Source organism: Yersinia sp. 1252 StPb PI, assembly GCF_048593885.1.
Lineage (GTDB): Bacteria > Pseudomonadota > Gammaproteobacteria > Enterobacterales > Enterobacteriaceae > Yersinia > Yersinia enterocolitica_E.
This window is the reverse complement of sequence record NZ_JAZGQE010000012.1, coordinates 1-52,438: the sequence shown is the minus strand read 5'-3', so window position 1 is coordinate 52,438 and position 52,438 is coordinate 1. Positions and strand designations below refer to the sequence as shown.

Here is a 52,438-nt window from a genome sequence, read left to right as displayed (position 1 = left end):
GTTTTTATTGGTGGTTGCTTTTTATAAAGTAGTAACGCGAGTGAATAAAATGCAGTTGTTACTGATAGGCGTGCCAGATGAGTTAAAAATTATCCATACTTTCAATATAAGATGGTTTTTTATGATTTAACTATAAATGTCAAAAAATGTGATCCACGTAAATAGAACAATGTTCCATTTTTGATATTATGCCGCTTTACCATAGTGTAACTGGCTTTTTTTAATCGATAATAACCTAAAACCATTTTAATCTGGCGAGCATTAATAACTAAGGATCATGTAATGCCAATTAACTTTACCGATGATTTTCCCTGACTGGGCGGTGCATTGAGATTATGACTCGCCACCCTTAAATTGGCTGATATCCAGCCGATGAAGTTTTACTTTTCGCCATAAGGTTGTGCGGCCTATCCCTAATAAGGTCGCCATTTCATTTAGCTGACCTTGGCACACCAGTGCCGCACGAATAATGGCCTGTCTTTCTAATTCTTGTAGTGATAAGACAGGCTGAGGTTGCGGCATCTCCGGTTCTAATAACAGCCTCTCCCCCAGTAGATGCTCTGGCAAATCATTGAGGTTAATGCGGTTATTGCGGCAAGCCATGGCGGCCCGCTCCACCACACTTTTCAGTTCCTGATCATTCCCGGGCCATGGGTATTGGCATAACTGACGGATAACACTCTCATCTGGCTGGTATTGGCAGTGGAAATGTTGCCCAATGCTTGCCAATGTATGCTGTACCAGTGGGGGGATATCCTGTTGACGCTGACGCAGTGGTGGAATATGTAATTCGAAAGATTGTAGGGTATAAAATAGCTGGCGGCGAAAACGCCCTTGTTTAACCAATAAGGGCAAATCTGCCCCGGTGGCGGTAATAATTCGGACATCGACTGGGATCACCCGATTAGAGTTGACCCGCATTACCATGCCAGTTTTGACGATTTGCAGCAGAGCTGACTGCATTTCCGGCGACAGATATTCAACTTGTTCCAGATATAAGGTGCCACCGTTAGCCAGTTCAAATTTGCTGGGTTGGCCGGATTCCCCTTCACTGGCATCACTACCAAGAAATTCTCGCGCCATGAAATTTTGTGGCAATGCCTGACAATTTAAGACGATATAAGGGCCATCGGCGCGATTGCTGGCATTATGGATTGCTTGCCCCAGCTGCTGTTTACCGACCCCTTCTTCCCCGTGCAGTAAAATCGGATGCCGGCCTTTGGCAGCCTGCTTGCCATAACGCACCAGGCGGCGCATTTCTAGTGAAGCAACCGGCATATCATCAAAAGTACAATTAGCCCCCCCTAATTGGTTGTGCACCATTTGCCGCAGTAATTCTTGTGGATGGAGTAATGCAATAAAGCCGCAGCGGTTACCATCTGGGATGGGTTTGAGGGTTAAGAGAGCCGGAATAAATTGCTGCTGATTCTCAAAGGTCACCTCGACGTGGCTGAGGGGATTACGGTGTAAAATGGCGTGGGTCAGTAAGGAGGGTAAGGTCAGCAAATCTGTGACCGGCTTGCCGAGGCTACTGGTTTCATCTAGTTGTAAAATAGCCGCAGCACGACGATTGAGATACAGCAGGCAACCGCGTTGGTCCCATGCCATGACACCATCGTCCACACCATCGAGTAGGGCATTGAGTTCATTCAGATGACGGTTAGTTTCTGCTAATAAACTATCTGCGTGGAGATAATTGCCAATTTCGCGGGCGATAGCCAATGTCAGAGGCAAATCACTTGCCGCATGTTCGGTGAGCAGGCTACCTAAAACAATGACCGCCCGTTGGCGGCCACTGTTGTCATACACCGGAGTGGCGCAAAAGCGCCACGGATGCAGCGCCTGTTTAAAATGCTGCTGGCCACTGACTTGTATCGGGTTGCCTTCAGCAATTGCCAGCGCCGGGGCATTGGTACCCATTAGCCCTTCTGCCCAATAACTGCCGCAATCAATCCCTAACGCCTGTAGCTGACTTATCGTTTGCGGATGCCCGCATTTCCATAGAGTACAGCCACTTTCATCCAGAATCAGCAGCACACAAGGGCGTGATTCCATATATTCGTAAGCATCTTCCAATGCCGCCTGACCTAATACCAGCAAGTCATTTTTGCGCTGACAAATTGACTGGAACGTCGCACCCACGGCCCGGTGAGGTACTCGCCATTGGTGGGCTTGCATCAATTTTTGGCAGCGCCGCCAGGAGTCGGCTAATGCAGGGGTGGTCACCGGTTCAGTGTTGCTCATTGAGCGCCTTAGAACCCGGATGTCGCCAATGGATCTGCCCTGGCAGAATCAGTTGATTTTGCGCCAGTGCTGATTCAGCAATCAAGCTGGTGATCATCTCAAAGCTGTGGCGTGCCAGCCCTTGGCAATCTTGTGCGATGGTATCTATTTTCAACGGCAGGCAGTCAAACAGATAGTGATCGTCAAAACTGCATAAATGAATCTCACTGTCCATTAATTGATGCTGATTGAGATAGCGCAGTACACCTTCTAACAAGCCACAGGCGGCAGTAAACACCGCTTTGGGGGGGCGGCCTAATTGGGCACAGAGTTGGGCAATCATTTCATAACCGGAACTGGGTAGGTAATGGCCATTTAGGACCCACTCGGGGCGGCAGGTAACCCCTGCCTGTTGCAGCCCCTGCTGAAAACCAGCCAGCCGATCGCGTGTAGGGGAGATGCGTGGCTGACCACCAAGAAAATAAAACTCATCAGGATGTTGGCGGGCAACGTTTTCAACCAGTATGGCGGTGGAGGCTACCGAGTCAGTGATAACCAGCGGCAAATCTGATTCACCAATTAATCGATCCATCTGCACCACTGGCAGGCGGGCATTGATCTTTTGATATTCGCTGTCATTGAGCTGGCTGGAGGCGACAATCAGGCCATCGACCTGACGTTGAACCAGGCTATTGACCGCCATCATTTCCTGGCCGGGATTCTCATCGGTGCAGGCAATCAGTAGCTGTAATCCAGCTTCGCGACACAGCATCTCCAGCTCCCGTGAAATCAGGGCAAATCCGTGATTGGTCATCTCCGGGACCACCAATCCTATGGTGTGGCTGCGGGTTGAGCGTAGAGAACGGGCGTGGAAGCTCGGTTGATAGTTATGTTCGTTGGCCAAGGCAATTATACGATCCCGCGTTTCATCGGAAACACGATACTCCTTGCTACGCCCATTGAGCACCAAACTGGTGGTCGATTTCGACACACCAGCCAGTTTGGCAATATCGTTAATGGTAATTCGTTTATGATTTTTCACAGGTTATTGTTTTTCACTGAGTGAATCTGTCGCCTTGAAAGATAGTTCATTCTAACATGGGCGAAGACAACAACCAGTGTTGCAGACACAGTTCAGCATTTCCGTTAAAGATTGCTATCGGGTCTTCAGTCGGGAAGTAGCATGTAGTCATTACCGCCTCTCCCTGATTGATAAATATCTCTATGCTGCAACTATCGCAGAGCAGTTGTAACTGTTGCAATTGGCCGCGCCAATAACGGAACTCTTGCAGCCCGGTACGCAGATTGCGGCGGCTTAGTGTGATACGTTCACCATCCCATATCAGCATCATTTCATCGCCTAATTCGAGGATAAATGGCGCACTAACCTCGACTATCATTTCAGCACTGCGGATGGAGAGTGCCGGTGCCTGTTGAGCACGACCTTGCCACTGACGATGCTCACGGCGCAATGCCTGCAATTCACGCGCGGGTCGTTGAATGACTTTGCCGTCAACCAGACTCAGCTCTCGTGGGCAGGTCATGGTATGGATCCAACCATGGGCTACGGTGGGTTGATACAACTCATCTTCATCCGGGATGCCCATCCAGGCGAATAACAGGCGGCGGCCATCTGCGGCCAGCGTGGTTTGTGGCGCGTAGAATTCGAAGCCGAGATCCAGTTCGTGGAAATCCTGATGGGTGAATGCTGCCTTGGTATAATCCAATTGGCCCAGTAAATAGCCAGCCTGGAAGGTATTACGGTAACGCTCTGCTTCAGCGGCGATGCCCTGCGGGCAGAAAATCAGCACCTCTTGATCCGCTAACCTGAACATGTCAGGGCATTCCCACATATAGCCAAACGGGCCTAATCCACCCAGACCAGAACCGGCAATTTCACCCAGATTGTGCCATTCACGTAAATCATCGGAGCGTAATAGCAGCACTTTCCCTTGCAGTTGCTTATCCTGCGCGCCTAAAACCATGAACCACTGACCGTCGTGCTGCCAGACTTTCGGGTCGCGAACATGGCCGGTATAGCCCGCAGGTAATGGGAGCACTGGCCCTAATTTGTCGTATTCCCCTCGTTCATTCTCCTGTGCCAGACATTGGAATGCGGTGCGCGAGCCATCAGGATATTTCACATTACCGGTGTAAATCAGCGTGATTCGGTCATCAGCAATGACGGCAGAACCTGAGTAGCAGCCGTGGCTTTCATATTCTTCACTGGGTACCAATGCGACAGGCTGATGCTCCCATTGAACCAGATCGACACTACGCCAATGGCCCCAGTATTTACTGCCATGGCGGCAATCCAACGGGTTCCATTGATAGAATAAATGGTAATAGCCAGCATGATAAATAAACCCGTTGGGATCATTCAGCAGCCCGACACTGGGAGCCAGGTGCCAACCTGGCCGATGAGGGTCACGCGATGCGCGGATTTGGCCACGCATCACTGCCAGCGTAAGTTGTTTTAGCAAACTGACTTCTTGCATTATTCGCTGTCCGTTTTGTACTTAAGCAGTAGAGAGATAATAAATGCAGCGCCAAATGCAATAACCAATCCAATCAGATAATTAACAATTGAATTGCCTTGTACGATAGCGATGCCCGGGATGCCGGTTAAGCCCACCGCGGTCATATTGACATGATTCGCGACGACCCAAGCGCCTCCTAATGCACCACCTGCCAGCGCAGCAAGGAAGGGTTTGATAAAGCGCAAATTAATCCCAAAAATAGCCGCTTCGGTAATACCAAGCATGGCAGAAAATGCCGATGGGATGGCGATGGCTTTAATTTTAGCATCGCGGGTCTTAAAGTAGACCGCCAAACAGGCTCCACCTTGTGCCACGTTTGCCATTGACCAGATGGGTAACAGGAAATTGACCCCGATATTCGGATTACCCAATAGCCCGGCCTCGATGGCGTGGAAGCTATGATGGATGCCGGTTATCACTATCACGGAATAAAGCCCACCAAACAGTAACCCGGCCAGCCAACCAGCATGGGTAATCAGAGTGCTAAGTACCAGCGAGATCCCATCCCCCAACACTCGTCCGGCAGGGCCGATAAATAATAGTGCAACGAAGCCAGTAATGATTACGGTCAAAAAGGGTGTGAGGATCAGGTCCAGCGCATCAGGTATCACTTTGCGCAGGCGTTTTTCCAACATACTCATAAACCACACTGCCAGTAGCACCGGGAATACAGTGCCCTGATAGCCAATCATCGCCACCTCCATACCGAAGAAATTCATAGTATGGAAACCGCCCGCCACTCCCCAGGCATTGGTTAGCGCTGGGTGCGTCAAAATGCCGCCCAGTGTTGCCCCCAGATACGGGTTACCGCCAAACTCTTTGGCAGCGGTGAAACCAATCAAGATAGGCAGAATGATAAAGGCAGCGGAGCTGAACATATCCAGCATGATAAACAGCGCGCTGTCAGCATCGGCCCAACCATAGGTTTTCACCATGCCGAGCAAGCCCATTAACAGGCCGGACGCCACAATTGCCGGAATGATCGGGACAAAAATATTAGATAGCAGGCGGGCAATGCGCTGGAACGGGTTGAGTTTACGCGCGGCCACAGCGGCAGCTTCAGATTTACTGGCTTCGTTTACACCTGCCACCTTGATAAATTCTGCATAAACTTTATTGACCAGCCCGGTCCCGAAAATCACCTGTAACTGCCCGGCATTGCTGAAGCAGCCCTTAACGCCATCGAGTTTCTCTACCGCTGATTTTTGCACCAAAGAGTCATCTGCCAGCACCAAACGCAGGCGAGTGGCGCAGTGTGCAGCACTGACTATATTCTCTTTACCACCAAGCAATGGGAGCAGAGCCGTTACGGTCTCATTGATATTCATGATATCCCTCGCAAATTTATTTTGATTCCTGCATGCCGAGGATCGTCACGGCAACAGGCGGTATTCGTCGTGATTACTGCGGTGCGTAATAGTTAGAACCAGGTTTCCATTTGGATACCAAAGTTCCATTGCCCACCGGCGGCAAAACCATCTTTACCGAAGGAATCATCCTTGGCGTAGTTATCCAGATCTTGGCTCCAATCCATATAGGTGGCGAACACCCGTATTTCTGGTCGGCTGAAGAAATTACTGATATCACCGGCTTTAAAGGTTGGGGCGAAGGTCAATTTATAGAAACCGCCACTGACTTTGTGATAATCCTTATAGCCTTGTGGGTCCAGGTTCATGTACTGATAACTACCTTCATAAGCCAACGCAAAGTTCTCGGTGATTTCTTGAATCAGGCGGGTATTGAATGTTATCCACTTATAGCTATCGCCCGAGACATAACGATCCTTACTTTGTTGCGCCAATATTGCTGGGGCCAGACTCCAGTTTTTACTTAATGCGGTGGTGCCGTAAGTCGCCAAACGCCAGGTATCTGCGCTGCTGGTTAAGTTGCCATCGGACCCGATAGATTTTACTTCAGCCCCTAAACCATGGCCGTACAGCAGCGCGGTTTTTGACGTACCATCACGTAGCCCATAGAAGCTGTCACCGTGATAGGCCAACATGCTGTGAATACCTTTATCTGTGGCATTAGTATTAACGGTTTCACCGCTATTTTTGCGCGCCTCATTATCTTTGGCGCGCAACCCGCTCACCATCCACTGGAAGGGGCCGCTATAGTTATTGGCAGTGAAAATATAGCTTTGAATATCGCTATTAACATTCTCGATCTCACCATAATTACGGCCATATAACGAGAAGTTACTCTTCAGGTTATCGGTCCATTTGATGTCATAAATACCGCCACCGGTACCGGCAAGGAATACCACGTCGGAATCCAGCCAGTGAATATCGAAGTTATCGCGATCGAAACGTTTACCGGCCCACAATGTACTGTCTTTAAAAATACCGTTAAAGGTTGGCAGGGTGCCCAGTTCGACAAATGCCTGGCGCACATTGAGGTCACTACTGTCGGCTGTCCAGTCGTTATAGCTGCGCTGACCATCTGCCAGCATTACTTTATAGCGGGTGGTGGCACCGTTATCCAGCTTCTGCTTTTTCTCCAAATTGACTTCGACATAAGTGTCAGGCTCATTACCCAAGCGGCCAACTGCCCCTCCGGTACTGCCGGCTGGCGAAACATATGGGCCACCTTGGGTGCCGGTGCCAGAGTCGTTCATTAGCAGGCCGGAACGGGCATAACCATGAAACTCAAAACCGTTGCCATCCTGTGTTTTGCTTTCCAGTTTATCTGTGCGCTTAGCCACCTGAACGGTCTTTTCTTCTGCCTGACGCGTTCGAGTTTCCAGCTTTTGTGCCTGTTTTTCGGCAATTTCGGCGCGTGTTTCTGCATTTTTTGCCCGTTGTTCCGCTTGTTGCAATCGTTGCTCCAACGCATTGAGGCGGGCTTCAATATCCATGTTTGAGGAAGACGAGGGTGAGGCTGCAGAGGTGGTTGTCGCTGCACAAGAAAGGATAAGTCCTATTGATACAGCAAGATAGCTTGGTTTTATCATCATTTTATATCACTCGGTATGTGATTGATTGTATTTGTGCTAAACAGCTAAACCGGTTTTTCATGGCTAACATAAGGGGGATCCTTGGGGATTAGCAAAACATTTTGCTAACCCGATTCAGCTATTGTGATCCAGACTGCAAAGTGCATGACTTTTTGAGGCGAATAAGGCGATGAGCAGGAAGAAGGCGCGCGCGATAATGCATGTGGCAGGCGCTAACATGCTGGGTGTTTAGCAAAAAGAGTGACAGGTAAGAGGAGGGGCGGATGCCTGCCTGTCAAAGGCGACATCCTAAATGGTTTATGCAGAGGAGGATTTATGCAGTTAGTGGTCGGGTTGGAGAAAATGCCGCAACTGTTGAGCATTAGGTAACGCAGTCATTGCTCCTTTAGCGCTGGTGGCTAAAGCACCACAGGCTTGTGCCTGATCGATGGCGGCGGTGAGATCTGCACCTAAATACCAATTCGGTAGCCGTGCCAATGCTGTCAGCAACCCAGCGACAAAGGCATCACCCGCGCCAGTCGTGTCTATTGGGGTGATTTTCCTACTCGGGTATTTTTGCAGACGATGGCGGTTATGCACCCAAACGCCATTGGCACCCAGTGTTACCAGTAGCAATTTGCAGCAATAGTCGGCCATCAACTGTTCCATTGCGCCAGCAATATCCTGATCCGGGCAGATAAAGTTCAGTTCTTCCAATGACAGTTTCACCACATCGGCCAATAGCAGCGCCTGTTGCAGACAGGGGAGCAACGCTTGTGGTTCGCGCCAGATATCGGCACGGATATTGGGATCAAAGCTGATCCAACCACCGTCGGCTTTCATACGGCGCATCGCCTCAAAGGCGGTACTACGGCTCGGCTCTTGGCTTAAGGCAATAGAGCACAAATGCAGCCACTGATTGCTTTTAAATTCAGGTAAATCATCTGGTTGTAAGAATAGATCGGCACTCGGTGTCACCATAAATGTAAAAGTGCGTTCGCCATGCTCATCTAAATCCACCACAACTGTAGAGGTATGGTGCAGCGGATCCTGTGTCATCGCGTGGGTATCGACGTTTTCCTGTTGTAATATCTGCTGCATAAAACGACCAAAACTGTCTTGCCCAACCCGGCCAATAAAGGCACTTTTACCACCCAATCGGGCGATGCCGACCGCCACATTGGCAGGTGCGCCACCTGGACACTTAAGGTAATTATTTGAATTTTCAGGAACTAAATCAATTACAGCATCACCTAAAACCCAAATGGTATTTTCCATGATAAACCCCTGTTTTCTTCAATCCTATTTGCTGCTAAAAGTAGAAGAATCGGTTTAGCAAAGCAACAAAATAATCCGTTATAGTAAAAAACAGTGCTAAGCCCCAGACCCTGATTCGCAATACTCTCCCTGCATGGTTTTTCTTTATATAAATGATAATCATTATTGTACATGTATTGTGATATACGAATATGGGCCAGATTACCCTGAGACATTGAGCAACATTGCCTGGATGATGGATGGGTATTTGAACTGGGGGGTAATAGCGCAATTTACGGTTTTAAACGCTAATTATGTTCAACTGTGCGGAAGGATGATTCGCTTAAATAGATGTTATCTGCCAGCAGATGAGCTAGTGATTTATTTTTTTTAGATGCAATGACAAGGTTTAATAACATAATGAAAGTGAAATATAATATCGCAGTATTAAACTCAACCATTATCGAAGAAAATAATAATTGAGTTTGTACCGCGTCATTTAATCAAGGTGACGATTCAACGTTTGATAATTTCTCTCCGGCAAAGGCAACTTTATTCCGGCCATCTTTTTTGGCCCGGTAAAGTGCTTCATCCGCGGCTTTAAGCGAGGAGGCCAGATCATAGGCTTGCAGAGGAGAAATACCTGCGCTCAATGTCACGGTTGTAGAAACCTTATGGTTAAAAACATGTGGAATATCAAGTCCTAAAACCCGTTGGCGCACGCGCTCAGCCAACTGGCTTGCATACTCTTCACTCACATGAGTCAGTAGCACTAAAAACTCTTCGCCACCGTAGCGCACCACGATATCCCGTGAACGAACAGCATCACGGATAGCCGCCGCAACACGTACCAGTGCTTGGTCCCCCATCGTGTGACCATAGTTATCGTTATAAGCTTTAAAATGGTCGATATCGAGCAACAATACGTAATGATTGCCGGGAGACTGAGCCAGCAGTGTTTCAAGTTTATTCTCCAGACCACGGCGATTATACAAACTGGTTAAGGGGTCTATCATGCTTAAATCACTGAATTTTTCCCTTTCATTATAAAGGCGTGCGACAAGTTTTCGGGTAAAGTCATCGCTACGACGTAGCATCAAATGATGTAAGGAGAAACCAATCAGTGGCAGCATGATGGTGAATACAATACGGAAAATATTTTGAAAATCGTCGAGTAAAATAACGGTTAATGCTGCTGGTGCACTGTGTAGACAAAAAGCAAGGAAATTATCAGACAGGGCTATGGTGCTGATAAAGAAAATCGTAAACAGGCTGAGTAGTAAGTAGTTATTTTCATTATTACCCAAATATTCGTATTTAAGAATGATTTGCCAGGCCCAAAGCAGGCCCATGATTATTGAAAATAAATTCAGTTTATTGGCATAATTCTTCGAAATAAAAATCAGATAAGCTGCGGTACTCAGGCTGATAACCGTGATCAGTACTATCGGTAATGTCACTGCTGGCGTTTCAGGTGACGGTAATATCATACTAAAAATAGCAGACGACGCATTAAGAAATAAAAAAAGCAGTAAAGAGAGCCGATGCTTACTTTTCAGAAGCTGATCGTAGGAATGGCTATTCATATTCAATTCACTCTGCATAATGTCGTGCTGTCAGTAGACAAATAAACAATATCCTCATGAAGCCCTATTATTTAGGCATCACGATAAATAGTTTTTCTTAGTAATTATTTTTGTTTGAAGCGTTTTAGTATCGTTTTAGGAATTTTCTTAACCAAAATTACCATTTTTGTTTCAGCCTGTCATCATGATGTTTCTTAACTTGATGTTGTCGCTGTCTGTCCGCTGCTAACAACTTCATAGTGCAGACTGCGACAGAGTGATATATGATATTAGTTATCATTATCACTTGGGGCCATTATTATGATTACAGCCAGATTAGCCGCTTATCGCTGGTGTGGGATCAGTGGGTTATTGAGCCGTGGTATGTCTAGTGGTTGGGGGATATTGCTGCCTTTTGCTTTACTGCCGGTTTTGGGATGGGCAGATATCACCGTCGGTCAGTTACGTATCCTGATTGTGCTCGCCATGCTGGCCACGGTTAGCATGTTGTATCACGCGCGGTTACGGCATTTCTTATTGCTGCCATCATGTCTGGCGCTGTTGGGTGGCCTGACGGCGGTGTTAATGCACAGCGGGATGCATTGAACCCAATCGCATTGGCTGAATTTTCTGTATTACAGGCATTTACGTGTATTTCAGGAAGAGGTCCTGCCAGAAGAGAGGTATTACTGTGCTTTTGAAATCATTGTGGTGCGAAGGGAGGGACTTGAACCCTCACGTCCGTAAGAACACTAACACCTGAAGCTAGCGCGTCTACCAATTCCGCCACCATCGCCCAAATGATTTCTTACTGCTTATATCCGTCATACTTCAAACTGCATCTGCGTTGGCTGCCTTTGTTCACCCCAGTCACTTACTGGTGTAAGCTCTTGGGAGTTCACTCGTTTGCCGTCTTTCTGCAATTCGAATTATTTTGGGTATATCTTAAAAAAGTAAAGCTTAGGATTTATATCACCAGCTTGGTGCGAAGGGAGGGACTTGAACCCTCACGTCCGTAAGAACACTAACACCTGAAGCTAGCGCGTCTACCAATTCCGCCACCATCGCATGTGCTGTGCAATATAAATCTCCCCTCGTACTTGAAGCCACAGGCTATTAAACCTCAATCACTTACCGCAGTAAGCCTATCTGGGTTGGTTTGCTGCCTGCAATGCCAATTACGTTGGGGATATACTACGAATCGCCAAGAAAAGTATGTTTGGTGCGAAGGGAGGGACTTGAACCCTCACGTCCGTAAGAACACTAACACCTGAAGCTAGCGCGTCTACCAATTCCGCCACCATCGCGTACCGGAACATCACTTTTATAAAGCAACTACGGAGGCGAATTCTAGAGATTTTCACGTTCAGGTCAATACTTATTTCCCCTAAGCGGGACGTTTGCTGTAAAAAGCATCATATGTTGAGCAATTGATTTGATTACAGAAGTATTTTTAGTTTTTAACGCCCGCTTGGTCGTGTTGGTGATAACTGTGGATAATCGGAAAACAGTTCAATCAGCCAGTCAATCAGCACTCTTACTCTAGGGGCAAGAAAGCGCCCCGCAGGGAACATAATAAACAGCGGCATGGCCGGTGGTGGACAGTGGGGCAACACCTCAATCAGTTCGCCTTGGGTTAATTGGCCCTGAATACCTGGCGTGGGAGCTTGAATCAATCCCAGGCCTGCGACACCGGCTGCGATATAAGCATCGGCACCATTGACACTCAAGATGCCAGGTAATGTGCGGCTTTCAACTTTCCCCTGATAAACAAATTCTAATGGGTAATCACGGCCATTCATCTGTGAAAAATAACCCACCGCTTGATGGTCGGCCAGGTCGTCGAGGGACTGCGGAACACCATATTTGGCGAGATAAGCTGGTGACGCACAGGTTATCTGTGGTTGCTGACCAATATTACGTGCTGCTAATTGCTCATCATGGGGCAGCCATGCACGCAAAACACAATCGACACCTTCACGCATCAGGTCAATGGTACTGTCATTCGCGCCGAGAATCAGCGTGATATGGGGATAACGCTGATAAAAGTCATTTAGTGCGGGGATAACCACATTGCGGGCTAGCGAATGTGGCATATCAATGCGTACTTTCCCTTCCGGTTGCAGCCGCTGATGGCTGAACAGCGAGTCAGCCTCTTCAAACGCCGACAGTAATTGCAAACAACGCTGGTAATACAGTGTGCCTTCCGCGGTGATATTCACTTGCCGGGTGGTGCGTACCAATAAACGCACGCCTAAGCGCTGCTCTAACCGTTTTAAGGTATGGCTGACCGTTGCGCGGGGCAATTGCAGTTTCTCCGCCGCGCGACTGAAGCTACCTAATTCAACAATACGGACAAATATCCGCATAGCTTGTATTTGGTCCATGATTGCACTCGTCCATTGTTGGTGTTTTTTGAACAGTAATGAGCAATCTGCATTATTTATCTTTCCTCGCTAAACAACCACACTTTCTTCCGACATCATTAACGGGGAATATCACAATGCAACAACGTCAATTAGGTTCGAATGGCCCACTAGTCTCAGCGCTGGGGCTTGGCTGCATGGGGATGAGTGACTTTTACTCCACCAATCAGGACGTGAATGAATCCATTGCGACGTTACATCGCGCGCTGGAGTTGGGGGTGACTTTACTCGATACCGCTGACATGTATGGCCCATTTACCAATGAGGAGTTGGTTGGACGCGCCATTAAAGGCAAACGTGATCAGGTCTTTCTGGCTACTAAATTTGGCATTGTACGTGATCCGACTGACCCGACAGTGCGGGGCGTCAGTAGCCAGCCTGATTATATTCGTAAGTCTGTTGACGGTAGCCTGAAGCGGTTGGGTGTTGATGTTATTGACCTTTATTACCAGCATCGTGGCGACCCGAGTGTACCGGTTGAAGATGTGATTGGCACTCTGGCTGATTTGGTCACTGCCGGTAAAATACGTTATATCGGTTTGAGTGAAGTCTCAGCGGCAACATTAGAGAAGGCCCATCAGGTGCATCCAATTACCGCAGTACAGAGTGAATACTCACTTTGGACACGAGATGTGGAATCTTCTGTATTGGCGACCTGCGAACGGTTAGGTGTGGGTTTTGTGGCTTATAGTCCTCTGGGGCGCGGTTTTCTGACCGGAGCGTTACGCCGCCCGGAAGATCTGGCTGCTGATGATTTCCGCCGTCATAACCCGCGTTTTCAGGGGGATAATTTTGCCATGAATCTGGTATTAGCTGATGCGGTGGTGGAAATGGCGCGCGCGAAAGGGGTAAAACCCTCTCAACTGGCGCTGGCCTGGGTATTGGCGCAGGGGAAATATATTGTCCCAATCCCTGGGACCAAACGGCGTGCTTATCTGGAAGAGAATCTGGCGGCACTCGATCTGGCACTCAGCCCGCAAGAGCTGGCAGCACTGGATGCAGTATTCCCGTTCCATGCCGCAGCGGGTGAACGCTACGGCGTGGAAGGGATGGCCCATCTTAACGCCTAGTTTTAACGTTTTTTCTTGGCGTCTCGTGGCGCACGCCCGACAGTTGCCTGATACACCTTAAAACGGCCATTCTGGGCCAGCACTTCATGGCTGCCAAATGCCGCATCCAGCAGTGCAGGGTAAGGCAGGAAGGAGTTCGCCACTATCCGCAATTTACCACCGACATGCAGGTGAGCAGTTGCGCCGCGGATCAACAATTCCGCCGCAGTCAGACTGGTTTGAATACCATCATGGAACGGTGGATTCGAAATAATCATCTCGAAGCGGCCTTTAATGTCGGAATAGACATTGCTGGCAATCACCTGCGCGTCGATGTTATTCGCCGCTAATGTCGCTCGGCTGGCTTCAATAGCGGCCGCAGAGACATCACTCAGAGTCCATTTGATTTTAGGTGATTGCTGCGCCAATACAGAGGCCAGCACACCTGCACCACAGCCGACATCCAGCACATTGCCTTTAAATGGCTCACTGAACGTAGACAGTAACAGATGGCTACCGGAGTCCAGCGAGTCACGGCTGAATACGCCGGGCAATGTTTTAACTGTCACATCGCCCACCTGGTAACTTTCCCACCAGGCATCGGCATCAAATTCCGGCTGTTTATCCAACCGGCCATGGTACAGACCGCAACGGCGGGCGCTGTCGATTTTAGTCAACTGCGCAAATTCAGATAACATTTCTTCTGCACTGCGCACGCCACTACGGTTCTCACCCACCACAAAAATATCGGTACCGACAGGCAATAACGAAAGGAGATTAGCCAATTGGAACTGGGCTTCCTGTTTGCTTTTCGGCCAGTAATAAACCAGCGTATCGCAGTTAGCCACCATGTCGGCAGTGGCCAAAAGACCGAATTGCACATTCTCTTCCAGCGTATTGCTCAGTAATTGCCAGTGGTGATATTGATTGGTATGAACCCGTACCCCGGCTGCATCAAACTGCGCTGGCAGCGCATCTTGTAAATCACCGGCAAACAACACATGGCGGGCTATAAATTCATCACTATGGCGCAGTATCACTTCACTGGCTGGGGTTAATGCTGACATCAGTCTTTGGCTCCTTAATAATATGATCGGGGATTATAGAGGTTTGTTGGCGCATGTTCGATGGGTTTGCTAGCATAGCGTCGAAATACGGGTCGCTCTGACAGGAAATGGCATGGCATCAAGACGAGACTTGCTGTTACAACAGCTAGGCATTACGCAGTGGACATTGCGCCGCCCGGCCGTCTTGCAGGGTGAAATCGCAGTTCGTTTACCCGAAGATACCCGCCTGCTGATTGTGGCACACCAGCTTCCTGAATATGATGATCCCCTGTTGTGTGATGTGTTGCACAGCTTGGGTCTCACGCCGCGTCAGGCTTATGCGCTGACGCCGGACAGGGTTGCAATGTTGCCGGAAGATACGCAGTGCAACAGTTGGCGATTGGGCATCAGTGAACCGCTTGCGGTCGCTGGCGCGCAGTTACACAGCCCGGCATTGGCCGGACTTTATCAAGACGCGAGCGCTAAGCGCGCACTTTGGCAGCAGATTTGTCACCATGAAGCAGATTTCTATCCTGACGCCAGCCGATCTGGCCACAGCGTACAAAATTGAGCAAGCCAGCCACGCTTTCCCGTGGACGGAAAAAACCCTGGTCAGTAACCAAGGGGAGCGCTATCTCAATTTTAAGTTGAGTGTCAGTCAACAAATGGTCGGTTTCGCCATTACCCAAATGGTGTTGGATGAAGCGACACTGTTTAATATCGCCATCGATCCGCACTATCAGCGGCAGGGGTATGGCCGTTTACTGCTTGAACATCTGATTGAGCAGTTGGCAACACGTGATATCGTCACTCTCTGGCTTGAGGTGCGGGCTTCAAACGCACGGGCTATCGCCCTCTATGAGAGTTTAGGCTTTAACGAGGTTTCTGTGCGGCGCAACTATTACCCGAGTGCCGATGGGCGTGAAGATGCCATTATGATGGCGCTGCCGATGGGATAGCCCCGTTTTGCCGATTGTCAGTCGTGAATAATGACTGTTTGTTTTGAATAACGACTGTTTGTCTTGAATAAATTGTCTATCTCGCATAAATCAGAGAAAATACCGCGCTATAGCCACTTATACCCGACGTGATAGGAGTTGCCGCTAAGCCTGCTGCAATTTCCAATAAGCAGGGTATAGCGCCACAATCAATGCCTCGCTTTGCCTGACCCGCATATCAATAGGATATGAGGCCCAGAGCAGGGCGGCCTAAAAGTAGAAATCTCAAATTATGTCTCCAAGTGAATACGCACTGGAAGTCGCGAAAAGACGTACTTTCGCGATCATTTCCCACCCCGATGCCGGTAAAACCACCATTACCGAAAAAGTGTTGTTGTTCGGACACGCAATTCAGACCGCCGGTACGGTAAAAGGCCGTGGCTCAAGCCATCATGCCAAATCAGACTGGATGGAAATGGAAAAGCAACGCGGGATCTCCATCACCACCTCGGTGATGCAATTTCCGTATGGCGGTTGTCTGGTTAACTTACTCGATACCCCGGGGCATGAAGACTTCTCCGAGGACACTTACCGTACTCTGACCGCCGTGGACTGCTGTCTGATGGTGATTGACGCGGCAAAAGGGGTTGAAGATCGAACCCGTAAGCTGATGGAAGTAACCCGTCTGCGTGATACACCAATCCTCACTTTTATGAACAAATTGGACCGCGATATTCGTGATCCGATGGAAGTGCTGGATGAAGTGGAACGTGAGCTGAAAATTGCTTGTTCACCAATCACCTGGCCGATTGGCTGCGGTAAGTTGTTTAAAGGGGTTTACCACCTTTATAAAGATGAAACGTATCTCTATCAGACGGGTAAAGGCCACACCATTCAGGAAGTGCGCATCGTCAAAGGGCTGAATAACCCAGACTTGGATGCGGCGGTAGGTGAGGACTTGGCTAAACAGTTCCGTCAGGAACTGGAACTGGTACAGGGGGCTTCTCATGAATTCGAGCATGATGCTTTCTTGTCTGGTGACTTAACGCCGGTGTTCTTCGGTACCGCTTTGGGTAACTTCGGCGTCGATCATATGTTGGATGGCTTGGTTGAATGGGCTCCGGCCCCGATGCCACGTAAAACCGATACCCGTGAAGTGGTTGCGGCTGAACCCAAATTTACCGGTTTTGTGTTCAAAATTCAGGCAAATATGGACCCGAAACACCGTGACCGTGTTGCCTTTATGCGGGTAGTTTCTGGCCGTTTTGAGAAAGGGATGAAACTGCGTCAGGTGCGAACCAAGAAAGACGTAGTAATTTCAGATGCACTGACCTTTATGGCTGGTGACCGTTCTCATGTAGAAGAAGCTTTTGCTGGCGATATCATTGGCTTGCATAACCACGGTACCATTCAAATTGGTGATACCTTCACCCAGGGTGAAGATATGAAGTTCACCGGCATACCGAACTTTGCCCCTGAATTGTTCCGCCGTATTCGCCTGCGTGATCCATTGAAACAGAAGCAGTTGCTAAAAGGTCTGGTTCAGTTGTCAGAAGAGGGCGCGGTGCAAGTGTTCCGCCCGTTGACCAACAACGATTTGATTGTTGGCGCAGTCGGTGTTCTACAGTTTGAAGTGGTCTCTTCACGACTGAAAAGTGAATACAACGTGGAAGCGGTGTATGAATCAGTTAACGTCTCTACCGCCCGTTGGGTTGAATGTGATGACGTGAAGAAGTTCGAAGAGTTTAAACGTAAGAATGAGGTTAACCTGGCATTAGATGGTGGTGATAACTTGAGCTATATCGCCCCAACGATGGTAAATCTTAATATTACGCAAGAACGTTACCCGGAAGTGAATTTCCGTAAAACCCGCGAACATTAATCACCCGCCAAGCCGCACTCTATCGGGGTACAGGGTACCCCGATTCATTAATTCTCTTCACTATTTCCTCCTTAGGATAACTCCTACTTAATCATAAAAATCCGGCTTTAGGGCGATTCCGACTGTATTTATTCTGAGATGCTCTATCTTTATAGGTACACGCAGGATTGACGTGCATCAATTTTAGGTCAAATAACCTGTAGTAATCGTAAAGTATTCATCAACTGGTCACCTCTCTGGGTGGCGTAAAAATCCGTAAGTTTGGGTGTTATAACAAGTTAAGTTTCATAACCCTTTACGGTTTATAACGACAAAGGAAGAAATCGATGACAAATACAAAATTTGCCCGTTCAATGATGGCTGTTGTCTTAGGTACTGCACTTATGAGTGGTAGCGTGTTCGCTGAAGACACCATGCTCAATAAGACAAACAACGTCGTAGACAGCACAGGCGCGAAACTCGATAGTTCCATGAAGAAAGTCGATAACTACATGGGTGACAGCGCTGCAACAGCTAAAGTGAAAAGCGCGCTGTTGGAAGAGAAATCTCTTAAAAGCACTGATATCTCTGTTGAAACCAACCATGGTGTGGTCACTCTGACTGGTTTTGTGACTTCTCAGGCTGAAGCTGAAACTGCCGTTGAAATTGCTGGAAACGTTGAAGGCGTTAAATCTGTCAGCGATAAGCTGCATGTGAAAGACCAGAAATCACAATCAGTCAGTGAATATGCTGGCGATGCTGCAACAACCAGTTCAGTCAAAGCCAAATTGCTGGCTGATGACATCGTACCCTCACGTAAAGTGAAAGTAGAAACCACCGAAGGTGTGGTGCAGTTATCAGGTAGTGTTGAGAATAAAGCTCAGTCCGAACGTGCTGAAAGTATTGCTAAAGCCGTTGATGGCGTGAAAAGCGTTAAAAATGATCTTAGCATCAAACCTTAATTATTATCGGCTGATGGGTATTTCGTGAGGGAGAAATACCTTACGGAATAAGCTTTATAAGCCCGTCAGCCAAATAATAAATCTGTTAATAATGCGACTTCTGTTAAACGCACTACTGTTAAATAGACAGAGAGAGTTAAAAACGCTGTTTTTAACCTAAGTGTAGAAAGCCATTTTTTAAAACGGGAAGGAGAGGCTTATGTTTCGCTGGGGCATTATATTTTTGATTATTGCTTTAATCGCTGCGGCATTAGGTTTTGGTGGGCTAGCCGGTACGGCAGCCTGGGCCGCAAAAGTCGTCTTTGTAGTGGGTATTGTCCTATTCCTCATCAGTCTGTTTACAGGCCGTAAGCGCCTTTAGTCAGGCGAGAGGGTTACAGCAAAGGGTAAGACGGGGTATCCTCGGCACCTGTTGTAACGAATTAAGGATAGATGGTGGGATACAGAATACCTATCACGCTCGGTAATATTGAGCCACTCGCCTATAAACCATACCAACCCGGAAAAATGGCGTTGGTTTGTGAGGGAGGCGGGCAGCGGGGAATTTTTACAGCCGGTGTGCTGGATGAATTTCAACGCGCCCGCTTTAACCCTTTTGATCTGATGATTGGCACCTCTGCCGGTGCACAAAATCTATCTGCCTTTATCTGCGGTCAACCCGGCTACGCTCGCCGCGTCATTACCCGCTACACCACCACAGCTAATTTCTTTAACCCATTACGTTTTGTGCGTGGTGGCCACTTAATTGATCTCGACTGGTTGGTGGATATCACATCCCAGCAGTTGCCTCTGGCCATGGATCATGCTGAAGAGCATTTACGCAATGGCCGTGAATTCTTAATGTGTGCCTGCCGCAGTGATGATTTTGAACCTACCTATATTTCCCCCACTCGAGAAAGCTGGCTGCCGACCATTAAAGCGTCCAGTGCTATTCCTGGTTTATACCGTCAGGGGGTGGATTTGGGGGGGATCAGTTATCAGGATGGTGGCATCAGTGATGCCATCCCGGTGGAGGAAGCCTACCGCCGTGGCGCTGATACTATTGTGGTGATTCGGACTGTACCGTCGCAGGCCTATTACACACCGCAATGGATGAAGCGGATGGAACATTGGCTGAGTGAAAGTAGTTTGCAACAACTGGTGCGGATTATGCAGCAACATGAGCAGAGCTATCACCGTATTCAGCAATTTATTGAAAAGCCGCCCGGTGACCTGCGTATTTTCGAAATTTTTCCGCCTAAGCCACTTGCCAGTAATGCACTGGGGAGCCGAATTGCGGCACTAAATCGTGATTATCATTTAGGCCGCCGTTGTGGTCGCTATTTTTTGGCTACCGTCGGGCACTGGCTATTACCGCAAGATCAACGGGATCCGACTGGAATCAATGGGGAGAAAACCTCGATTTCACTTTCACGTCGTATCATTCAGCCACAAGATATTAATCAACCAGATGATATGGCAGAGCTAATTGATACTGATGACTCTTCATTTGATATTACTCAAACGCCGGATATCATTACACCAGCGGATTCAGTGACCGCCACTCACTATGGCCTACCGGCTCAGATGAGTATGAGTGACAATGGGTTGATTATTCCAACGAATACCAATAGAAAGCCCTTGCCAGTAGAGATAATTTTGCCTGCCAGTGTGGCAAAAAACAAAGGTGATACCGCCTAATGGTACAAGTGAGTGAGCAGATAGTGAATCTTAGCGATAAAGCTTATTTTATCGATACCCACTGTCACTTTGATTTCCCTCCATTCAGTGGTGCTGAAGCGGCCAGTTTAGTCACTGCGGCTCAGGCGAATGTCAGGCAATTGATTGTTCCTGCGGTGGGTGCTGCTTATTTTCCCCGTATTTTAGCCTTGGCTGCGAACTATCCGCCCCTTTTTGCCGCACTCGGCATGCATCCACTTTATATCGCTCAACATCAAGAGGCCGATTTGGCGACACTGGCATCCTATCTGGCGAACAAAACTCACAAGCTGGTGGCCGTGGGGGAAATTGGCCTGGATCTTTATATGGATGAGCCGCAGTTACCACGCCAGTTGGCGCTATTGCAGGCGCAACTTAAGTTGGCTAAACAGCATGATCTGCCTGTTATTCTGCATTCTCGCCGTTCCCATGACCAATTAGCCTCGGTGCTGCGTAAAACGGTGTTGCCGCGCACTGGTGTTGTACATGGTTTCGCCGGTAGCCTGGCGCAGGCGCAGGCATTTATTCGCTTGGGTTATTATATTGGTGTGGGTGGGACCATTACTTATGTGCGGGCACAGAAAACCCGGAGTGTCATGGCCGCATTGCCTCTTTCCGCATTACTGCTGGAAACCGACGCGCCAGATATGCCGTTAGCCGGTTTTCAGGGGCAACCAAACCGGCCCGAGCGGGCTGCTGATGTGTTCAGCGTGTTGTGTCAGCTACGCTCTGAAACGCCACAACAGATTGCCAGCCAGTTGTTAGCGAATAGTCAACGTTTGTTCCGATTACCGCCCGCCGATAGCTGCCCACTTTAAATCACCACCGGGAATATACAAACCATACTAATAATTTGTGTGATCTCTTTATTTTCGCTTTTTAATGTGACTTTTGTCACACTTACGTTGATTCGGTTGCTTTTAGTTGTGTTTATTTGTGACAGAGATTATTTGATAGCGTCTTCATGTCGGTATAATCCCCCGAAAATTATTTCAATTTAATTAATGATTTCACTATTAGGGATAGCGACATGCTAATGAGTCTGGTTGGAATGGCAGTACTGATATTAATAGCCGTACTTCTTTCAAGTAATTATAGGGCGATTAATATCCGCACTGTTGTAGGTGCATTTATTATCCAGATCGCTATTGGTGCGCTGGTATTATATGTGCCCATCGGGCGCCGCATTCTGGGCGGTATGTCAGAAGGCGTCGCTAACGTTATCGCCTACGGTAATGAGGGGATTTCATTTATTTTTGGCGGTTTGGTTTCTGACAAAATGTTTGAAGTTTTTGGTGGTGGCGGCTTTGTATTCGCCCTGCGAGTATTACCGGTAATTGTATTCTTCTCATCATTGATTGCCGTTCTGTATTACCTTGGCATCATGCAAATCGTTATTAAGGTATTGGGCGGTGGTTTGCAAAAGTTGCTGGGCACTTCACGTACTGAATCCCTTTCCGCCACAGCTAATATCTTTGTTGGCCAAACTGAAGCGCCGTTAGTGGTGCGCCCTTATATTGCCACCATGACTCAATCTGAACTGTTTGCGGTAATGTGCGGCGGTTTAGCTTCCGTTGCCGGTTCAGTATTGGCCGGTTATGCGCAAATGGGGGTACCATTGGAATATCTGATTGCTGCTTCCTTTATGGCAGCGCCGGGTGGGTTACTGTTTGCTAAACTGATGGTGCCGGAAACTGAAAAAACGCACGATAACGTTGATGCTACGACCTTGATTGCTGAAGATGAACGCCCAGCTAACGTTATTGATGCAGCGGCCTCTGGCGCGGCTTCCGGCATGCAACTGGCATTGAATGTAGGGGCAATGCTGTTGGCCTTTATCGCTTTGATTGCTCTGCTCAATGGTATTCTGGGTGGGATTGGTGGCTGGTTTGATTATCCACAACTTTCGCTAGAGTTGATTCTGGGTTGGGTATTCTCGCCGATTGCTTACTTGATAGGCATCCCATGGAGTGAAGCGATGGTGGCTGGTTCATTTATCGGCCAGAAGATTATCGTTAACGAATTCGTAGCATTTATGAATTTCGGTCAGTATCTCCAGGCGGAAGAGTTAGTCAAAGCCGCGGGTTTACAGGTTCTTTCCGAGCACACTAAGGCTATTATCTCCTTCGCGCTGTGCGGTTTTGCTAACTTGTCATCTGTTGCCATTTTATTGGGTGGCTTGGGTAGTATGGCCCCAAACCGCCGTCACGATATCGCGCGTTTCGGCCTGAAAGCGGTAGCGGCAGGCACATTGTCGAATCTGATGAGTGCGACGATCGCCGGTTTCTTCCTGGCATTATAATTAGGCTAGCTTGACTTGCCATTTTGGGATTGGGCAGTGCTCGGGGCTTGTCACCTACTTCGTGTACGCTCCAGTCCCTGCGCGCTGTCCGCACCCAAACTGTCTGCGCCGCTGACGCTTAATTTTTTATGGTTCAGGCCTACAATACTGCGTATTCCTGCCCATAGGCTATTCTTGAAGCGAGTGAGCGTATCGTGGTCAGAAAGCTATAAATTAGGTTATTTTGTGACTTTAATCACATATAATTCCGTCTCGTTACAAGTTACTATTGATTAGTGTGAAATTGAACACACCCAAGCTGCCGATAACGTGTTCAAATAGTGTTATTGGCTTTCGGAATGAAAGCCTAAAGTGTGTACGGAGTCTCATTGCATCAGTGATGTAAGCAATGACCAAGTAGTTAGTGCGGTGAGATGGATCTCAATTGCCACCCATAGGGGCTATCTTCAAGGAACCAAGTCCGCTCGCCAACGTATTGAGCTTAGAACCTTCTCATTAGGGCTATGTTATTTGCCTGACTGCAACAATTACGCCTACTGAGGGGGACTTTTAATCACCAAAGATGCCGGTACGGTCTCTTTGTCCGCTCATAAATAGATGCTCAGTTCTGGCAAGGTGCTGGGGCTGAAATAGTGTTGGAGAGTTTTATGACCGATTTAACCGCCTGCGCGAATCTTAACGATTATGCCAAACGCGCACTGAGTTTGATGGATTTAACTACCCTGAATGACGACGATACCGATGATAAGGTTATCGCGCTGTGTCATCAGGCAAAAAGCCCTGCCGGTAACACGGCCGCAATCTGTATTTATCCCCGCTTTATTCCTATTGCGCGTAAAACGTTGCGCGAGCAGGGTACCCCTGAAATCCGTATTGCAACAGTGACTAACTTCCCACATGGCAATGATGATATTGCTATTGCACTGGCCGAAACCCGTGCCGCCATTGCCTATGGTGCTGATGAAGTGGATGTGGTTTTCCCTTACCGCGCCTTAATGGCGGGTAATGATAAGGTCGGCTTCGAATTAGTGAAAGAGTGCAAAGAAGCCTGCGCTGCCGCGAATGTATTACTGAAAGTAATCATAGAGACCGGTGAGTTAAAGCAAGAGCACTTGATCCGTCAAGCCTCTGAAATTGCTATTAAAGCTGGCGCGGATTTCATCAAAACCTCCACCGGTAAAGTGCCGGTCAATGCCACACTGGAAAGTGCGGGTATTATGATGAGCACTATCCGTGATTTAGGTGTGGGTAAAACCGTCGGCTTTAAGCCAGCGGGCGGAGTACGTACTGCCGAAGATGCCGCGCAATTCCTGCAACTGGCCGATCAATTGATGGGTGAGGGTTGGGCCGACGCCCGCCACTTCCGCTTTGGCGCATCCAGTCTGTTAGCCAGCTTATTAACCACGCTGGGCCATCAGAGTGATAGCAAAAGTAGCGGTTACTAATCATTATCGCAATCATTGAGTTTAGCCGATGCGCTGCGGGCGACTAGCCTGCCGTGCGGCTTTTATCCTTATTTAGGTCAGGGGGATGCTGTGTTTCTGGCACAAGAAATTATCCGTAAAAAACGCGACGGTCAGCCACTGAGCGAAGAAGAGATTCGTTTCTTTATCAATGGGATCCGCGACAATGTGGTTTCCGAAGGGCAGATTGCTGCTTTGGCGATGACCATCTATTTCCATGACATGAGCATGCCGGAGCGCGTGGCACTAACCATGGCAATGCGTGATTCTGGCACGGTGCTCAACTGGCAGAGCCTTAATCTAAACGGCCCCATCGTGGATAAACACTCTACCGGTGGCGTGGGTGATGTGACATCACTGATGCTCGGCCCGATGGTCGCAGCCTGTGGTGGCTATGTGCCGATGATTTCTGGCCGTGGTCTGGGCCATACCGGCGGAACCTTGGACAAACTGGAAGCTATACCCGGTTTTGATATTTTCCCCGATGATAATGCGTTCCGTAAAATCATTCAGGACGTCGGTGTCGCCATCATTGGTCAAACCAGCTCATTAGCACCGGCAGATAAACGTTTCTACGCTACCCGTGATATCACCGCCACTGTAGATTCCATTCCACTGATTACCGCTTCTATTTTGGCGAAGAAACTGGCTGAAGGGCTGGATGCGTTGGTGATGGATGTGAAGGTGGGTTCTGGTGCCTTTATGCCGACATATCAATTATCTGCCGATTTAGCACAGGCTATTGTCAGTGTGGCTAACGGCGCGGGTTGTAAAACAACGGCACTATTGACCGATATGAATCAGGTGTTGGCTTCCAGCGCCGGTAATGCGGTTGAAGTGCGCGAAGCGGTACGTTTCCTGACGGGTGAATATCGTAATCCACGCTTGTTAGAAGTGACGATGGCGCTGTGCGTTGAAATGCTGTTATCAGGTGGTTTGGCGCAAGATGATGCTGACGCCAGATCCAAGCTACAGGCGGTGCTGGATAACGGTAAAGCAGCAGAACTCTTTGGTCGCATGGTGGCGGCGCAAAAAGGCCCAAGTGATTTCGTTGAGCGCTATGACAGCTACCTACCGGTTGCCATGTTGAGCAAGCCGGTATTTGCTGAACGAGCAGGCGTGGTTACTGCGATGGATACCCGTGCACTGGGTATGGCGGTGGTTTCCCTCGGCGGCGGTCGTCGTCGGGCAACTGATCCTATTGATTATAGTGTTGGTATCACTGAAATGGCACGTCTGGGGACCGGTGTTGATGGTCAGCAACCCTTAGCGGTGATTCATGCCAATAACGAAGATGACTGGCAGCAGGCAGCAGATGCACTACGTGCGGCGATCACCTTGGGTGACAAAGCGCCGGAAGAAACACCGGTTATCTATCGCCGTATTACTGAATAAACGCCATACTTTTGTTATTGAAGATATTTGCCCTTGAAGGCAAGTGTTAGCGAAAACAGATTGATTAATTACATGGGGGAGCCGATGAACATTGCTGCCCCAGAGCGTGAACCCACGCAGGAGAAAATGATGAAACGTACATTTATTATGGTATTAGACTCATTTGGTATCGGTGCCAGCGCAGATGCTAAAAAATTTGGTGACGAAGGGGCCGACACTCTGGGCCACATTGCTGAGGTCTGCGCCCGTGGTGAAGCTAACGTTGGTCGTAGTGGCCCATTGACGCTGCCAAACCTGAGTCGTTTAGGGTTGGGTAAAGCTGCCGAAGAGTCCACCGGTAAATTCCCGGTCGGGCTGGATAAGAATGCAGATATCATTGGTGCCTATGGTTATGCCAGTGAGTTATCCTCCGGTAAAGATACACCGTCAGGCCACTGGGAGATTGCGGGGGTGCCGGTGCTGTTTGACTGGGGTTACTTCAGTGATGTCGAAAACAGTTTCCCACAGGAACTGTTGGATAAACTGGTAAAACGGGCCAACCTGCCGGGTTATCTGGGTAACTGTCACTCAAGTGGGACCGTTATCCTTGACCAACTGGGTGAAGAGCATATGAAAACCGGCAAACCGATTTTCTATACCTCGGCTGACTCGGTGTTCCAGATTGCCTGCCACGAAGAGACCTTTGGCCTGGATCGCTTGTATGAATTATGTGAAATTGCCCGCGAAGAGCTGACCGAGGGTGGCTACAATATTGGTCGTGTGATTGCGCGTCCGTTTATTGGTGACAAGCCAGGTAACTTCCAACGCACCGGTAACCGCCATGATCTGGCCGTTGAACCGCCAGCGCCAACCATGTTGAAAAAACTGGTGGATGAGAAAGGGGGAGAAGTGGTTTCTATCGGTAAAATTGCCGATATCTATGCGCATGTGGGTATTACTCAGAAAGTGAAAGCCACCGGTCTGGATGCGCTATTTGATGCCACGATAGAAGAAATGAAGAAAGCCGGTGACAACACTATCGTGTTCACTAACTTTGTGGATTTTGACTCTTCTTACGGTCACCGTCGCGACGTTGCTGGTTATGCTGCTGCATTGGAACTGTTCGACCGCCGCCTGCCTGAGTTGATGGCGCTGGTAAAAGAAGATGACATCCTGATCCTGACGGCTGACCACGGTTGTGATCCAACCTGGCCGGGCACTGACCATACCCGTGAGCACATTCCGGTCTTGGTTTACGGCCCGAAAGTCAAACCAGGATCGCTTGGGCATCGTGAGACCTTTGCTGATATTGGGCAGACGGTAGCGACATATTTCAATCTATCCCCAATGGATTACGGTAAGAATATGCTTTAAGTCATTCAGCTAAGCTGAGCGTGCCATTTTGAACCCGGGCAGTCAGTGCTCGCCCTCCTCACGTACTGCGTGTACGCTCCGGGGGCTGTGCGCTGGCCGTGCCCAAACTGTCGGTGCTCATCTACGCTGGCGATGGCTGATTTTCTCTGAACTGTGCAAAGTAGTTCAAACTTAAAAACAGTTCAGTAATATAAATTTTAATTCTCTGATTTTTAAGGAAAGTGATTATGGCAACGCCACATATTAATGCTGAAATGGGTGATTTCGCTGATGTTGTATTGATGCCAGGGGATCCACTGCGTGCGAAATTTATCGCCGAAACCTTCCTGCAAGACGTGCGCGAAGTGAACAATGTGCGTGGCATGTTGGGCTTCACCGGTACTTATAAAGGCCGCAAAATCTCGGTAATGGGCCACGGTATGGGTATCCCGTCCTGCTCCATTTACGCCAAAGAACTGATCACTGATTTTGGCGTGAAAAAAATCATTCGTGTCGGTTCATGTGGTGCGGTTCGCGCTGATGTGAAACTGCGTGATGTGGTGATCGGCATGGGGGCTTGTACCGACTCCAAAGTAAACCGTATGCGCTTTAAAGATCACGACTATGCAGCGATTGCTGACTTTGAAATGACCCGCAATGCAGTGGATGCGGCAAAAGCGAAAGGTATCGACGTCCGTGTAGGTAACATCTTCTCTGCTGACCTGTTCTACACGCCAGACCCGCAAATGTTTGATGTGATGGAAAAATACGGCATTCTGGGCGTGGAAATGGAAGCGGCCGGTATCTACGGCGTTGCCGCGGAGTTCGGTGCTAAAGCCCTGACCATCTGTACTGTTTCTGACCATATCCGTACCGGTGAGCAAACCACCGCTGCGGAGCGCCAGACCACCTTCAATGACATGATTGAAATTGCATTAGAATCGGTGTTGTTGGGCGATCAGAAGTAATCCCGTCTCTGCTTCCCTCTATTCAGCGGCAGCGATTTCTGCCGCTGAATCTATTCATAAAATCTGCCAGAAAAAATAGGTTTCTTTACACATCAGATAATTAGCGCTATAAATCTATTCATCATTCTATTCACGAATCTATTCATATGCTCTCTCTGGAAACGTTATTACGCCAAAAACCGGCGACCGCGAGCTATCTGGCGCAAGCTATGGCAATCAGTCAACCCACGGTTTCCCGGCAGTTAAGCGGGTTAAAAGAGAGGGTGCTGAAAATAGGTAAAGGCAAAGCAACACAATATGCCTTGCGGCGGTACATTGCTGGAGATAGTGCCGCAGAGCATGCATTTCCGCTATATCGTATCGATGAACAGGGTCATGCAACCCATTTCGCGATACTCTATCCTATCCATCCGGCTGAAATGTGCTGTGTACATCAACTGGCATCTGATACATGGCAGCTATTTGATAGCTTGCCGTGGTATTTGACTGATATGCGGCCGCAGGGGTTTCTCGGGCGGATTTGGGGGAAGTCAGTTGCAGGTAAGTTACAGCTCACCGATGATGTTCGTTTGTGGAATGAAGACCATATCTTATTAGCTCTGTCACGTCAGGCCGATGATATGAATGGCAATATATTGATTGGACAACAAAGTTATCAACATTGGTTAGCAGCACCTGATGCGATACCTATCGATCCGGTAGATAAGTTATCTCGTTATGCAGAACTTTCTCAAATGGCTCTGGCGGGTGAAATGGTCGGTTCTTCTGCGGGCGGCGAACAACCGAAATTTACTTGTTATGCAGGGAATCTGGAGCGGCCTTCGTCATATGTTATTGTCAAATTTTCTGCCTCTTCACAAAACGCCAATAGTCGGCGCTGGGGTGACCTACTGATATCTGAGTCGCTTGCACTTAGCACCTTAAATAATGGGGGTTATAAAGCGGCCACAAGTCAGGTTTTACAGGGTGTTGGTAGGCAAATATTCCTTGAGGTAGAGCGATTTGATCGCTGCGGGCAGCGTGGTCGTTTAGGGATAGTTTCTTTAGAGGCGGTTAATGCCGAATTTGTTGGCAACCCAGTCGCCAGTTGGCCACAAGTTTGCCAACAATTAGTCGATAAAGGATTACTGGCCGCGCCGGCATTAGAACAGGTTAACGTTATCTGGGCATTTGGCAAATTAATCGCCAATACCGATATGCACCAAGGTAACCTTTCCTTTCTGCATCCTGAGAACACACCACTATCATTAGCGCCAGTTTACGATATGCTGCCAATGGCATTTGCCCCGACGAGTACGGGGAATATGCGCCACAACGTGCCGGAAATCTCTTTATCTGCTGATATCAGCAAGCTGCACTGGCAACGCGCACAGCAACTGGCAAATATATTCTGGCAACAGGTGATAGATCACTCGAACATCAGTAATGAATTCAAACTTATTGCCCGACAGATGCAGGGACAACTGCTTTCTCTCACCACGCTAATTGAGCGCATGGCATAATATCTATCCGCAGTATTATTTATCGCCCGTCTTTTTATTTGCATCTGCCTGACTGGCAGCTGTCTCTGGTGTTTCATCCTCATCTTCTTTGACCGGCGTATTGGCGGTGAGCAGATAAGGTGATTGCTGCCAACGGCTGCGGCGACCTTGCAGCAGAGTGCGAGCCAGAATGATCCCCACCGCCAGCGCGACGAGAATCATCAAGCGCAGCAAATTGGTGGTATTATCCACTTGCTTGGATTCCGTCGCCAGCACATGGGTGTCCAGCGTCATACGCAGAAAGCCGCTTGGCCCGCTTTTTCCGGGGATCAGCTCGACAATCTGGTGGTTGAAATAGCTGCCGGGGCGTTTACCATCCAAAGCCAGTCGATCACGTACTTTTACGTTCTCTCCGGCGCTGGCGACCAGCGTTCCGTCAATTTGATATACACTGGCATCCAATACGCGGCTTGATTGCGTCAGTTGCTGGAGAATTTCGTCAACTTTTTGGCTGTCGATATCATCATCCCCACTGTCCATGATGGGGGCGAGGCTGAAAGTGACTTGTTTTGCCAGTGTTTTCGCCAGCTCTTCAACTTGTTCCGAACGAGCGAGTTGATGACTGAGGCTGAAATAGGATGCACCTTGCATCAGCAAGACTAATAATGCCAGGCAAATCAGCACAATAGCCGTACGGTGCAGTCGGAATTTTAGTTTGGCCTTAGCCATGCAGGTTCCTTGCAAGAATCGGTGACTTTATGTTGCCAGAAGCAAGGGCGATAGGATAGCTTGATGCGTCCTTTTGTCTGGTCTTTACCCCGTTTTCTACAGGAGTCATTCATGTCTAATAGTCTGACCTATTGCGATCTCCCCGCGGAGATCTATCAATGGCCGGGTCTGCCACTTTCGCTCAGTGGTGATGAGGTCATGCCGCTGGATTATCGTGCCGGTCATACAGGTTGGCTACTGTACGGTAGAAAGCTGGATAAACAGCGTATTACGGGTTTTCAGGGCCAATTGGGTGCCGCCATGGTGATTGTCTCCGCTTGGTGTGTGGAGGATTATCAGGTCATCCGTTTGGCCGGCAGTTTAACCCCACGGATTAAAACGTTAGCGGATGAAAACGGTCTTGATGTCGCCCCTCTGGGGGCTATCCCGCATTTGCGTACCCCGGGCCTGCTGGTGATGGATATGGATTCAACTGCCATCCAAATCGAATGTATTGATGAGATTGCCAAGCTCGCCGGTGTTGGCGAAGAAGTGGCTGCCGTCACCGAACGCGCCATGCAAGGTGAATTGGACTTCGCCGCCAGCCTGCGTCAGCGGGTTGCCACCCTGAAAGGGGCGGATGCCAATATCTTAAAACAGGTACGTGACCAACTGCCATTGATGCCGGGGCTGACCAGCCTGGTCCGTAAGCTTCAGGCATTAGATTGGCATGTGGCGATCGCCTCCGGTGGTTTTACTTATTACGCTGAATATCTGCGCGACAAACTGCGTCTGGTCGATGTGGCAGCCAATGAACTTGAAATCAAAGACGGCAAGCTGACCGGCAAAGTGTTAGGGCCGATTGTCGATGCACAATATAAAGCCGATACCCTGCTCAAGTTGGCGGAAAAACTCAATATCCCTATTGCTCAAACAGTGGCTATCGGCGATGGCGCCAATGACCTGAAAATGATGCAAGCCGCCGGTTTAGGGCTGGCTTTCCATGCAAAGCCGAAGGTGTATGCCAAAGCGAAAGTGGCGATCCGTCACGGTGATTTGCTGAGTGTTCTTTGCATTTTGACCGGCAGTCTGAAGCATGAAGAACGATGAAATAGGCTGTTTTATTTGCCATTTTTGAGCTTGTGCAGTGCTCACAAAACGCATGCATTTTGAACACACTTAAGGGCGGCCCGTAGGGGGAGCGTAGCGAATAAAATCCTCATGTCGCCATGGTTTACAACGTCATGGTGTACGCTGCGGTTTCTGCGCGCTGTCTGCACTCAAACTGCCTGCAACAATTACGCCTGTTAGGTAATTTGGGGTTCAGGCAGGTGTGAGCTAATTAAATTGAGGTGAACCGTGGCTAAAGCGCCAAAACGAGCATTTGTCTGTAATGAGTGTGGTGCCGATTATCCTCGTTGGCAGGGGCAGTGCAGTGCCTGTAATGCCTGGAATACCATTACCGAAATCAGGCTGGCGGCGGCAACCTCGTCGTCGTCGCGCAATGAGCGTTTTGGTGGCTATGCCGGTGATGCAGGCGTCAGCCGGGTACAGAAGCTGTCAGATATCAGTCTGGACGAACTACCGCGCTTTTCAACGGGCTTTCTGGAGTTTGATCGGGTGCTGGGTGGTGGTGTAGTGCCGGGCAGTGCCATTCTGATTGGTGGTAACCCCGGCGCGGGGAAAAGTACCTTACTGTTGCAAACGCTCTGCAAGCTGTCTGAAAACATGAAAACCCTGTATGTCACCGGCGAAGAGTCGTTGCAGCAGGTGGCGATGCGTGCGCATCGTTTGGGGTTGCCTACTGCGGGCCTCAATATGCTGTCGGAAACCAGTATCGAGCAAATTTGCTTGATTGCTGAGCAAGAGCAGCCGCGCTTGATGGTGATCGACTCCATTCAGGTGATGCATATGGCGGATATTCAGTCGTCGCCGGGCAGCGTGGCCCAAGTGCGCGAAACGGCCGCCTACCTGACCCGTTTTGCCAAAACCCGGGGTGTCGCCATTATCATGGTGGGCCATGTGACGAAAGATGGTTCACTGGCCGGGCCGAAAGTGCTGGAGCACTGTATTGACTGCTCTGTGATGCTTGATGGTGACGGTGATACTCGTTTCCGTACGCTGCGTAGCCACAAAAACCGCTTTGGTGCGGTTAATGAGTTAGGCGTATTTGCCATGACCGAACAGGGCTTGCGTGAAGTTAGCAACCCGTCGGCGATTTTCCTCAGCCGTGGGGATGAAGTCACTGCTGGTAGCTCGGTGATGGTGGTATGGGAAGGGACTCGCCCGCTGCTGGTAGAGATTCAGGCACTGGTCGATCACTCAATGATGTCCAACCCACGTCGGGTGGCGGTCGGTCTGGAACAGAACCGGCTGGCAATCTTGCTGGCGGTATTACATCGCCATGGCGGATTACAGATGTCGGACCAAGATGTGTTCGTCAATGTGGTGGGTGGTGTGAAAGTGACAGAAACCAGTGCTGATCTGGCATTGCTGATGTCGCTAGTATCCAGCTTGCGTGACCGCCCGCTGCCACAGGATTTAGTGGTGTTTGGTGAGGTAGGGCTAGCCGGTGAAATTCGCCCAGTACCCAGTGGTCAAGAGCGTATCTCTGAGGCGGCCAAACACGGTTTTAAACGCGCTATCGTGCCGTATGCCAATATGCCGAAGAAGCCCCTGCCCAATATGCAGGTGTTCGGTGTGAAGAAATTGGCTGATGCGTTGGCGGTGTTAGAGGATTTATAACCGCTAATTTAGTCGTGTTCATCTTGCAGCATACTGTGTTATTTTTGTTTAGCGCACTAAACAAGGAGGCGGTATGCTGCAATTCGACTATCTCAAAACAGCAATTAAGCAAAAGGGTTGCACCTTACAGCAAGTGGCCGAATGCAACGGCATGACCAAAGGTTATTTAAGCCAGCTACTCAACGACAAAATCAAAAGCCCCAGTGCGCAAAAGCTTGAAGCTCTGCACCGTTTCCTCGGGCTGGAGTTTCCCCGCCGTGAGAAAAAAGTCGGCGTGGTGTTTGGTAAATTTTACCCGCTGCATACCGGCCATATCTATTTAATCCAGCGCGCCTGTAGCCAGGTTGACGAGTTGCACATCATTCTTTGTTTCGATGAGCCACGCGATCGTGAGCTGTTTGAGAACAGTTCGATGTCACAGCAACCGACGGTCAGTGACCGTTTGCGCTGGTTGTTACAAACCTTTAAATATCAGAAAAATATCCATATTCATTCGTTTGATGAGCACGGTATCGAGCCGTACCCCCATGGCTGGGATGTGTGGAGCCATGGCGTAAAAAGCTTTATGAATGAAAAAGGCATTGTTCCGAATTTTATTTATTCCAGCGAAAGCCAGGATGCGCCGCATTACAACGAGCAATTTGGCATCGAAACCATCCTGATTGATCCACAGCGCTCATTTATGAATATCAGTGGTCGCCAGATCCGCCGTGACCCTTTCCGTTACTGGGACTATATTCCGACTGAAGTGAAGCCATTTTTTGTCCGTACTGTGGCGATACTGGGCGGTGAATCCAGTGGGAAATCCACTTTGGTCAATAAGTTAGCCAATATCTTCAATACTACCAGTGCGTGGGAATATGGCCGGGATTATGTCTTCTCCCATCTTGGCGGCGATGAGATGGCGTTGCAATATTCTGATTACGACAAAATCGCGCTGGGGCAGGCACAGTATGTGGATTTTGCGGTGAAATACGCCAACAAAGTGGCATTTATCGATACTGACTTTGTTACCACGCAGGCCTTTTGCAAAAAGTATGAAGGCAAAGAGCACCCCTTCGTGCAGGCGCTGATTGATGAATACCGTTTTGATCTGGTTATTTTGTTGGAAAATAATACGCCGTGGGTTGCCGATGGTTTGCGCAGCCTGGGGAGCGATCGTGACCGCAAATCCTTCCAGAACTTACTGGAGCAGATGTTGCGCAGTAATAATATCGAATATGTTCACGTCGAATCGGCAGACTATGATGAACGCTTTCTGCGCTGCGTCGAACTGGTGCAGCAGTTACTGGCCGCGGACCTGCAACGCCTTGCCCGCCCTTCATTATTGAGTGATGTACAACAATAGGGTTGATGAAAATTTGATATCTGAGGGCGTGATTGTTGCAGTCAGTTTGCATGCGGACAGCGCACAGAAACCGGAGCGTATACCATGACCTTATAAATCATGGCTACGTGAGGATTTTATTCGCTACGCTCCCCCTACGGGCCGCCCTTAAGGGCGTTCAAAATGTATGCATTTTGTGAGCACTGCCCAAATGTAAAATGGCAAATAAAATAGCCCTTTTAATAATATATTTAGTAAGCAATAACCACTTTACCCTGCATATGCCCGCCTGCAACTTGCGCGTGGGCGGCATGCAGGTTTTCCACTGTCAGGCCGTGCAGTGTTTCGCTTAAGGTGCCTGGCAGTTTGCCCTCATCCACCAACTGGCTTACCTGTTTCAAAATTTGCCCTTGTTGGGCGATATCCGGGGTAGAGAACATACTGCGGGTGAACATAAATTCCCAATGCAGGGCGGCACTTTTTAGTTTTAACTGATTTTGATCCAACGGTTTTTCATTCTCAACGATGGTACAGATTTGCCCCAATGGTGCGATGAGCTCACTGATGGCGGGCCAGTGGCCGTCGGTGTCATTCAGGCAAAGAATATAATCAACTTTATCAATACCTTCTTCTGCCAGCTCAGCTTTCAGATGGTGATAATCAACGGTTAAGTCCGCTCCACGTTCACGACACCAGGCGGCTGATGCTGGCCGTGATGCTGTTGCTATCACTTTTAGCGGGCTACGTAATGCCGCCAGAGGAATAGCTAATGAGCCAACCCCGCCCGCTCCCCCGATGATCAATAAACTTTGTCCGGCACTGGCGTGCTGAATTTTTAGATGTTCAAACAGCGCTTCCCATGCAGTTATTGCGGTTAATGGCAATGCAGCGGCCTGCGCCCAGTTGAATGAGCGGGGTTTGTGGGCCACGATGCGAGCATCAACCAACTGTTGGTTAGCATTGCTACCGGGGCGGGTGATATCGCCGGCATACCACACTTCATCACCTGCACGGAACTCGGTGACGTTCGCACCGACGCTGATGACCACTCCAGCGGCATCCCAACCCAGAATTCGCGGCTGTTGCAGGCCATTCTTCTTCAGGCCAGCATGTACTTTGGTATCAACCGGATTGATGGATGCGGCTTTAACCTCAACCAGCAAATCAAACGGACCGGGAGTGAGTGAGTCCAGAGCGACTTCAATAAAATCGGTGGGTTGTTGCGGGTTCACGGCAATGGCTTTAACTGACATGGTAATACTCCTGTTTAGCGTATGGATTGAGTCTAGACCTTCTTGGTGGTGGTGATAAGATGGACAATCACTAACGCAGTGTTCGTCTAAGATAAACAATCATGTTTAAACAACTTCAGGATATGGCGCTGTTTGCACGAGTCGCGGAGTGTGGCAGCTTTACCCGCGCCGCTGAAATGGCGGGTTTGCCGAAATCCAGTGTCAGCCAGCGCATCAGTCAATTAGAACAAAACTTAGGTATCCGTTTACTCAATCGAACCACCCGTCAGCTGAACCTGACCTTTGCCGGTGAGCGCTATCTGGTGCATTGTCAGGAGATGCTACAAGCCGCAGAGCGCGCTGATCTGGCGCTGCAACGCCTGAAGGATAACCCCAGTGGCCGCTTGCGCATCTCAACTCCGGCAGGGCTGGGCGCGACTTTACTGGCGCGGTTGGCAACAGATTTCCAGCGGCAATACCCGGATGTGCTGTTGGAAGTGTTAGTCTCGGACTCCATGGTAGACTTGGTTGAAGAAGGCTTCGATGTGGCATTGCGCACCGGTAAGCCACAGGACTCGTCACTGATTGGCCGCCGATTGGGCTATGCGCCACGCTATCTGTTGGCGTCACCCACCTATCAGGCACAGCATCCGCCACTCACTCATCCAAGGCAACTGGATACTCACCGTTGCATTGCCCACCGTGCCTGGCAGGCGCTGATTTTACGCCGTGAAGATGAGTTTTACCGCTGGCAGGTACCTGCGCTACATGTCACTGATAATCTACTGTATGCCCGTGAATGTGCCCTGGCAGGTGGTGGTATCACCCTATTACCGGCATTTTTAAGCCGTGAAGTGGTGGCAAACCGTCAATTAGTGGAAGTGTTACCACAATGGCAGGCTGAAGGTAATGAGCTGTATCTGGTGTATCCGAGTCGTAAGTTGAACTCACCGGCGCTGAGCTGTTTTATTGATGTGGTGATAGGTCATCCGGTGTTTGAAGACTATGTGCAGGGACTGGCAACGTCCTGAAAGATGTGGAGCCAGGCTCCACATCGGGCGAGCTATGCCAAATAGAACACTTCTCGTAGTGCCTGGCTTACCGGGCTGTTATCAGGGTTGGCTGGCATCACATCGGCCATATGTTGCCACCAGCGCTGGCAAATGGCGGTTTGGGCCACGGCATTCCAGCGCTCTTCTGATTCAATTTCGACAAAACCAAATAGCAAATTGCGCGTGTCATCGAGAAAAATTGAATAGTGGTGAGCGCCATGGGCTTTCAGTACCGCTTCCAGTTCTGGCCAGATGGGTGAGTGCCTCCGCTGATATTCTGCATGGGCATCAGGGTTAACCTGCATTACAAAGGCTTTGCGTATCATGATATTACTCCGATCAAAGTGCCTGTAAGTACAGTGCGCGGACTTGATCTCTGTCCGCAGTACGTGGGTTACAAGGAGCACAAGGATCCGCCAGCGCTTTATCTAACCAGCCTTCGATATCACTTTCCTGAATACCTAATGCTGAAAATCCGGCAGGAATGCCAACACGTTGTGACAACTGCCGAATGGCGCTTATCGCTTGATGGCTGGCTTGCTCATCAGTCAACTGCTGAGTATTTACCCCCATGGCTTGTGCTATGCGGGCAAAACGGCTGACTGCCTGTGGGCGGTTATACTCTTCAATGATTGGCAGTAAAATAGCATTGCACACCCCGTGTGGAAGGTTATGGGTAGCACCTGGTTGATGGGCCAGTGCATGCACTAAACCTAGCCCGGCGCTGTTAAATGCCATCCCCGCCAGATACTGGCCGCACGCCATCATTTCACGTGCGTGCAGATTCTTACCGTCATCGACTGCCAGAGGCAGCCATTGGCTGATCAGGCGAATAGATTCAAGCGCTGAATGGTCGGTTAGGGTGTGTGCGCCCAGCGATACGTACGCTTCGATAGCGTGGGTGAGGGCATCCATTCCGGTCGCAGCAGTCACACTGGCGGGAATATTCAACATGACAGCGGGATCATCGACGGCGATATCAGGAATAATATTGGTGTCGATAATGACTTCTTTTACTTGCCGCTGGCTATCAATAATCACTGCATTACTGGTCAGTTCTGCGGCTGTTCCGGCGGTGGTATTGATGGCGACCAGAGGGACGCCGCTCTGTTTTACTTTGCCGACACCGGAATACGCCGTGGATGGCCCCGGATTGGCGGTCAAAATTTTAACGGCTTTGGCTGTATCGATTGGGCTACCGCCACCAAAAGCTATCAGATAGTCACACTGATGCTGCCTGAAAGCAGTGAATCCTGCCTGTACTAACGTTTCGGTAGGGTTAGGAAATACCTCGCCAAACAAGGCATAAGGTAGCTGATGCTGCTGCATCGCAGCGAACAGACCGTCGAGTAGGCCGAGCTCGACCAATTGCCCATCAGTGACAATCAGGGCTTTGCCCCACTGTTTGTCACCGAGTAATTTAACCATATCCTCGATTGCACCTGTGCCGTGCAAGCTGATTTTTGGTAGTGCCAACATAAAGCTCATGCTGTGCTCCTCAAAGAAAGCAGACCAGATAATGACCAGCCCCGACCTGAACCGGAGCGTTGGTCGAAGGGGTTAAACGTCCAGTGCAGCGGCTAATGGGGTCACGTCAAAACGAGCCGCGAGTGCTATCAGTTGTTCACGAGAAATGGTTTGCTGCTTGCCACCCATCGACAGGACTTTCACCATGATTTCGGCGGATTTCTCGGCGGTATCAATCAGACCAAAGGCATCATCCAGTGTTGGCCCACTGCCGAAAATACCGTGGAATGGCCACAGCACTAGGCTGTGTTCACGCATCTGCTCGGCGGTTTGGCTACCAATACCGTCGGTTCCCGGCACCATCCATGGCACGATGCCGATACCGTCGGGGAACACCACCAGGCACTCGGTGCTGCCCTCCCATAACAATCGAGTGAAGCTGGCATTTTCCAGTTTTTGTACATAACTCAGAGCAATCAGATTGGTGGCATGGCAATGCATGATCACTCGGTTGCTGCCAGCACTGACTTGCATGCGAACAATATGAGATTGGAAGTGCGCGGCAAGCTCTGAGGTTGGCAGCCCCCCTTGGGGCAGGCCCCAGTGAATGTGATAAGCCATACCATCATTGCTGACTTGCAGTAGTACCAGATTGTCTTCTGGGTTTAACTCAACATTGCGGAAAAATTTGCCAGAACCGGTGACTAAGAACCAACTGTTCGCCAGTTCGGGGGCGGGTTGAGTGAGTTCTACGTTACGTGGTTGCGCTGCGAAATCACCACGATAGGGTTCAACCTCTTCAGCCAGTAAGCGCAGGCTGATATTGCCACCGTTACGTTCATCCCACCCTTTGCGCCACATATCGCTGGTGGCTTTAATCATTCCCTGAATAAACCAGGAAGATTGAATAGCTTGCATAATCATGAGTCCTTAACGTTGGCTGAGAGTCTGTTGTTCGTAATCACGTACTGCATTGAGCCAGCGGGCATCGACTGGCACATCGTTGCGCTGACAATACCCTTCCCAGATGGCTTGCCATGGCAGGGATTTCTGTTCTTCCAGCAGCGCCAGGCGTGCGGTGTAGTCACCGCGCAGTTCCAATTGGCGTAGCATCTCGGTCGGTTCCAATAAGGCGCGCAGCAAGGCTTTCTTCATGTTGCGAGTGCCAATGACCCAGGCGGCGATACGGTTGATGGAGGCATCAAAGAAGTCGAGACCGATATGTACCCTGTCGAACAGGTCGTGGCGGATAATTTCGCTGGCGATAGCCTGTGTTTCATCATCGAGCAAGACCACATGGTCGCTGTCCCAACGCACCGGGCGGCTGACATGCAGTAGCAGGCGCGGAACATACAACATGGCGCTAGAGATCTTGTCGGAAATCACTTCAGTCGGGTGGAAGTGACCGGCGTCCAGACACAGTGCGGTCTGGCGGCTGGCGGCATATCCCATGTAAAACTCGTTAGAGCCGACGGTGTAGCTTTCAGCCCCAATACCAAACAATTTGCTTTCGACGGCATCAATGTGATGGTTTGGGTTTAACTTTTCACTGATAACCTCATCCAGTGCTGATAGCAGCCGTTGGCGGGGTGCCAAACGGTCGATGGGGGTATCCTTCATGCCATCGGGGATCCAGATATTCATCACCGATGGTGTCCCTAGTTGCTCACCAAAATAGGCAGAGACCCGGCGGCTGGCCTGACAATGTTCAATCCAGAATTGGCGAATTTCAGGGTTGGCATGAGACAGGGTAAAACCATCGGCACTCAGTGGATGAGAGAAGCAGGATGGGTTGAAGTCCAATCCCAGATGATGTTTTTTAGCCCACTCAACCCAGCGGCTAAAGTGGCGTGGCTCAATTTTATTACGAGCCACGGGGGTATCCGATTCGAGATAAATAGCATGTAAATTTAGTCGTTTAGGGCCGGGAATCAATGTTAGGGCCAGCTCGAGGTCAGAACGTAACTCAGCAGCATTACGCGCTTTACCGGGGTAGTTACCGGTGGCCTGAATCCCGCCGGTCAGTACGCCATCCGGGTTTTCAAAACCGGTGACGTCATCACCTTGCCAGCAATGCATGGAGACCGGCAGGGTATCGAGGCGGGCAAGTGCGGCATCAACATCCACGCCGACGGCGGCAAATCGCTGTTTAGCCAGGCTCCAGGCCTGTTCAATAGAGTTCGTCATATGCAAAGTTCCTTAGGTAATTGACTCAGTGACTGGAATTGCGGCCAATGGGCTGCAAAGTCAGTGTTGTCGTGAGGGGATAAAGGGTGGAGTGGGAAGTTATTCGCCACGATACGGCGGTAGTGAGCAACATCGCTCATCTCTCCCAGTGCAATTAATTGGCTGCCAATATTGCCCAGTGTCGAGGCCTCAACCGGCCCCATGGTGACATTCAGGCCACAGGCATCAGCACAGAGCTGATTAAGGAATTGGTTTTGGCAGCCGCCACCGACGATATGCAAATGACTGATTGGACGCCCGCGTAACTCTGCCAGTTCTTGGGCAACTTGCCGGTACAACATGGCGAGGCTATCAAAGATACAACGAGCCAGTTGGGCTGCGGTGGTGGGGATTGGCATGCCATATTCGCGGCAGGCGTTCTGAATTTCGCCGCACATATTGGCTGGATTGATAAAGCGGCTGTCATTGGGGTTAATCAGCGAGCGGCAAGCTGGTTGGCGTGCCGCCTGTTCGATCAACTGCGGCAGGTCTTTAATCTGCAACTCATCAGTGGCCCGTTGCAGTAACCACAAACCCATAATATTTTTCAGTACCCGATAGCGGCCTTCAGCGCCACCTTCATTGGTGATATTGCTGGCCAGCGCCTGCCCATGGGTTATGGGGGTGAGGCTTTCAAACCCCATCAATGACCAGGTACCGGAGCTAAGATAGGCAGCATCCGCATCAATCAATGGTGCGGCAAGTACCGCGCTGGCAGTATCGTGGCTGGCAACGGCAATGACCGGCACCTGCTGGCCGCTGGCGCCTGGCCAATAGCCGATGGTATTGCCGGGTTTAGTGGGTTTGGCAAACCAATGGGCCGGTACGCCGGCATAGGCTAATAGATCGCTATCCCAATCATTGGTTTCAATATTAAGTAACTGGGTGGTAGTGGCATTGGTGTATTCCCAGTTAAGCTGGCCAGTAAGACGATAGTGCAAATAGTCCGGGATCAGTAACAGATGGGCGACATCGGCCAACAAATACGGTTGCTGTTCGCTTAATGCCCGTAATTGATACAAGGTATTGAACGGTAAAAATTGAATACCGGTACGGCGATAAATGGCACTGCTTCCCAGCGTTTGTTGCGCTTGCTCCATCACACCCTGCGTACGACTGTCGCGGTAGGAGACTGGCTGTCCGACTCGTTTCCCTTGCTTATCAAGTAAAACAAAATCAACACCCCAGCTATCAATGCCAATGCTGTCGAGCTGAATCCCTTCGCTATCGAGCTGATTCAGGCCCTGACGGATTGATTGTTCAATAGCATCAATATCCCAGACATCGGTACCATCAATGGATTTAATCTGATTAGCAAAGCGGCAAACTTCTCGCAGCTCAAGTTGCTGTTGGCTGGGATGATAACTCGCCAGCATCACGCGCCCGCTGGATGCGCCAAGGTCAATGGCGACTATGTGCCGTGGGCTGATAGATGGTGTCACTGCTGATTGTGTGGGCATGATTAGTGGCCTGTCATTTCTCAATGCCCACAGTGTAGAAACTTGCCTTACCTACCACCTTCTCATCACTGCCAGCCCCTATGGCTTGCTGGCAAAATGACGAAAGTGAAAGTGAAACAGCTCACAGTTTCGTATTTAAACAGGGCATCGCTCGCCTGTGACCCTGCGCATACTTTTCAACATTGCTGCACTTATCTAAAAAAAATCACCGCCAAAGTCGCTTTTAACGTCAAAAATTGAAGGTTTCATTACCGCTGCTGCTTTTACTATCGAGAGCTGAAGCAGGGCGATTTCGCCATGCCTGTTGAAAGAGGGCAAAAGATGACTGTCTTGCACAGTATTGATTTTTTCTCTTCAAGTTCCGCATCGGTTGCAATTGAAGCCCGGGCGCCACAACCAGTATTTCCAGAGCATCATCATGATTTTTATGAAATTATTATTGTTGAGCAGGGGGCCGGGGTCCATGTGTTTAATGGCAACCCCTACACCTTAAGCGGAGGGTGTGTTTGTTTTGTCCGTGACCATGATAGTCACCTGTTTGAGTCAACCGACGGTTTGTTCCTCACCAACGTCTTATTCCGTGCGCCCGATGCTTTTCGTTTCTTGTCTGGCGTAGAACATTTTCTGCCACGTGAAACGGAAGGGGTTTACCCCTCTCATTGGCGGATTAATGGACAGGTTTTACAGCAAGTAAAACACTTGATTCGCTGCCTTGAGCACTCGCCTCACAGTGAGCAAGCTGAAGATATTGCACTACATGAAAGTGTGTTTATGCAGTTGTTGGTACAACTGTGGCAAGGGTGTCGGGCGCAGGTGGGTGAGGATCAGGAAGGGCGGTTATGCCAATTATTAGACTGGCTACAGAACCACTACAGTGAGGTAATTGAGTGGCCGGAACTGGCTGATCGCTTTGCTTTACCATTACGCACCCTCCATCGGCAGTTAAAAAACCAGACCGGCATGACCCCACAACGTTATCTGACGCGTTTGCGTTTGCTACAGGCGCGTCATCAATTGTGTTACAGCGACAATAGCGTTACCGAGATTGCCTACCAATGTGGTTTCGGTGACAGCAATCATTTTTCAACGCTGTTTAAGCGGGAGTTTTCTCAGTCTCCCCGTGATTTGCGCAGTCAACTGTAGTGCAACCCGTGGAGGCGTGAATAGCATCACGGTAAAAATCGGTAGTTTCATGATAATGAGCTGCTTATTAATTGACCTGTAAATATAGGGCGATAAACATGCGGATACCACTGCGGTTAGAAAGCCGGGATTATTTGCCATCGGAGCAGATGCCGGTGGCGGTAACCAACCGATACCCGCAGGAAGTCTTCGCAGAGCATACCCATCAATTCTGCGAGATTGTGATTGTCTGGCGGGGTAACGGGTTACATGTCCTAAATGACCATCCTTACCGCATTACCTGTGGCGACGTTTTTTATATTCAAGCCACAGATCATCATAGCTACGAATCCGTGCATGACTTGGTATTAGATAACATTATTTATTGCCCGGAACGGTTACACCTAAATGCACAGTGGCATAAGTTATTACCTTTATTTGGGCATGAGCAGAATCAAGGATACTGGCGGTTAACCACGCAGGGCATGGCACAGGCTCGGCCGATTATTCATCAGTTGGCACAGGAGTCACGTAAGACAGATTCCTGGTCGATACAACTGACGGAGGCGCTATTATTGCAACTCGCCATCGTACTAAAACGCCATCGCTACCGAGCTGAACAGGCACATCTATTGCCCGATGGTGAACAGCTAGATCTCGTGATGTCTGCCGTACAACAAAGCCTGGCAACGCATTTTGATATGGCAGAGTTCTGCCATAAAAATCAGTTGGTTGAACGTTCACTTAAACAACTGTTTCGCCAACAGACCGGAATGAGTATCAGCCATTATTTACGCCAAATTCGCCTTTGTCATGCCAAATGTTTGCTGCGGGGAAGTGAGCATCGCATCAGTGATATTGCTGCGCGTTGCGGGTTTGAGGACAGTAATTATTTCTCTGCCGTTTTTACGCGTGAAGCAGGCATGACACCACGCGACTATCGCCAGCGTTTTGTTCGAGCACCGTTATTCGCGGGTAAGAATAGGCGGGAAGCAGAACAGCCGCAGGGTACGACCATCATTTAGCGATGCCAATTGGCGAGGACGTTGCTTAACGTCACCCGCCAATACCATTTTATCTTTAGTTTTGCGATTATGCTGCCATACCCAAACCGACTATATTTGCTGCCAGAATGATCACCAGACAACCAATACACAGCACCGTCACTGGTTTCTTGCTAGAGCATTTCCACTCTTTGAGTAACAGACCCACAATACCACCACACAACACATAGAAACTCATGTGCAGCATCCAGCTCATATAGTCATACTGTGGTGGGATTTTGGCGTGACCCCAGGCATAGAAGAAGAATTGCAGATACCACATCAATCCCCCCAAGGCTGAGAACAAAATATTAGTGATCAACAGCGGTTTGGCGATAGAAAAATCGGCTTTGACTGACAAATTCTTGAGGCTGGCTAAACGAATAAAACAGTAACTCAGGTTGATGATGGCCCCACCGCCCATGATGATGACGTAACTTGGCAACGCCACATACAGAGGGTTAATCCCTAATGCGCTGGCGGCTTCATGCATCGGTTTCGCGGCATCCATGGCAAATGACATACCGGCTGAGAAAATACCGCACATCACCGCCAGAATAAGCCCTTTCTTCAGGTTGAACTCTTCCGCCTGAATGCCCATGGCGCGTTCTTTCAGTAATCCAGCGTAACTGACAATAGCTACCCCGATCAGTGCCACGACGACGCCCAGCAGGGTCATTTGGCCGCCAGCAGTGCCGAGCAGTACATCAAAGCGCCCTTGCAGTATGGGGGTCATTAATGTGCCGATAATCAGGGTGATACCGATGGCAATCCCAATCCCCATCGACATGCCGAGGTAACGCATGGTCAGGCCGTAGTTGATATTACCAATCCCCCACATGGCACCGAACAGAAATACTGGCAGTAGGGTTGCTATACTGAAGGAGCCGTAATATTGCCAAAAATCAGGCAATAACAAATAGCTGACCGTCCAGGGTAGGATAAGCCATGACACCAGGCCACCAATCGACCACATGGTCTCCCATGACCACTTTTTAACTTGCTTAAACGGCGCGTAGAAACACGCCGCACTGGCAGCGCCCACCAGATGCCAAATTATCCCCAATATAATCGCATTGTTCATCTTATTATCCTTCGTTGTGATGGTGCGGGTAGGCGCAGAACCAGAAGGGCGCATAAACCGCTGATGACGAAGGAGTCTAAATAGTGTGCAGTCTTGTCACCTTCGGCTGACTGCCTTAGGACAAGGAATACTGGCAAAATTCAGTGGGTAAGAATGATAACGATCACAAAATGGAATTCTGGTGGTTGGCGGCTTGTTGGGGGGAGAGAGTCGCTGGAGTATTCGGCTCATTTGATGAGCCGAATAGCGGCTTTAATCGACTCACGTGATGAGCCGATGTCATATTACTTGGTCATCTTCTTATACTTGATACGGTGTGGTTCCAGTGCTTCGGCACCCAGAGTGCGTTTCTTCCACTCTTCGTATTCAGTAAAGTTACCTTCGAAGAACGCCACTTTGCCCTCATCCTGATAGTCGATGATATGGGTAGCAATTCGGTCAAGGAACCAACGGTCATGGGAAATAACCATCGCGCAACCCGGGAATTCCAGTAAGGCGTTTTCCAGTGCGCGCAGCGTTTCGATATCCAGATCGTTAGTCGGTTCATCGAGCAGCAACATGTTACCGCCAACCTGTAGCAGTTTGGCCAAATGGATACGGCCGCGCTCACCACCGGACAGCTCACCCACACGCTTGCCCTGATCAATCCCTTTAAAGTTAAAGCGGCCTACATAAGCACGGCTTGGAATTTCAAAGTTACCGATCTTCATGATGTCCTGACCGCCGGAGACTTCTTCCCATACGGTTTTGCTGTCGTCCATGTTGTCACGGAACTGATCAACCGATGCCAATTGCACGGTATCGCCCAGTGAAATCGTGCCGGAATCAGGTTGTTCCTGCCCAGATAACATGCGGAACAGGGTTGATTTACCGGCCCCGTTTGGCCCGATGATCCCCACTATCGCCCCTTTCGGCAGCGCAAAGGTCAGATCATCAATCAGCAGACGGTCACCGTAAGACTTGCTCAGGTGCTCAACTTCCAGCACTTTGTCGCCCAACCTTGGACCCGGCGGAATGAACAATTCACTGGTTTCATTACGTTTTTGATACTCAACGCTGTTAAGTTCTTCAAAGCGGGCCAGACGTGCTTTACCTTTCGCCTGACGGCCTTTTGGATTCTGGCGAACCCATTCCAGCTCTTTCTCAATAGACTTGCGACGTGCGGCTTCGGAAGAGGCTTCCAGTGCCAGACGAGCATCTTTCTGCTCCAGCCATGAGGAGTAATTGCCTTCCCACGGAATACCTTCGCCACGGTCCAGTTCCAGAATCCAACCCGCCACATTATCAAGGAAGTAACGGTCATGGGTAATGGCGACAACAGTGCCCTCATAGTCGTGCAAGAAGCGCTCCAGCCAAGCCACGGATTCGGCATCCAAGTGGTTAGTTGGTTCATCCAGCAACAACATATCGGGTTTTTCCAGCAGCAGGCGGCAAATTGCCACGCGACGACGTTCACCACCGGACAGATTGGCAATTTTGGCCTCCCACGGTGGCAGGCGCAGAGCATCGGCAGCACGCTCTAACTGGTTATCCAGGTTATGGCCATCATGAGACTGGATAATCGCTTCCAGCTCGCCTTGTTCCTTCGCCAGCTTATCAAAATCAGCATCAGGATCAGCGTACAGTGCATAAACCTCATCCAGACGGGTCAGCGCGCGTTTAACGTCACCCACCGCCTCTTCAACCGACTCACGCACGGTTTGCTCAAGATTTAGCTTAGGTTCCTGCGGCAGGTAACCAATTTTGATACCAGGCTGCGGGCGGGCTTCGCCTTCAATATCAGTGTCAATGCCAGCCATGATACGCAGTAGGGTAGATTTACCCGAGCCGTTAAGGCCCAGCACACCAATTTTGGCCCCAGGGAAGAAACTCAAGGAGATGTTTTTCAGAATATGTCGTTTCGGCGGAACTACTTTGCCGACGCGATGCATGGAATAGACGTATTGAGCCACGTTGCGTCTGCCTCTCTAGATCAGTTTTTATTAGGATATCTGGTGCGGAGTGTAGCCCGTTTTACTATACCCGTCATCTTTCAAGTCGCAGGTGTGTTCGCTACTGTCGCTAACCCGAATCACTTAAGTGATTCGGTGAGAGTCGTTTTATATCTCCCTGTAGCACTCGTCGGGAACGCAAAAAGGTTAGGGTGCGGTGACTATCATGGCCACCCGGCGGTTTTCTGCCCGCCCTTTAGGGGTACGGTTATCGGCGACCGGCTCTAACTTACCGCGGCCTCGTACCTCAATATTGGCTCGCGGAATACCTATGGTTGCCAGTGCATCCGCTACCGCAGAGGCACGTTGCAGCGATAACTGTTGGTTATACTCATCTTTACCGATGGAATCAGTATGCCCATCAACCCGCAGATGAGTAATGCCCACACTCGATAGTGCACGGCCAATGTTTTGTACTGTTTGCCCGCCAGACGGATTCAATTTTTTCACGTCACTATCGAATAACACTTTGTTTGCCAGACCAAATTCCCAGCCATTTTCAGTTAATTTAAATCCTTGTTCCTGTAAGGCTGCAATCTGCTCGGGTGTTAATCCTGGTGGTTTGGTTGCCTGACACCCCGCCAATATCAATAAACTCATGGCGAAAAAACTCATCCAGATATGGCTTATCAGACTGTTGTTTTTCAATCCCTGCATGTCACCTATCCTAAGCTTTCAGTAAGAGTAATATCCGATTGGTAGGCAATGACGCTGCCACCGAACTGGAAACGTTTCTTTGCTTGATACATGGCTTCGTCGGCCCGTTGTAATAGCTCTTCGGGGGTCAGCGCATGATCAGGGTAAATCGCAATACCGATGCTGATAGAGGCGGTTATCTCACTACCATCTACCAAATCAATAGGTTGATTCATACTGTCGATAATATTATTAGCGATGGTAACAACATCATCGGTGTCGTGGATCGGTGCCAGTAATACGGCGAATTCATCGCCGCCCAAACGTGCCACCAAATCGGTTTCACGTAACAGTGCGCGGATACGATCGGCAATCGCGGTCAGCACCAGATCTCCCGCTGCATGACCATAGTTATCATTGATTTCTTTGAAGTGATCACCATCAATAAATAACACGGCCAGTTGTTCATCATCGGCGCAATCACTCAACGTGCGGCTTAGTCGGCCCTCAAAGAAAGCACGGTTAGCCAATCCAGTCAGGCTATCATGGGCAGCACGGTGTGCAAGGAAGTCATTTTCCTGCGTTAAATGGGCTTGCCAAACCTCGAGCTCATCAAGTAATCCATTGAAGTCATTACTTAATTCGTTAAGTTCGACAATTTTTGCTGACGGCACTCGCTGACCAAAACTGCGGTGGCGGCTAACACTATGAGCAACTTCGGTGATTTTGTTCAACGACTCGATAATGCCAAACAGCATCCGGCGCGACAGGAATAGTGCCACTAACGTGCTGAGAATTAGGCAGACGAATAAGCCCACCAACCCTTGCAACAGAAAACGTAGCAGACTACCACCATGGCCAACAATCACGATGCTGCCGACTTCATTACCGGCATGCATCATGGGGAGTACCACCGGCTCAGGCAAAGCCCAACGGGCGACTTTTTGTTCCATATCATACATTGGACTATCTTTTGGTAGCGTCCAGTTAGCTATTTCTCGGCCATTCACATCGAGAATTTTAGCTTGGGCAACTTCTTCATTTGCCGCAATCAAGGACAGCGCCTCGTTAGCGGCCACGCTATCACCAAACACCACGGCAGCTTCAGTGGTGTAACTGATTGAACGGGCAATTAAATGTAGGTTATGGTCGGCATACACCCGCAAGGCAAACAGTGCCGCCAGTGTGAGAAAAATACCTGCCGTTGCGACCGAGACCAATGCCACCGTCAGATGTATACGACCGAGTACCCGTCCCAGAGTGGGGAGCTTCGCGATGTTTGGACGATTTTTTGTCTGTTTGACTGACTTATTCTGTGTTGAATTCATAATGCGTCTGTCTTTTTACGCGCAAGTTGCAACACACTGGGATGAACCTTTACCCCACCGCGTGCCAATGCATCCATATTGACTTTGAAAGAAGCCTGCTTACCTCCCAGTAACAAACAAAATGCACTGCCAAATGTACATTCGTCATAATCTTCACTGATGGTAAGAATCGGATATCCCGACAGTCGGGCTGTCAACTCCTGACGCTGTTGTCGCTCGGTACGCCCCAGATAAACGACATCGCAATTAGTTGCAATCGAGCTATCCGAGAGGGAATAGCGCTGAGTTTTAATGGGATGTGTGGTTTCCATAAACGCGGGATTAAACAGCTCTTCTGCATAGATTGTCGGGGCTACCACACACAAGCGCGTTACGACGGGGGCCACGGGCCAGCGTGCATAGCTGATAATACCCAACACCATTTTGGTGGCGGCATTACTGCGTTCATGGATAAGGGCTTCATTGATGTTATCCGCTGCCATTGATGGTAAGGGGGCAAGTAAGCCAGAGAGAAGTAATAAAATAGAAGCACAGGCCCGCCAGACACGCCATAGCGTCATTAGTTTTAGCGGATAGTCGCGTTCATAATTGCTGACGCCGTTAATTGCGCAAGTTGCGGTGTTCATTTTTGCGCTTCCTGTAGGGCGGCATGGTTCACATGTTCATTGCAGCGATCGCATAATAAATCGCCGCCATTCTATTATAAGATTTAATTGATGCAATAATAGTCATGCTATCGGCAATATGCGATTTATCTTAAATCATATTTATGGGCGATAAAAAAACCCGGCTAATTAGCCGGGCTTTATGTATCGCAACGTATTGATATCAGACCGGATTCGATCCGCGCTTAAAGCGACCGATAACCCACTTTTCGATCTCTACTACCAAGAAGATGGCGATGGAAACCAACAGTGTTAAGCCCCAGTAATAGGCTGGCAATGGTTCGGTACCGAAAGCAGTATTCATAAATGGCAGGTAGATGATGGCTAACTGCAACACGATCAATACACCGGATACTAACCACAGCCCTTTGTTAACAAAGACTTCTTTGTTCAGTGGGAAGCGGTCCATCACCCGGCAGTTAAACATATAAATCCACTGCGCGGTAACCAGTGTTTGCATCAATACTGTACGGATAAATTCAGTGCTGTAACCGCGTGGTTCCATGTAGGCTTCCAAGGCAAAAGCACTTAAGGCAATCAAGGTACCAACAAACGCGATACGCCAGATGGCATGGCCATCTAACACATGTTTTGATGGGTCACGTGGATTGCGGCGCATAATGCCTCTTTCTGCCGGTTCAAATGCTAAACCGAAAGAGAGCGTGGTAGAAGTTGCCATGTTTATCCAGAGGATTTGCAATGGCGTTAATGGAATAACAGCCCCCGCGAGGATGGCAAAGATAATGAGCAACCCTTGCGCCAGGTTGGTGGGCAATACAAACAGAATGGTTTTCTTCAGGTTATCGTAGACACGACGGCCTTCTTCAACTGCACTGGCAATGGTCGCGAAGTTATCGTCTGACAGCACCATATCGGCGGCTTCTTTTGTCACCTCGGTGCCTTTGATACCCATGGCGATACCCACATCAGCCTGTTTCAGCGCTGGCGCATCATTCACACCATCACCGGTCATGCCGACAATTTCGCCTTTCTCTTGTAAAGCTTTAACCAAACGCAGTTTATGTTCCGGGCTGGTACGGGCGAAAATATCATAATGAACGGCAGCTTGTGCCAGTTCTTTATCGTCCATATGCTCCAGTTGGCCACCGGTAATGGAGTCTTTACCATTGCCAATTCCCAGCATGGCACCAATCGCCATCGCGGTTTCCTGATGGTCGCCGGTGATCATTTTCACGCGAATACCAGCCTGCTGGCAGGTCGCTATGGCGTCGATGGCCTCAGGACGTGGTGGGTCCATCATGCCAGCGATACCAACAAACACCATGCCCTGCTGGATATCACTGTGGTCCAACTCACTGACAGGTTGTTCTGTTGGGCGGAAGGCTGCTGCTACCATGCGTAGACCTTGCTTGGCATAACGCGCCATCTCGGCTTCCCAGTAATCGCGGCGGAACGGTGCAACACCCTGGTCGGTCAGTTCTTGTTGGCAGAACGTAAACAACACATCAGGTGCGCCGGTCAGGAAGATACTATTTTCTGCTTGAACCTGATGGCTGGTAGCCATGTATTTATAGGCAGAATCAAAAGGAATTTTACCGTGCTGAGTCACTTGACCCAGCTCAATACCGGATTTGGCGGCTAATACTTTCAGTGCGCCTTCTGTCGGGCCGCCAGTAATGGCCCAATGACCTTGGTCGTTCTTCTGAATCTGGCTGTCATTACACAAATTCACCGCAGTGATAAATGTCTTTAACGTGCCGTTGGTATCGAGCGAGGCTTGCTGGTCACTCCCTTCCGGGTAAATGTTGCCAACCGGTTCGTAGCTTTCACCTTCTACGCGATAGCAGTGGTCTGCCAGAATCACTGCTTTAACGGTCATTTCGTTCATCGTCAGTGTGCCGGTTTTATCGGAACAGACGACAGTCATAGCACCTAAGGTTTCTACCGTTGGCAGCTTGCGGATAATCGCGCGGTTGCGCGCCATCGCTTGTACACCAAGGGAGAGGATGATCGAAATAATCGCCGGTAAGCCCTCGGGAACCGAGGCCACCGCCAGACTTATCAATGCCAGTAACAGCTCATCGACCGGCAGGTCGCGCAGGATAAAGGCGAAGACGAACAGGAATGCCATCATGACCAGGATCAGGATGAAAATGGCTTTGCCTAAACGATCCATCTGTTGCAGCAGCGGAGTGCGGGTTGATTCAACCGTCGACATCATTTGGTTGATATGGCCCAGTTCGGTATCACCGCCGCTGGCAATCACCAAACCTTTCGCGGTACCGGCACTGATGGTCGTCCCTGAGAACAGCAGGTTTTTGCGATCGCCAATCACCGACTCGTTCTCAATCACGCCGATTTGCTTCTCGACTACCGTTGACTCACCGGTCAGGATAGCTTCTTCAATCTGAAGATTGTGGGCTTCCAGCAACCGCAGGTCTGCGGGGATTTTATCCCCTGGTTTCAAGGTGACGATATCACCAGGGACCAGATCCTGTGCATCAATAATCTGGGCGCTACCATCACGAATGACCACCGCTTTACTGGAAAGCATATTCTGTATGCTTTTCAGAGACTTCTCGGCTTTATTTTCCTGAACATAACCAATTAAGGCGTTAATAACCGCAACACAAAGGATAATAATAGTGTCAACCGAGTGACCCATCAGACCCTTGACCAATGCTGCCGCTAATAAAATGTAAATCAGCACATCATTAAAGTGGGCTAAAAACTGTAGCAGGGGATGTTTGCTTTTTTTGGCCGGTAACGCATTGGGACCGTACTGTTTAAGGCGTTCCTCCGCCTCTTGTGGCGTTAACCCTTCTTCGCGGCTATTTAAATGCTGCAAAGACTCTTCCGCAGTAAGTTGATACCAGGCCTTACCCTCTGGGGGCGGGGAGGCGGATTTATGGTCTGATGAGTTTTGCATTGAAAGAACCTTCTTAAAAAT

The 52,438-nt window shown here is 49.4% G+C and carries 44 protein-coding genes and 3 tRNA genes; 22 read left to right on the top strand and 25 right to left on the bottom strand.

Features of this window, described 5'->3' with window-relative positions; genetic code table 11:
* Window positions 1–333 precede the first annotated feature (333 nt).
* The 7 genes from dhaR to V2A85_RS03595 all read right to left on the bottom strand — a co-directional run bounded on the left by dhaR (window position 334) and on the right by V2A85_RS03595 (window position 10,559).
* The gene (gene dhaR, locus V2A85_RS03625) at window positions 334–2,244 is read right to left on the bottom strand and encodes a dihydroxyacetone kinase operon transcriptional regulator DhaR (protein WP_372557931.1); all 1,911 of its coding nucleotides are present in this window, start codon (window positions 2,242–2,244) and stop codon (window positions 334–336) included.
* The gene (locus V2A85_RS03620) at window positions 2,231–3,265 is read right to left on the bottom strand and encodes a LacI family DNA-binding transcriptional regulator (RefSeq protein ID WP_372557932.1); all 1,035 of its coding nucleotides are present in this window, start codon (window positions 3,263–3,265) and stop codon (window positions 2,231–2,233) included. Before V2A85_RS03620 ends, dhaR begins: the two co-directional genes overlap by 14 nt.
* Window positions 3,266–3,311: 46 nt before the next feature.
* Window positions 3,312–4,721, bottom strand: a complete 1,410-nt coding sequence (locus V2A85_RS03615) for a glycoside hydrolase family 32 protein (protein ID WP_372557933.1) — start codon at window positions 4,719–4,721, stop codon at window positions 3,312–3,314.
* Window positions 4,721–6,091, bottom strand: coding sequence for a sucrose-specific PTS transporter subunit IIBC (locus V2A85_RS03610; protein ID WP_032907263.1), 1,371 nt, complete (start codon window positions 6,089–6,091; stop codon window positions 4,721–4,723). The genes V2A85_RS03615 and V2A85_RS03610 overlap by 1 nt, the downstream gene beginning before the upstream one ends.
* Before the next feature lie 92 nt (window positions 6,092–6,183).
* Entirely contained in the window at window positions 6,184–7,719 is a 1,536-nt protein-coding gene (locus tag V2A85_RS03605) for a carbohydrate porin (RefSeq protein WP_372557935.1), read from the bottom strand.
* 321 nt (window positions 7,720–8,040) lie between these two features.
* Window positions 8,041–8,976: an aminoimidazole riboside kinase gene (locus V2A85_RS03600; protein WP_420070898.1), complete on the bottom strand. Its 936-nt coding sequence runs from the start codon at window positions 8,974–8,976 to the stop codon at window positions 8,041–8,043.
* Window positions 8,977–9,458: 482 nt separating this feature from the next.
* Window positions 9,459–10,559: a GGDEF domain-containing protein gene (locus V2A85_RS03595; RefSeq protein WP_372557937.1), complete on the bottom strand. Its 1,101-nt coding sequence runs from the start codon at window positions 10,557–10,559 to the stop codon at window positions 9,459–9,461.
* Window positions 10,560–10,841: 282 nt separating this feature from the next.
* Between V2A85_RS03595 and V2A85_RS03590 the strand changes: the two genes are divergently transcribed.
* Entirely contained in the window at window positions 10,842–11,126 is a 285-nt protein-coding gene (locus tag V2A85_RS03590) for a DUF1435 domain-containing protein (protein WP_372557938.1), read from the top strand.
* Window positions 11,127–11,229: 103 nt separating this feature from the next.
* On the opposite strand, the gene V2A85_RS03585 is transcribed toward V2A85_RS03590, so the two are convergent.
* The 4 genes from V2A85_RS03585 to V2A85_RS03570 form a co-directional block, all read right to left on the bottom strand.
* Window positions 11,230–11,316, bottom strand: a tRNA-Leu gene (locus tag V2A85_RS03585).
* A 185-nt stretch (window positions 11,317–11,501) separates the two neighbouring features.
* A tRNA-Leu gene (locus V2A85_RS03580) sits at window positions 11,502–11,588 on the bottom strand.
* A 152-nt stretch (window positions 11,589–11,740) separates the two neighbouring features.
* A tRNA-Leu gene (locus tag V2A85_RS03575) sits at window positions 11,741–11,827 on the bottom strand.
* 153 nt (window positions 11,828–11,980) lie between these two features.
* Window positions 11,981–12,907 carry a LysR family transcriptional regulator gene (locus tag V2A85_RS03570; protein ID WP_420070897.1) on the bottom strand — a complete coding sequence of 309 codons (927 nt, stop codon included), beginning with the start codon at window positions 12,905–12,907 and terminating at the stop codon, window positions 11,981–11,983.
* A gap of 116 nt (window positions 12,908–13,023) precedes the next feature.
* Here V2A85_RS03570 and V2A85_RS03565 point away from each other — a divergent pair, with 116 nt between their 5' ends.
* Window positions 13,024–14,016 (top strand): aldo/keto reductase, encoded by a 993-nt coding sequence (locus V2A85_RS03565; protein ID WP_420070896.1) that lies wholly within the window; start codon window positions 13,024–13,026, stop codon window positions 14,014–14,016.
* Window positions 14,017–14,018: 2 nt separating this feature from the next.
* Here V2A85_RS03565 and rsmC read toward each other — a convergent pair whose 3' ends face one another.
* Window positions 14,019–15,062 carry a 16S rRNA (guanine(1207)-N(2))-methyltransferase RsmC gene (gene rsmC / locus V2A85_RS03560; protein ID WP_420070895.1) on the bottom strand — a complete coding sequence of 348 codons (1,044 nt, stop codon included), beginning with the start codon at window positions 15,060–15,062 and terminating at the stop codon, window positions 14,019–14,021.
* Between the two features lie 112 nt (window positions 15,063–15,174).
* Between rsmC and V2A85_RS03555 the strand changes: the two genes are divergently transcribed.
* The 13 genes from V2A85_RS03555 (at window position 15,175) to yjjJ (ending at window position 29,462) form a co-directional block, all read left to right on the top strand.
* Window positions 15,175–15,612 (top strand): DNA polymerase III subunit psi, encoded by a 438-nt coding sequence (locus V2A85_RS03555; RefSeq protein WP_372557941.1) that lies wholly within the window; start codon window positions 15,175–15,177, stop codon window positions 15,610–15,612.
* Window positions 15,557–16,000 (top strand): ribosomal protein S18-alanine N-acetyltransferase, encoded by a 444-nt coding sequence (rimI, locus tag V2A85_RS03550; RefSeq protein WP_083160698.1) that lies wholly within the window; start codon window positions 15,557–15,559, stop codon window positions 15,998–16,000. Before V2A85_RS03555 ends, rimI begins: the two co-directional genes overlap by 56 nt.
* 271 nt (window positions 16,001–16,271) lie before the next feature.
* A complete protein-coding gene (prfC, locus tag V2A85_RS03545) occupies window positions 16,272–17,861 on the top strand; it encodes a peptide chain release factor 3 (RefSeq protein WP_005191790.1) in 1,590 nt (529 codons plus the stop codon).
* Window positions 17,862–18,187: 326 nt separating this feature from the next.
* A complete protein-coding gene (gene osmY, locus V2A85_RS03540; RefSeq protein ID WP_420070894.1) occupies window positions 18,188–18,802 on the top strand; it encodes a molecular chaperone OsmY in 615 nt (204 codons plus the stop codon).
* Between the two features lie 199 nt (window positions 18,803–19,001).
* A complete protein-coding gene (locus V2A85_RS03535; RefSeq protein ID WP_004876076.1) occupies window positions 19,002–19,163 on the top strand; it encodes a DUF1328 domain-containing protein in 162 nt (53 codons plus the stop codon).
* 71 nt (window positions 19,164–19,234) lie between these two features.
* Window positions 19,235–20,482, top strand: a complete 1,248-nt coding sequence (locus V2A85_RS03530) for a patatin-like phospholipase family protein (RefSeq protein ID WP_420070893.1) — start codon at window positions 19,235–19,237, stop codon at window positions 20,480–20,482.
* Window positions 20,482–21,318: a TatD family hydrolase gene (locus V2A85_RS03525; protein ID WP_420070892.1), complete on the top strand. Its 837-nt coding sequence runs from the start codon at window positions 20,482–20,484 to the stop codon at window positions 21,316–21,318. The genes V2A85_RS03530 and V2A85_RS03525 overlap by 1 nt, the downstream gene beginning before the upstream one ends.
* A 212-nt stretch (window positions 21,319–21,530) precedes the next feature.
* Complete coding sequence (locus V2A85_RS03520; protein WP_372557945.1) at window positions 21,531–22,802, top strand: NupC/NupG family nucleoside CNT transporter; 1,272 nt, start codon at window positions 21,531–21,533, stop codon at window positions 22,800–22,802.
* A gap of 647 nt (window positions 22,803–23,449) precedes the next feature.
* On the top strand, window positions 23,450–24,247 hold the full coding sequence (gene deoC, locus V2A85_RS03515; protein WP_050072495.1) for a deoxyribose-phosphate aldolase: 798 nt from the start codon (window positions 23,450–23,452) through the stop codon (window positions 24,245–24,247).
* A gap of 90 nt (window positions 24,248–24,337) precedes the next feature.
* Entirely contained in the window at window positions 24,338–25,660 is a 1,323-nt protein-coding gene (deoA, locus tag V2A85_RS03510) for a thymidine phosphorylase (RefSeq protein WP_420070891.1), read from the top strand.
* A gap of 129 nt (window positions 25,661–25,789) precedes the next feature.
* Window positions 25,790–27,013 carry a phosphopentomutase gene (deoB, locus tag V2A85_RS03505; protein ID WP_372559816.1) on the top strand — a complete coding sequence of 408 codons (1,224 nt, stop codon included), beginning with the start codon at window positions 25,790–25,792 and terminating at the stop codon, window positions 27,011–27,013.
* 227 nt (window positions 27,014–27,240) lie between these two features.
* The gene (gene deoD / locus V2A85_RS03500) at window positions 27,241–27,960 is read left to right on the top strand and encodes a purine-nucleoside phosphorylase (RefSeq protein ID WP_372557947.1); all 720 of its coding nucleotides are present in this window, start codon (window positions 27,241–27,243) and stop codon (window positions 27,958–27,960) included.
* 146 nt (window positions 27,961–28,106) lie between these two features.
* Window positions 28,107–29,462, top strand: a complete 1,356-nt coding sequence (gene yjjJ / locus V2A85_RS03495) for a type II toxin-antitoxin system HipA family toxin YjjJ (protein WP_420070890.1) — start codon at window positions 28,107–28,109, stop codon at window positions 29,460–29,462.
* A 15-nt stretch (window positions 29,463–29,477) separates the two neighbouring features.
* On the opposite strand, the gene V2A85_RS03490 is transcribed toward yjjJ, so the two are convergent.
* Window positions 29,478–30,170, bottom strand: a complete 693-nt coding sequence (locus tag V2A85_RS03490; RefSeq protein WP_420070889.1) for a YtjB family periplasmic protein — start codon at window positions 30,168–30,170, stop codon at window positions 29,478–29,480.
* A gap of 111 nt (window positions 30,171–30,281) precedes the next feature.
* Here V2A85_RS03490 and serB point away from each other — a divergent pair, with 111 nt between their 5' ends.
* The 3 genes from serB to nadR all read left to right on the top strand — a co-directional run bounded on the left by serB (window position 30,282) and on the right by nadR (window position 34,242).
* Window positions 30,282–31,259 carry a phosphoserine phosphatase gene (gene serB, locus V2A85_RS03485; protein ID WP_083160679.1) on the top strand — a complete coding sequence of 326 codons (978 nt, stop codon included), beginning with the start codon at window positions 30,282–30,284 and terminating at the stop codon, window positions 31,257–31,259.
* A 249-nt stretch (window positions 31,260–31,508) separates the two neighbouring features.
* The gene (radA, locus tag V2A85_RS03480; RefSeq protein ID WP_004701929.1) at window positions 31,509–32,894 is read left to right on the top strand and encodes a DNA repair protein RadA; all 1,386 of its coding nucleotides are present in this window, start codon (window positions 31,509–31,511) and stop codon (window positions 32,892–32,894) included.
* Between the two features lie 73 nt (window positions 32,895–32,967).
* On the top strand, window positions 32,968–34,242 hold the full coding sequence (nadR, locus tag V2A85_RS03475) for a multifunctional transcriptional regulator/nicotinamide-nucleotide adenylyltransferase/ribosylnicotinamide kinase NadR (RefSeq protein WP_420070888.1): 1,275 nt from the start codon (window positions 32,968–32,970) through the stop codon (window positions 34,240–34,242).
* Window positions 34,243–34,472: 230 nt separating this feature from the next.
* On the opposite strand, the gene V2A85_RS03470 is transcribed toward nadR, so the two are convergent.
* Window positions 34,473–35,474: a zinc-binding alcohol dehydrogenase family protein gene (locus V2A85_RS03470; RefSeq protein WP_372557952.1), complete on the bottom strand. Its 1,002-nt coding sequence runs from the start codon at window positions 35,472–35,474 to the stop codon at window positions 34,473–34,475.
* A gap of 101 nt (window positions 35,475–35,575) precedes the next feature.
* Here V2A85_RS03470 and V2A85_RS03465 point away from each other — a divergent pair, with 101 nt between their 5' ends.
* Window positions 35,576–36,484 (top strand): LysR family transcriptional regulator, encoded by a 909-nt coding sequence (locus tag V2A85_RS03465; RefSeq protein ID WP_420070887.1) that lies wholly within the window; start codon window positions 35,576–35,578, stop codon window positions 36,482–36,484.
* 32 nt (window positions 36,485–36,516) lie between these two features.
* Here V2A85_RS03465 and rhaM read toward each other — a convergent pair whose 3' ends face one another.
* The 5 genes from rhaM to rhaB form a co-directional block, all read right to left on the bottom strand.
* On the bottom strand, window positions 36,517–36,831 hold the full coding sequence (gene rhaM, locus V2A85_RS03460; RefSeq protein WP_083160673.1) for an L-rhamnose mutarotase: 315 nt from the start codon (window positions 36,829–36,831) through the stop codon (window positions 36,517–36,519).
* Between the two features lie 13 nt (window positions 36,832–36,844).
* Window positions 36,845–37,993, bottom strand: a complete 1,149-nt coding sequence (gene fucO, locus V2A85_RS03455) for a lactaldehyde reductase (protein WP_372557954.1) — start codon at window positions 37,991–37,993, stop codon at window positions 36,845–36,847.
* 72 nt (window positions 37,994–38,065) lie between these two features.
* On the bottom strand, window positions 38,066–38,890 hold the full coding sequence (gene rhaD, locus V2A85_RS03450) for a rhamnulose-1-phosphate aldolase (protein WP_420070886.1): 825 nt from the start codon (window positions 38,888–38,890) through the stop codon (window positions 38,066–38,068).
* A gap of 12 nt (window positions 38,891–38,902) precedes the next feature.
* Window positions 38,903–40,159 (bottom strand): L-rhamnose isomerase, encoded by a 1,257-nt coding sequence (locus tag V2A85_RS03445; protein WP_420070885.1) that lies wholly within the window; start codon window positions 40,157–40,159, stop codon window positions 38,903–38,905.
* Window positions 40,156–41,613, bottom strand: coding sequence for a rhamnulokinase (rhaB, locus tag V2A85_RS03440; protein ID WP_420070900.1), 1,458 nt, complete (start codon window positions 41,611–41,613; stop codon window positions 40,156–40,158). The genes V2A85_RS03445 and rhaB overlap by 4 nt, the downstream gene beginning before the upstream one ends.
* Between rhaB and V2A85_RS03435 the strand changes: the two genes are divergently transcribed.
* The 3 genes from V2A85_RS03435 (at window position 41,603) to rhaR (ending at window position 43,805) form a co-directional block, all read left to right on the top strand.
* Window positions 41,603–41,758 (top strand): phosphoribosylaminoimidazole synthetase, encoded by a 156-nt coding sequence (locus tag V2A85_RS03435; RefSeq protein WP_372557957.1) that lies wholly within the window; start codon window positions 41,603–41,605, stop codon window positions 41,756–41,758. The two genes, rhaB and V2A85_RS03435, sit on opposite strands and share 11 nt — an antisense overlap.
* 221 nt (window positions 41,759–41,979) lie before the next feature.
* Complete coding sequence (gene rhaS / locus V2A85_RS03430; RefSeq protein WP_420070899.1) at window positions 41,980–42,801, top strand: HTH-type transcriptional activator RhaS; 822 nt, start codon at window positions 41,980–41,982, stop codon at window positions 42,799–42,801.
* Between the two features lie 98 nt (window positions 42,802–42,899).
* A complete protein-coding gene (gene rhaR / locus V2A85_RS03425) occupies window positions 42,900–43,805 on the top strand; it encodes an HTH-type transcriptional activator RhaR (protein WP_083160663.1) in 906 nt (301 codons plus the stop codon).
* A gap of 67 nt (window positions 43,806–43,872) precedes the next feature.
* On the opposite strand, the gene rhaT is transcribed toward rhaR, so the two are convergent.
* From rhaT to V2A85_RS03395, 6 genes are all read right to left on the bottom strand, one after another.
* A complete protein-coding gene (gene rhaT / locus V2A85_RS03420; protein ID WP_372557958.1) occupies window positions 43,873–44,907 on the bottom strand; it encodes an L-rhamnose/proton symporter RhaT in 1,035 nt (344 codons plus the stop codon).
* Between the two features lie 284 nt (window positions 44,908–45,191).
* Complete coding sequence (gene ettA, locus V2A85_RS03415) at window positions 45,192–46,859, bottom strand: energy-dependent translational throttle protein EttA (protein ID WP_083160659.1); 1,668 nt, start codon at window positions 46,857–46,859, stop codon at window positions 45,192–45,194.
* Between the two features lie 186 nt (window positions 46,860–47,045).
* Complete coding sequence (locus V2A85_RS03410) at window positions 47,046–47,555, bottom strand: OmpA family protein (protein WP_372557959.1); 510 nt, start codon at window positions 47,553–47,555, stop codon at window positions 47,046–47,048.
* A gap of 5 nt (window positions 47,556–47,560) precedes the next feature.
* The gene (locus V2A85_RS03405; RefSeq protein ID WP_372557960.1) at window positions 47,561–48,862 is read right to left on the bottom strand and encodes a diguanylate cyclase domain-containing protein; all 1,302 of its coding nucleotides are present in this window, start codon (window positions 48,860–48,862) and stop codon (window positions 47,561–47,563) included.
* Window positions 48,859–49,488 carry a YfiR family protein gene (locus V2A85_RS03400; RefSeq protein ID WP_420070884.1) on the bottom strand — a complete coding sequence of 210 codons (630 nt, stop codon included), beginning with the start codon at window positions 49,486–49,488 and terminating at the stop codon, window positions 48,859–48,861. Before V2A85_RS03400 ends, V2A85_RS03405 begins: the two co-directional genes overlap by 4 nt.
* A 202-nt stretch (window positions 49,489–49,690) precedes the next feature.
* Window positions 49,691–52,417 carry a cation-transporting P-type ATPase gene (locus V2A85_RS03395; RefSeq protein WP_372557962.1) on the bottom strand — a complete coding sequence of 909 codons (2,727 nt, stop codon included), beginning with the start codon at window positions 52,415–52,417 and terminating at the stop codon, window positions 49,691–49,693.
* Between the last annotated feature and the right edge of the window lie 21 nt (window positions 52,418–52,438).

Excerpts from the sequence above, each read along its gene's own strand:
- serB (WP_083160679.1), top strand. The coding sequence starts at position 30,282 with ATGTCTAATAGTCTGACCTATTGCGATCTCCCCGCGGAGATCTATCAA.
- V2A85_RS03605 (WP_372557935.1), bottom strand. The coding sequence starts at position 7,719 with ATGATGATAAAACCAAGCTATCTTGCTGTATCAATAGGACTTATCCTT.
- nadR (WP_420070888.1), top strand. The coding sequence starts at position 32,968 with ATGCTGCAATTCGACTATCTCAAAACAGCAATTAAGCAAAAGGGTTGC.
- rsmC (WP_420070895.1), bottom strand. The coding sequence starts at position 15,062 with ATGTCAGCATTAACCCCAGCCAGTGAAGTGATACTGCGCCATAGTGAT.
- V2A85_RS03405 (WP_372557960.1), bottom strand. The coding sequence starts at position 48,862 with ATGAATTCAACACAGAATAAGTCAGTCAAACAGACAAAAAATCGTCCA.
- V2A85_RS03445 (WP_420070885.1), bottom strand. The coding sequence starts at position 40,159 with ATGACGAACTCTATTGAACAGGCCTGGAGCCTGGCTAAACAGCGATTT.
- dhaR (WP_372557931.1), bottom strand. The coding sequence starts at position 2,244 with ATGAGCAACACTGAACCGGTGACCACCCCTGCATTAGCCGACTCCTGG.
- V2A85_RS03590 (WP_372557938.1), top strand. The coding sequence starts at position 10,842 with ATGATTACAGCCAGATTAGCCGCTTATCGCTGGTGTGGGATCAGTGGG.
- V2A85_RS03410 (WP_372557959.1), bottom strand. The coding sequence starts at position 47,555 with ATGCAGGGATTGAAAAACAACAGTCTGATAAGCCATATCTGGATGAGT.
- prfC (WP_005191790.1), top strand. The coding sequence starts at position 16,272 with ATGTCTCCAAGTGAATACGCACTGGAAGTCGCGAAAAGACGTACTTTC.
- V2A85_RS03615 (WP_372557933.1), bottom strand. The coding sequence starts at position 4,721 with ATGCAAGAAGTCAGTTTGCTAAAACAACTTACGCTGGCAGTGATGCGT.
- V2A85_RS03595 (WP_372557937.1), bottom strand. The coding sequence starts at position 10,559 with ATGCAGAGTGAATTGAATATGAATAGCCATTCCTACGATCAGCTTCTG.
- osmY (WP_420070894.1), top strand. The coding sequence starts at position 18,188 with ATGACAAATACAAAATTTGCCCGTTCAATGATGGCTGTTGTCTTAGGT.
- V2A85_RS03470 (WP_372557952.1), bottom strand. The coding sequence starts at position 35,474 with ATGTCAGTTAAAGCCATTGCCGTGAACCCGCAACAACCCACCGATTTT.
- V2A85_RS03525 (WP_420070892.1), top strand. The coding sequence starts at position 20,482 with ATGGTACAAGTGAGTGAGCAGATAGTGAATCTTAGCGATAAAGCTTAT.
- V2A85_RS03395 (WP_372557962.1), bottom strand. The coding sequence starts at position 52,417 with ATGCAAAACTCATCAGACCATAAATCCGCCTCCCCGCCCCCAGAGGGT.
- V2A85_RS03465 (WP_420070887.1), top strand. The coding sequence starts at position 35,576 with ATGTTTAAACAACTTCAGGATATGGCGCTGTTTGCACGAGTCGCGGAG.
- deoC (WP_050072495.1), top strand. The coding sequence starts at position 23,450 with ATGACCGATTTAACCGCCTGCGCGAATCTTAACGATTATGCCAAACGC.
- V2A85_RS03520 (WP_372557945.1), top strand. The coding sequence starts at position 21,531 with ATGCTAATGAGTCTGGTTGGAATGGCAGTACTGATATTAATAGCCGTA.
- V2A85_RS03535 (WP_004876076.1), top strand. The coding sequence starts at position 19,002 with ATGTTTCGCTGGGGCATTATATTTTTGATTATTGCTTTAATCGCTGCG.
- V2A85_RS03600 (WP_420070898.1), bottom strand. The coding sequence starts at position 8,976 with ATGGAAAATACCATTTGGGTTTTAGGTGATGCTGTAATTGATTTAGTT.
- V2A85_RS03610 (WP_032907263.1), bottom strand. The coding sequence starts at position 6,091 with ATGAATATCAATGAGACCGTAACGGCTCTGCTCCCATTGCTTGGTGGT.
- V2A85_RS03490 (WP_420070889.1), bottom strand. The coding sequence starts at position 30,170 with ATGGCTAAGGCCAAACTAAAATTCCGACTGCACCGTACGGCTATTGTG.
- yjjJ (WP_420070890.1), top strand. The coding sequence starts at position 28,107 with ATGCTCTCTCTGGAAACGTTATTACGCCAAAAACCGGCGACCGCGAGC.
- V2A85_RS03530 (WP_420070893.1), top strand. The coding sequence starts at position 19,235 with ATGGTGGGATACAGAATACCTATCACGCTCGGTAATATTGAGCCACTC.
- fucO (WP_372557954.1), bottom strand. The coding sequence starts at position 37,993 with ATGAGCTTTATGTTGGCACTACCAAAAATCAGCTTGCACGGCACAGGT.
- rhaS (WP_420070899.1), top strand. The coding sequence starts at position 41,980 with ATGACTGTCTTGCACAGTATTGATTTTTTCTCTTCAAGTTCCGCATCG.
- deoB (WP_372559816.1), top strand. The coding sequence starts at position 25,790 with ATGAAACGTACATTTATTATGGTATTAGACTCATTTGGTATCGGTGCC.
- deoD (WP_372557947.1), top strand. The coding sequence starts at position 27,241 with ATGGCAACGCCACATATTAATGCTGAAATGGGTGATTTCGCTGATGTT.
- V2A85_RS03400 (WP_420070884.1), bottom strand. The coding sequence starts at position 49,488 with ATGAACACCGCAACTTGCGCAATTAACGGCGTCAGCAATTATGAACGC.
- rhaM (WP_083160673.1), bottom strand. The coding sequence starts at position 36,831 with ATGATACGCAAAGCCTTTGTAATGCAGGTTAACCCTGATGCCCATGCA.
- rhaR (WP_083160663.1), top strand. The coding sequence starts at position 42,900 with ATGCGGATACCACTGCGGTTAGAAAGCCGGGATTATTTGCCATCGGAG.
- V2A85_RS03435 (WP_372557957.1), top strand. The coding sequence starts at position 41,603 with ATGGCGACTATGTGCCGTGGGCTGATAGATGGTGTCACTGCTGATTGT.
- V2A85_RS03565 (WP_420070896.1), top strand. The coding sequence starts at position 13,024 with ATGCAACAACGTCAATTAGGTTCGAATGGCCCACTAGTCTCAGCGCTG.
- rhaD (WP_420070886.1), bottom strand. The coding sequence starts at position 38,890 with ATGCAAGCTATTCAATCTTCCTGGTTTATTCAGGGAATGATTAAAGCC.
- V2A85_RS03555 (WP_372557941.1), top strand. The coding sequence starts at position 15,175 with ATGGCATCAAGACGAGACTTGCTGTTACAACAGCTAGGCATTACGCAG.
- rhaT (WP_372557958.1), bottom strand. The coding sequence starts at position 44,907 with ATGAACAATGCGATTATATTGGGGATAATTTGGCATCTGGTGGGCGCT.
- rimI (WP_083160698.1), top strand. The coding sequence starts at position 15,557 with ATGAAGCAGATTTCTATCCTGACGCCAGCCGATCTGGCCACAGCGTAC.
- V2A85_RS03570 (WP_420070897.1), bottom strand. The coding sequence starts at position 12,907 with ATGGACCAAATACAAGCTATGCGGATATTTGTCCGTATTGTTGAATTA.